Annotated in this window: 42 protein-coding genes, 5 tRNA genes and 1 pseudogene (2 of these 48 cut by a window edge); 31 read left to right on the top strand and 17 right to left on the bottom strand. The window is 39.3% G+C overall.

Annotation, left to right across the window (positions count from 1 at the left end; all coding sequences use genetic code 11):
• On the top strand, positions 1-302 hold the end of the coding sequence (locus QUE35_RS07725; RefSeq protein WP_022603058.1) for a UDP-2,3-diacylglucosamine diphosphatase. 442 nt of this gene lie to the left of the window's left edge; the window shows 302 of its 744 coding nt (coding positions 443-744); its start codon lies beyond the left edge, outside the window; the stop codon is at positions 300-302.
• Between the two features lie 165 nt (positions 303-467).
• Here QUE35_RS07725 and QUE35_RS07720 read toward each other — a convergent pair whose 3' ends face one another.
• On the bottom strand, positions 468-3,344 hold the full coding sequence (locus QUE35_RS07720; RefSeq protein WP_022390054.1) for a two-component regulator propeller domain-containing protein: 2,877 nt from the start codon (positions 3,342-3,344) through the stop codon (positions 468-470).
• A 429-nt stretch (positions 3,345-3,773) separates the two neighbouring features.
• Between QUE35_RS07720 and QUE35_RS07715 the strand changes: the two genes are divergently transcribed.
• Positions 3,774-4,250, top strand: a complete 477-nt coding sequence (locus tag QUE35_RS07715) for a GNAT family N-acetyltransferase (protein ID WP_022603060.1) — start codon at positions 3,774-3,776, stop codon at positions 4,248-4,250.
• A gap of 292 nt (positions 4,251-4,542) precedes the next feature.
• On the opposite strand, the gene QUE35_RS07710 is transcribed toward QUE35_RS07715, so the two are convergent.
• The 3 genes from QUE35_RS07710 to QUE35_RS07700 all read right to left on the bottom strand — a co-directional run bounded on the left by QUE35_RS07710 (position 4,543) and on the right by QUE35_RS07700 (position 10,579).
• Complete coding sequence (locus QUE35_RS07710; protein WP_022603061.1) at positions 4,543-6,093, bottom strand: sulfatase family protein; 1,551 nt, start codon at positions 6,091-6,093, stop codon at positions 4,543-4,545.
• A 5-nt stretch (positions 6,094-6,098) separates the two neighbouring features.
• Positions 6,099-9,146 carry a chondroitinase family polysaccharide lyase gene (locus QUE35_RS07705; RefSeq protein ID WP_022390056.1) on the bottom strand — a complete coding sequence of 1,016 codons (3,048 nt, stop codon included), beginning with the start codon at positions 9,144-9,146 and terminating at the stop codon, positions 6,099-6,101.
• A 224-nt stretch (positions 9,147-9,370) separates the two neighbouring features.
• On the bottom strand, positions 9,371-10,579 hold the full coding sequence (locus QUE35_RS07700) for a glycoside hydrolase family 88 protein (RefSeq protein ID WP_031258955.1): 1,209 nt from the start codon (positions 10,577-10,579) through the stop codon (positions 9,371-9,373).
• 431 nt (positions 10,580-11,010) lie between these two features.
• On the opposite strand from QUE35_RS07700, the gene QUE35_RS07695 reads away from it, so the two are divergent.
• From QUE35_RS07695 to QUE35_RS07665, 7 genes are all read left to right on the top strand, one after another.
• On the top strand, positions 11,011-14,118 hold the full coding sequence (locus tag QUE35_RS07695) for a SusC/RagA family TonB-linked outer membrane protein (RefSeq protein WP_022603063.1): 3,108 nt from the start codon (positions 11,011-11,013) through the stop codon (positions 14,116-14,118).
• Between the two features lie 22 nt (positions 14,119-14,140).
• Positions 14,141-15,889, top strand: a complete 1,749-nt coding sequence (locus QUE35_RS07690; RefSeq protein ID WP_022603065.1) for a RagB/SusD family nutrient uptake outer membrane protein — start codon at positions 14,141-14,143, stop codon at positions 15,887-15,889.
• 19 nt (positions 15,890-15,908) lie between these two features.
• Positions 15,909-16,931, top strand: coding sequence for a DUF5017 domain-containing protein (locus tag QUE35_RS07685; protein WP_022603067.1), 1,023 nt, complete (start codon positions 15,909-15,911; stop codon positions 16,929-16,931).
• A 187-nt stretch (positions 16,932-17,118) separates the two neighbouring features.
• Positions 17,119-20,031 carry a chondroitinase family polysaccharide lyase gene (locus QUE35_RS07680; protein WP_022603068.1) on the top strand — a complete coding sequence of 971 codons (2,913 nt, stop codon included), beginning with the start codon at positions 17,119-17,121 and terminating at the stop codon, positions 20,029-20,031.
• Between the two features lie 32 nt (positions 20,032-20,063).
• A complete protein-coding gene (locus tag QUE35_RS07675) occupies positions 20,064-20,630 on the top strand; it encodes a carbohydrate binding domain-containing protein (protein WP_022390062.1) in 567 nt (188 codons plus the stop codon).
• Between the two features lie 25 nt (positions 20,631-20,655).
• Entirely contained in the window at positions 20,656-21,954 is a 1,299-nt protein-coding gene (locus QUE35_RS07670) for a T9SS type A sorting domain-containing protein (protein ID WP_022603071.1), read from the top strand.
• 88 nt (positions 21,955-22,042) lie between these two features.
• A complete protein-coding gene (locus QUE35_RS07665; RefSeq protein ID WP_022603073.1) occupies positions 22,043-25,234 on the top strand; it encodes a chondroitinase family polysaccharide lyase in 3,192 nt (1,063 codons plus the stop codon).
• 112 nt (positions 25,235-25,346) lie between these two features.
• On the opposite strand, the gene QUE35_RS07660 is transcribed toward QUE35_RS07665, so the two are convergent.
• The 10 genes from QUE35_RS07660 to rpmH all read right to left on the bottom strand — a co-directional run bounded on the left by QUE35_RS07660 (position 25,347) and on the right by rpmH (position 36,167).
• The gene (locus tag QUE35_RS07660; protein ID WP_286260534.1) at positions 25,347-26,429 is read right to left on the bottom strand and encodes a phosphotransferase enzyme family protein; all 1,083 of its coding nucleotides are present in this window, start codon (positions 26,427-26,429) and stop codon (positions 25,347-25,349) included.
• 201 nt (positions 26,430-26,630) lie between these two features.
• The gene (locus tag QUE35_RS07655; protein WP_022603078.1) at positions 26,631-27,833 is read right to left on the bottom strand and encodes an acetate kinase; all 1,203 of its coding nucleotides are present in this window, start codon (positions 27,831-27,833) and stop codon (positions 26,631-26,633) included.
• A 17-nt stretch (positions 27,834-27,850) separates the two neighbouring features.
• On the bottom strand, positions 27,851-28,858 hold the full coding sequence (pta, locus tag QUE35_RS07650; RefSeq protein WP_022603079.1) for a phosphate acetyltransferase: 1,008 nt from the start codon (positions 28,856-28,858) through the stop codon (positions 27,851-27,853).
• 238 nt (positions 28,859-29,096) lie between these two features.
• Positions 29,097-30,323 (bottom strand): 3-deoxy-D-manno-octulosonic acid transferase, encoded by a 1,227-nt coding sequence (locus QUE35_RS07645; RefSeq protein ID WP_031258960.1) that lies wholly within the window; start codon positions 30,321-30,323, stop codon positions 29,097-29,099.
• A 50-nt stretch (positions 30,324-30,373) separates the two neighbouring features.
• Positions 30,374-31,456, bottom strand: coding sequence for a lipid A deacylase (locus QUE35_RS07640; protein ID WP_031258961.1), 1,083 nt, complete (start codon positions 31,454-31,456; stop codon positions 30,374-30,376).
• The gene (gene gltX / locus QUE35_RS07635; protein WP_022603082.1) at positions 31,453-32,970 is read right to left on the bottom strand and encodes a glutamate--tRNA ligase; all 1,518 of its coding nucleotides are present in this window, start codon (positions 32,968-32,970) and stop codon (positions 31,453-31,455) included. Before gltX ends, QUE35_RS07640 begins: the two co-directional genes overlap by 4 nt.
• 97 nt (positions 32,971-33,067) lie before the next feature.
• Positions 33,068-33,271, bottom strand: a complete 204-nt coding sequence (gene xseB / locus QUE35_RS07630) for an exodeoxyribonuclease VII small subunit (RefSeq protein WP_009318023.1) — start codon at positions 33,269-33,271, stop codon at positions 33,068-33,070.
• Between the two features lie 10 nt (positions 33,272-33,281).
• On the bottom strand, positions 33,282-34,649 hold the full coding sequence (xseA, locus tag QUE35_RS07625) for an exodeoxyribonuclease VII large subunit (protein ID WP_009318021.1): 1,368 nt from the start codon (positions 34,647-34,649) through the stop codon (positions 33,282-33,284).
• A 21-nt stretch (positions 34,650-34,670) separates the two neighbouring features.
• Complete coding sequence (gene mnmA / locus QUE35_RS07620; RefSeq protein ID WP_022603083.1) at positions 34,671-35,804, bottom strand: tRNA 2-thiouridine(34) synthase MnmA; 1,134 nt, start codon at positions 35,802-35,804, stop codon at positions 34,671-34,673.
• A 210-nt stretch (positions 35,805-36,014) separates the two neighbouring features.
• Positions 36,015-36,167 carry a 50S ribosomal protein L34 gene (rpmH, locus tag QUE35_RS07615; protein ID WP_009318019.1) on the bottom strand — a complete coding sequence of 51 codons (153 nt, stop codon included), beginning with the start codon at positions 36,165-36,167 and terminating at the stop codon, positions 36,015-36,017.
• A 183-nt stretch (positions 36,168-36,350) separates the two neighbouring features.
• Here rpmH and efp point away from each other — a divergent pair, with 183 nt between their 5' ends.
• From efp to QUE35_RS07595, 4 genes are all read left to right on the top strand, one after another.
• Complete coding sequence (efp, locus tag QUE35_RS07610) at positions 36,351-36,914, top strand: elongation factor P (RefSeq protein WP_009318018.1); 564 nt, start codon at positions 36,351-36,353, stop codon at positions 36,912-36,914.
• Between the two features lie 313 nt (positions 36,915-37,227).
• Positions 37,228-37,890, top strand: coding sequence for a 7-cyano-7-deazaguanine synthase QueC (gene queC / locus QUE35_RS07605; protein ID WP_009318017.1), 663 nt, complete (start codon positions 37,228-37,230; stop codon positions 37,888-37,890).
• 38 nt (positions 37,891-37,928) lie between these two features.
• Complete coding sequence (locus QUE35_RS07600; RefSeq protein ID WP_489696397.1) at positions 37,929-38,966, top strand: glycosyltransferase family 2 protein; 1,038 nt, start codon at positions 37,929-37,931, stop codon at positions 38,964-38,966.
• Positions 38,967-39,164: 198 nt separating this feature from the next.
• Positions 39,165-41,753 (top strand): DUF5686 and carboxypeptidase-like regulatory domain-containing protein, encoded by a 2,589-nt coding sequence (locus tag QUE35_RS07595; protein ID WP_022603084.1) that lies wholly within the window; start codon positions 39,165-39,167, stop codon positions 41,751-41,753.
• A gap of 113 nt (positions 41,754-41,866) precedes the next feature.
• Here the strand turns inward: QUE35_RS07595 and QUE35_RS07590 are convergent, their stop codons facing one another.
• Positions 41,867-42,799 (bottom strand): UDP-glucuronic acid decarboxylase family protein, encoded by a 933-nt coding sequence (locus tag QUE35_RS07590; RefSeq protein ID WP_022603085.1) that lies wholly within the window; start codon positions 42,797-42,799, stop codon positions 41,867-41,869.
• A gap of 128 nt (positions 42,800-42,927) precedes the next feature.
• Between QUE35_RS07590 and radC the strand changes: the two genes are divergently transcribed.
• Complete coding sequence (radC, locus tag QUE35_RS07585; protein ID WP_022603086.1) at positions 42,928-43,629, top strand: RadC family protein; 702 nt, start codon at positions 42,928-42,930, stop codon at positions 43,627-43,629.
• Positions 43,630-43,740: 111 nt separating this feature from the next.
• Here radC and QUE35_RS07580 read toward each other — a convergent pair whose 3' ends face one another.
• Both QUE35_RS07580 and QUE35_RS07575 read right to left on the bottom strand, forming a co-directional pair.
• A complete protein-coding gene (locus QUE35_RS07580; RefSeq protein ID WP_022603087.1) occupies positions 43,741-44,274 on the bottom strand; it encodes a gamma carbonic anhydrase family protein in 534 nt (177 codons plus the stop codon).
• Positions 44,275-44,284: 10 nt separating this feature from the next.
• Positions 44,285-46,072 carry an aminopeptidase P family protein gene (locus QUE35_RS07575; protein WP_022603089.1) on the bottom strand — a complete coding sequence of 596 codons (1,788 nt, stop codon included), beginning with the start codon at positions 46,070-46,072 and terminating at the stop codon, positions 44,285-44,287.
• 307 nt (positions 46,073-46,379) lie between these two features.
• Here QUE35_RS07575 and rpsU point away from each other — a divergent pair, with 307 nt between their 5' ends.
• The 17 genes and pseudogenes from rpsU to rpoC all read left to right on the top strand — a co-directional run.
• The gene (gene rpsU / locus QUE35_RS07570) at positions 46,380-46,571 is read left to right on the top strand and encodes a 30S ribosomal protein S21 (RefSeq protein ID WP_009318008.1); all 192 of its coding nucleotides are present in this window, start codon (positions 46,380-46,382) and stop codon (positions 46,569-46,571) included.
• Positions 46,572-46,644: 73 nt separating this feature from the next.
• Positions 46,645-47,526: pseudogene (locus QUE35_RS07565) on the top strand (tyrosine recombinase XerC); the annotation flags it as partial.
• An 18-nt stretch (positions 47,527-47,544) separates the two neighbouring features.
• Complete coding sequence (gene hpf / locus QUE35_RS13700) at positions 47,545-47,847, top strand: ribosome hibernation-promoting factor, HPF/YfiA family (RefSeq protein ID WP_009318004.1); 303 nt, start codon at positions 47,545-47,547, stop codon at positions 47,845-47,847.
• Between the two features lie 93 nt (positions 47,848-47,940).
• Positions 47,941-48,014, top strand: a tRNA-Thr gene (locus QUE35_RS07560).
• An 11-nt stretch (positions 48,015-48,025) separates the two neighbouring features.
• Positions 48,026-48,108, top strand: a tRNA-Tyr gene (locus QUE35_RS07555).
• Positions 48,109-48,117: 9 nt separating this feature from the next.
• Positions 48,118-48,190, top strand: a tRNA-Gly gene (locus QUE35_RS07550).
• Between the two features lie 6 nt (positions 48,191-48,196).
• Positions 48,197-48,268, top strand: a tRNA-Thr gene (locus tag QUE35_RS07545).
• 49 nt (positions 48,269-48,317) lie between these two features.
• The gene (gene tuf / locus QUE35_RS07540; RefSeq protein ID WP_009318002.1) at positions 48,318-49,505 is read left to right on the top strand and encodes an elongation factor Tu; all 1,188 of its coding nucleotides are present in this window, start codon (positions 48,318-48,320) and stop codon (positions 49,503-49,505) included.
• A 40-nt stretch (positions 49,506-49,545) separates the two neighbouring features.
• Positions 49,546-49,618 (top strand) — tRNA-Trp (locus tag QUE35_RS07535).
• Between the two features lie 15 nt (positions 49,619-49,633).
• A complete protein-coding gene (gene secE, locus QUE35_RS07530; protein WP_031258964.1) occupies positions 49,634-49,828 on the top strand; it encodes a preprotein translocase subunit SecE in 195 nt (64 codons plus the stop codon).
• Between the two features lie 15 nt (positions 49,829-49,843).
• Complete coding sequence (gene nusG, locus QUE35_RS07525; protein WP_022390109.1) at positions 49,844-50,386, top strand: transcription termination/antitermination protein NusG; 543 nt, start codon at positions 49,844-49,846, stop codon at positions 50,384-50,386.
• 59 nt (positions 50,387-50,445) lie between these two features.
• Entirely contained in the window at positions 50,446-50,889 is a 444-nt protein-coding gene (gene rplK, locus QUE35_RS07520) for a 50S ribosomal protein L11 (RefSeq protein WP_009318000.1), read from the top strand.
• Between the two features lie 15 nt (positions 50,890-50,904).
• Entirely contained in the window at positions 50,905-51,603 is a 699-nt protein-coding gene (gene rplA / locus QUE35_RS07515) for a 50S ribosomal protein L1 (RefSeq protein WP_009317999.1), read from the top strand.
• An 11-nt stretch (positions 51,604-51,614) separates the two neighbouring features.
• Positions 51,615-52,127, top strand: a complete 513-nt coding sequence (gene rplJ, locus QUE35_RS07510) for a 50S ribosomal protein L10 (protein ID WP_009317998.1) — start codon at positions 51,615-51,617, stop codon at positions 52,125-52,127.
• A gap of 48 nt (positions 52,128-52,175) precedes the next feature.
• On the top strand, positions 52,176-52,547 hold the full coding sequence (rplL, locus tag QUE35_RS07505) for a 50S ribosomal protein L7/L12 (RefSeq protein ID WP_009317997.1): 372 nt from the start codon (positions 52,176-52,178) through the stop codon (positions 52,545-52,547).
• 105 nt (positions 52,548-52,652) lie between these two features.
• A complete protein-coding gene (gene rpoB / locus QUE35_RS07500) occupies positions 52,653-56,465 on the top strand; it encodes a DNA-directed RNA polymerase subunit beta (protein ID WP_022603094.1) in 3,813 nt (1,270 codons plus the stop codon).
• Between the two features lie 77 nt (positions 56,466-56,542).
• On the top strand, positions 56,543-57,671 hold the start of the coding sequence (rpoC, locus tag QUE35_RS07495; RefSeq protein WP_009317995.1) for a DNA-directed RNA polymerase subunit beta'. The gene runs 3,137 nt beyond the window's last position; the window shows 1,129 of its 4,266 coding nt (coding positions 1-1,129); it begins with the start codon at positions 56,543-56,545; its stop codon lies beyond the right edge, outside the window.

The following is a 57,671-nucleotide window of genomic DNA, read 5'->3' as shown; positions in this document are numbered from 1 at the left end:
CGGCAATTCATCCCCGTTGGACGGTTGCATTTGCACATAAGTGGTCTTCTCATAGCCGACAGACCGGTAATTGTAAAGATTATTGCGGAGAAGAGAATGAATATTTGGTTCGATATGCGAAAGAATATCTTGAAAAGTCGCCTGTTCATATCGATTTTTTTGTTTTCGGGCATCGTCATATCATGTTAGATTTGATGATACGTAGAGATAGTAGGGTGATTATCTTGGGGGATTGGATCAATTATTTTTCTTATGCTGTTTTAGAGGGTGATCAAATACGGTTGGAACAATTCGAAGAATGACACTATTGTTTTAAGGGACTGTCTGGTTTTTCCGATGCAGAAATTCTGTCAGCATATCTTTGCGCTCTTCTTTTTGGTTTGTTCCTTTATTTTTTATCAAAATCAAAAGGACATCCATAACTCTCAAACCAAACTTGAGTAAAATTTATACAGGTTCTAAGACTTTTACCGTTTGTTCTTTAATTGCTCTAGATAGTCAGCTGGGGTAATACCTGTGACTTCTTTAAATACTCTGTAGAATGAAGTTTTGGAATTAAAACCGCATTCGTCGGCAACCCCCATTAATGTTATATCTTTATATTTAGGGTCTTTTAGTTTTTCTTTCACAGCTTCCACCCGATAGTAATTGACAAAATCGGCAAATCCTTTTCCTATGTACTCTTTTAGTATTTGTGCTAATTGCAGTTCCGTAAGCTTCAATACTGCAGCCAATTGAGCTTTATTGAGACGTTTATTGGTATAAAGATGGTCTGTCTCCATAGTTGCGATAAGAGCATTTACTATCTTTTGATTTTTCTCATCCGGCTCTTTTAGTTTTACAGGATTTTTAAGAACCTTGTTTTTCTTTTTTGATAAGATTTTCTGGTAATTTTTCAGAATATGAGGATATCTCTTGTTTAAGAGGTAAAGTAGAAATCCGAATAAAGCGATAGCACCTAATATACTCCAGATTACGATTGCCCAAAAACTTTTTACCCGAATGATTAAAACTTCGTGGGCATCTCCCCATTTCCCGTCCGAATTTGCTCCGCGTAGCATCAATGTATATTTTCCGCTTTTTAAAGACGGGAGCATAATACTGTTTTTTCCGAAAGTTACCCATTTCCAAACGGAGTCTTTGGGCAATATTTTGTATTGGTAACGATTTCTCCATTCATTCTGATAAGAATAGGCGGAAAATGCAATTTCGCAGAGATGATTTCTCGATGAAAGAGAAAGTGCCGGAATATTATTTTCTGTTTGTAATTGATTTACATCGATGCTTCCGTTATCGTTTTGGATTTTTAATACCGACGGCCATGGAATAAAACTGTTGTCGAATTGTATCCGAGTATCGATTTTATTGAATCCGTTATTCCCTCCGAAATAGAGATAGGGAGGAAGTGCTGCGGCAACTTGATAATTGAAAAGAGGTCCTTGAAGTCCGTCTCGTTCGCTAAAGCGAATAATATTATTTCCTGTCATGGAAATGCGGACAATACCTTGTTCTGTCCCTAACCATAGATAATCAGGCCATACCGGAAGTATGGAAGTTACAGATCCATTGATTGCGGCATTAAAATTCTTTCTTTTTTCGAAAGTTTTGGTTTTCAAATTGAAAAAACTTATTCCTGATCCGGTTGCAAATACAAGCATTTTATCCGGTAATTCCACGATATCCCATACGATGTTGTCATTTAGTCCGTTGTGAGTCGAAGTTTGGGTATATAAATCTAACGTTTTGTTTGCAGGAGAGTAACGGCCTATTCCTCCTTGATAAAAAACAATCCAGATATTATTTTCCGAATCTTCGAATAATACTTTGATATTCGTATAAACATCTTTTTTCCCGGAGTATTCGACAGGTAAAGATACCTCTTCTACTTTGTTTGATTTATTATCGTATCGGTATAAGCCTTTGTCTAAGACTCCCATCCAAATATCTCCGTTGCGAGATTCAAGCAATGCATATATTTCTTTCAGTTCTGTTTGAGGATTAAATATCTTGGGATATATAGTATTCTGTAAAGTATTGTATTCTAATAATCCCCCTCCTGTTCCTAATAACAGGTTACCGTTTTGCAGTAAAATCCCTGTTCGTATTTGATTATATCCGGGTTGTAGTTTTAAGGCAGAAAGCGAATAATGAGTAAATAGTCCGGTTGCTACATCGTAACGGTCTATTCCGGCATTTGCTGTTCCTATCCATAGTTGATTCTTGGCTTTATCTGCTTGCAAGAAGATCAAGGAATTATTACTAAGGGAATTCTCCGATTCGGGGAGATTCTGAAGCAAAGGAAATCGGGGTTGCCTTTCGATGCGGCATACTCCTTTGGACGTTCCGCACCAGATAGCTCCGGAACGATCTTTGTAGATGCTCATTACATCATTGCTCAAAAGAGTGTTCTCACTCCCCGGATTGTTTTTTAACCATTCGACGGATTGTTCCTTTTTATTAAAAATTGCAACGCCGTTATCTGTAGCAAGAAATAATGTTCCTGTTTTATCTTCTGTCATGTCGGTTACCAATCCGTTGATTCCGATTTGATTATATCTTTCAAAATTATTATCATCTCTTCGTAATCGGCACAGTCCGTCGGCAGTTGCGATCCATAATGAGCCGAAACTATCCTCATATATATTTTCGATAAAATCACTTGAAATGGTCGTACTATCTGTAAGAGAGTAATGAAAACTTCGATGTGTCCGGTCTTTTGTGTTGATTACGACCAAACCGTTACCTTCAGTTCCCACCCATAAAAGTCCCATCTTGTCGAAATAGATGCATTTGGCTATCCGTTCGCTTTTCAGAGCCTCGTTGAATGTTTTATGGTGGGCAAACAGTGGAGACAGTAACAGTTTATTCGAAGGTTCATCATACTGGTATATACCGTTTCGCGTACCTAACCAAATTTGGTTATCCGGAGATAATGCAATACTGTAAATAACGTTGCTTTTACTATTTATGTCATTTTCGTTCGGTAGAAAATGAACTATTTCTCTGTTCCGTTTATCGTACCTGAAAGCTCCGTACGGAGTACCTATCCACATTCGGTCTCGTGTATCGTTTTGGAGTGAATAAATTCTTTTATAAAAACCGTGATTTACATTCTGAGGTAAGGGAAGAGTTTGTAAAGAGTATCCGTCGTAATAAGCAACCCAATCGTTTGTTCCGATCCATATAAGCCCTTGTTTATCTTGCGTTATACATTGTACTGATCTTGAAGGGAGTTCGAAGTTAAGACGAAATTGATCTACATTACCGTTAAATGCCGATAAGTAACCGACATTGGCGATACATAGGAGTAGTACGATAGTGATCTGTCTGGCGAATCCGAACATAAATACGGCATTAAAAACGAATCGCAGAAATTTTTTTTATAATGCGTTTCATTTAAGTTATAAAATATTTATTTCTAAACAGTTGTAAGAAATAGTATAAATCCGTTTAGCAAATATACTCTTTTTTTTGAAAAAAAGGTCGTAGATGATCATTTTTTCAGTTTTTATAATATAAACACAAAAGAGCAGGAAAAGATTTAGATATGTTCAGAAAGTTTTTCTGATCGAGGCAGGTGATTTATGTAGAACTGTGGTGAAATTTTTTCAAACCGAAATGTTTTCTTGAACATGAAATGTAATTTTGTCAGATAAGAAAGATATATATTTTATCTTTGGAGTTTCAGATTCTGATATTGAAAGGGAATAATCTGTTGTATATTTAACAATTGAGTTGGGTATATTGGGAAAGTATTTTTATTAAGTAGAAAAATGGAAAATTCAATTACAATTAGGGAATATGGTCCGGCGGATAAAGTTGCTGTGATGAATTTAATCAGATTAAATACGCCTGAATATTTTGCATTAGAGGAAGAAGCTGATTTAAATGAATATTTGGAAAATAAAAGAGAACTTTATTATGTTTTGATTTTTGATGGCGATATTGTCGGTTGTGGTGGTATAAATTTTGTGAAGAATGGGAAGGTTGCGAAAATTAGTTGGGACATTCTTCATCCGGAATATCAGCGGAGATCATTCGGGTCACAGCTTCTTAGATATAGGATCGATAAGCTTAAGACTATCGAAGGTGTTCGGGAAATAATGGTAAGGACATCTCAATTGGCATATGGGTTTTATGAGAAGCATGGCTTTGTACTGAGTGAAATCAAGAAAGATTATTGGGCTAAAGGGTTTGATATGTACTGCATGAAATATAAAATGAAAGATTTATTGGAGAAAGGACGATAATCATACAATTTGAATGACCGTTGATTTGCAGCTTACAAGTCCGTTTAAAAATTTCCGATAAAGAGTTTTATATAACCAAACTTTTTGCATCTCTTTTTAATCTGTTTCTCTACGTTTGTATGTTGTATAACCTAACCCGCTATGCTCTTTATCGAAACAGAAGAACATCCTTGAAAAAATCTTTTGAACCTGATCAGAGTAAAATTTAAACAGGCATTAAAATAATTACCGGAGTTATTTTGCTCAATGCAGAATGACTCCGGTATCATAAACTATAAATTTAAACGAATCTTTAATACGGTATTTTAGAACTTAAGATGCGATCTTTATACCACGGATCATTTACCTGTTTCAGTAATTGACCCATTTGTCTGCATAAATCCTCGAATATTTTCTGGTTTTCCGTTATAGACAGGTTATTCATCTGATAAGGATCTTTAATGTCGTCATAAAAGAAAATATGCTTGATATTGTGTTGCTTATCGATAGATATGGCTAACGTGTAACGTTCTGTTTTGATTCCTCGTGCCTCAGGAAAGTATGAGATAATTTTGCCATCGGCATTCTTTTCTCCGTTCAAGTTTCTTAAATACAGTACTCCTGAGGGCAATTTAGGCGCATTTTTTTCTTTTGATATTACCGGTGCAAAATTCGTACCTTGTACGGTTTCCGGGATCTGTCGAGACAGTCCGGCTAGGCCGAGTACCGTAGGCATGATATCCGGAGATGAAAGTAATAGTCGGTCTTCTACATGAGGTTTTAATTTTTCTGGATAACGAACTAGAAACGGAACATTCATAGATTCTGCATAAGGTGAATTTTTAGGATCATTTGTGTTTTGGCTGCACATGGTTTCTCCGTGATCAGAAGAAAAGACGACAATCGTGTTTTCTTCTAACCTCAAATCTTTTAATGCTTTCAAAATACGACCGAATTCCCGATCTACTCCGGTAACCGAAGCAAAGTAAAAGGGGGCACATTGGGCTTTTTCCATTTGAGGATTAGCATTGGGACGTACTAATAGCTTGTCTAAGGGGATATCTTTGTAAAGATTGTAATCTTCTTCCATGACATCCTCAATTGTACGGTAAGGACTGTGAGGCGGATTCATACTGACAACCATAAAGAACGGTTTAGATGTATCTCGTACGTTTCCGGTATTTTTCAGATATTCTATCGCTTTATCCGCTTCATGTTTCGGAGACCATTCCCTTATTTCATGGCGTTTGCCGTCGGTATCCCAATAATGCGGTTGTTTGTGAATGTCGAAAGTTCCGTAAGAATACCAGTAGTCAAATCCGTGCCGTCTTTCTTTGGGAGTGTAGGCATCCCATACTGGGGTATCGTTGTTTACATAAGTTCCCGGAGCTTCAGGGTTATTCGGAGTTGGGAAATCAACATGTAATTTCCCGATATAAGCACAGTCATATCCGTTTTTCTTAAAGACGTCTCCTATACACTCTATATCCTCTCGGAGACTGCTTATCGGGCGATCTGAGTTACAATTTAACGGAACTCCGCTTCCATCCGGATACATGCCGGAAAGTAACATTCCTCGATGCGGGCTGCTCAAGGGACAGTTGCTCATGGCAGAGGTCAATACTACCGATTCTCTTGCAAAATTATTCAGGTTGGGAGTAATTACAGGATCAGGTTTAAACCGGACATGTTCTTTGAACCCTTTTTCGCCCCAGAATCCCATGGCATGATTTCTGAATTGATCGGGGAAAACATAGATTACATTCGGTTTTCGGTCTTGAATGTTATTTTGAGCCGTAACAGGAATTCCGTTTGTCAAAGATAATCCCGCAGCTGCGAATAGAAATTTTTTAGATGTTTTCATTGCGTTTAATCTTTAATCAGGTTTACTTCTCTGGTCATGCCGTGTCGGCAAGAAACTTCGAGGAATGTACTTTTTGTGTCTTTCCCGGATATTTTTATGTAATCAGATGGTGTTTCTAAGTTCCATATTCCGTTTATTTTTATTTTTATTGTCGATTTTGCAGAAGGATTGTCTATCCATTTTCGAGAATAAACACTTCGTTCTATTCGTTTCCCGTTTTTGTCATACTGTTCGTCTGCCGGTCCTTCATAGAAGTGAAGATCCGGATCACAAACACTGATTGTCATTTTATCTTTATTTTCTTTAGCTGTCATTATTAAACAAGGATGATTGACAGACAGTATTTCGTTTCCTACAGTTACTTCGCCCTCTTCAAAAAGTACGTATCCGGTTGTAGAAGTTGCTTTGTCTCTTACGATATGAGCTTGTTTGTTTTGTTGCAAGACAATATAGCCTCCCGATTTTTGATATTGCTTTTTTTCTTTTTCCGAAGGTTGTATAAGGACCATATATTCATAAGATGCATTATGGGGAGTTTTCCCGTGGTCAATGGCCGCCAATGCAAAGTTATTTTCTGTCGGGGCACATGTCTCCTCGTCAAGAGAGTGTTGCAGGGTCTTGTGTACGATGATATTCCCGTTGCGTATCAGGTAATAATTCTTTTTACCGTCGCCCAGCATGGCTGTTTTCTCTGATAAACGTTTTTCATACGGAAAATCGGAGATTTTCTTTCCGTTTATGAAAATAGGACTCTCTTCTTCCGGAAGATATACTTGGAATAGTGTCGTATGTACCGGGGCATCCGGGAGAGCACTTTCTATATCAGAGCCTAATGCGATGATTCGGTTATCGAAGAAGAAATAAGATTTACGGGCTCGTAATGATCCGTTATATTTGTCATGCTCGTGCAATTTCATTCCGAAAGCTCCGTTTCGGTTTTTGCTGGATATTGCTCCTGCAAAAGATTCGTCGGAAAGGAGCATCTCTTCATATCCAGAGACTTCATCTACTTGACGTATATCGGCTTTAAGATCTTTCATCGGTATTACTGCTGCTGTTGTTCCGGGTATGTGATTCCAGTCCCAGCCTTGTTGATTAAAACCGGATGCGAACATGTCTATGGGATTACCAGAACCTAATATTTGTAAGTTCCCGTGATTCAGATAGCGTCCGAAATAGTTTGCTCCGATATAAGATTCGGTAGCCCATAAGTATCGGCTGTGTCCCATAGCTGTTGCCAGCCAGTTTTCTCGGCGATGTACGGCTAGACATGAATAATTGATCCCCCAGTTTCCTTCAGGAGCTTTTTCCGGTATTATTCCGGCTTTTGTAAATTTTTTACTGTAACTGTCTTTTTTCCCGTTATTAAGTCGCAAATAGGCAGATGCGAGTTCTGTATCTATCTTTTCCGTTTTATCAGGACTACCTACTTCGGCTAATCGGGCGTAATGCCATGGGATGAGTTTTCCTTTTCCATCGGGATGTCTTCCTGATAAAGATAGAGGCCATGTTACGAGATTACAATATTTGCGCATGGTGAGAAGTGCAAATTTTAGATTCTCATGACTTTGGCGGCTGATTTCAAATTCCGAATCTCGCAACAACCAGACCGAGTTTACCGCTCCGTCCAATCCTCCTACGGCATAAGCCGGATAGTTGTGACGGTGGTGGAATATCGAGCCGTCTATTTTGAAACAACCCATCGTCCCGTCCGAAAAGTGCAACCCGTTGTCTATCCAACGCGAAATAGAGCGTAGATAGGTTACTTTTTGGGGAGAATCTTTCATCATCATGATGCTCGAAAGACGCCCTATTAAACTCGTGTTGAATGCATCTATATCCATGCCGTCTATTTCGGGTTTTAGTTTTACTTCTCCCGTACCGGCAAACCATTCCATTGCTCGCTGAATGTCTTGGTCTAATTCTGCTTTTATAAGGACATCCTTCATCAAAAACATTGCCGGATAATAATTTCTCATGCTGTACCCTAAGTGGTGAAGTGTTCCCATAGCACTTCCTGCACGAAATCCCTGATCGAGCATGTGGCGTGTCATCAGGATAAACATGTTTGCTAATTCTGTTTTTTCATTATTATTTGTACTATTGTTCCAGGCTATTGCAAGGTTATACATGAAATTTACACAATTTCTTAATCCCATAGGGTTAGCGTAGATTTTTGCATAGTTCTCTCCTCCGAGATTTGCATAAGCTTCTCCAAAACGTTCAAAGAATATCGGTAATCCAGAGATTGAACCGTCCGAATTTTCTGTAATATTATATGCAATGAATTGTTTTTTCAGTTTTGTGACATCCGGCTGCTTTTTAGGAAGAAGCAATTGCTTGAGCCGGGTTTCTACATCGTTTATACTTTTTTGTTCGGAGGGACTTACTCGGGCCGGAATCGGGAGATCGAAATCGTTTTCCCATGATTTAAGTAATACTAACCAATGACTGGTTGTTTCCGGATTGATATAAGGTGCTTGAAAATCTGCTGTTTGATGACGTACGTCTTGGAATGAAGATAAAATGATATGATCGAGGAATATTTCGCCATAGTTTGTATTGGGGGCGGTGATACGAAGCTCGTCCATTCCTTCTTCCGGAGTTCCTTGCATATCCCGGTTGAAAATAAGCCATGCTCCACTCCATCCGGTGAAGTTCATTCCGTATTCAAACCATGAACAGACCTTTCCTTGCTTTAAAAATTCGAATTTCAGTTTTCCCGAAGAGATAGCTTTCGGGTTGTAAATCCAAAATATGAAAGTAGAAAGCGAAGTTTCTTTAGGATTTGGATTTTGAGACAAGTAGCCTATCGGTTGATTGATAAAAATCTGAGCATTCGGTTTGTCCCAATTCCATTGAAGGCTGTGTCCTAAATGTTTATAGTGTTTGTTCGATAAAGAGACTTTAGAGTTCTTCCCTGCGGTTACCGGATCTGTCGAATCTTCGAATGATATGATTTCCGGGTGGGTAAATTCTCTGATTTGGGCTCTTGTTATGGAAAAGGGTATTGTCAGAAATAACAGGAAGAATATGTGTTTGAAATAGTACATAAGATTTATATTGTTTGTCGGTATTTGGTTGAGTGATTAATAAAATCACGGATCAATTAATATCTTGAGGTTAGTCTCATACCTAAAAAACGGAATAAATTTTCCTTGTATTTTTATAGGTCTGCCGAATAACTTCATTAAGAATACGTTTTTAATCGTACGGAATAGAAACACTCATTCTTGATTCCTGAAGATAATAAAGGTCAAGAATGAGTGTTTATTTCTTATTTCTTTTCAAGATTTATTTTGCGAGTCAGTGCTTCCAGATAATAATAATCGGCGTAATTTAGAGGCACATCGATTTCACTGTGATGAGGGATACTTCCCACGGAATGCATCAGTACAAAATTTCCGTTTGTCCCTACAATCGCTAAATAAGCCGGACTGGATAACGATTCTATAATTTGATCTGCCGTCTTTTTATATTCTTTGGAATTGTCGTATGTGCTTAATTCGTATAAAGCCGAGGCTATTACAGCAGCCGCGGATGCGTCACGAGGTTCGTTCGGGATATGTGGTGCATCGAAATCCCAATAGGGCACTAAATCTTCAGGCATGTTTTTATTATTGAATATAAAATCATAGACCTTTTGAGCCTGTTCCAAATATTTTTTGTCTTTTGTTTCACGGTAACATACGGTATAACCATACAAAGCCCATGCTTGTCCGCGAGCCCAAGAAGATTCATCTGCATATCCCTGTGCTGTTTGCCTGCTGCGTACTCCTCCTTTTATTTTATCATAATCTACGACATGATAACAACTGTTATCCGGCCGGAAGTGATGTGCCAATGTCGTGTCGGCATGACTAATCGCAATTTTGCGGTATGTCGAGTCTCCGCTTAATTTCGTCGCTTCGAACAAAAGTTCGAGATTCATCATGTTATCGATAATAACAGGACACATCCAACCTCTTGTCCCTTGCCAACCCCGGTCTTCATCCCATGATTGTATGACACCTGCAACAGGTCTGAATCGAGAGGATAGAGATTTTGCCGTTTCTATAATCACATCTTTGTATGCCGGATTTCCGGTTAATCGATATGCGTTTCCATAACTGCAATAAATCATAAAGCCTACATCATGATGCCACTTGAGATATTTTATCGAATCTAATGTTTCGGTGTATTTGATTCCTAAATCTTTCCATTTGTTATCATTGGTAAGCTCGTACATATACCACATTGTTCCGGGAAAAAATCCGCTGGTCCAGTCATCTGCCGGAATATATTCGATTACACCGTTATAAACAGTTCTCGGGTTCAGAAATTTCCCGGAATCTTCAATGATTTCGACTTGCCTGCCTATTTGTTGAGTTGCCGTTTCTATACCTTTCTGCACCGGATCGATTTGTCCTGCTTGGTGTTTGGTGTTTTTCATGCAACTAAAAAGAGACAATAGTGATAAACCTGCAAAAAAGAGTGTCTTTTTCATAGATGGGCTTTGTGTTTTTTTTGATTAGTTAATGTCTTGAATTATTTTCTGGTGCTAAGATAATTTGTAATGATATTCATCGATTCTTTTTATACAAGAAGCATGTCCTATATTCTTATATAATTTGTATCAAAAAAACGGGACTCCTTTTGAAGATTATTCGGAAAATATTAAAGAGTTCCATTTTTTATTTTATGGGCTATGCTTGGCGGTATAAACGGATGTATCTCATTTAAATGTATCTATATTAGCCGAAAATTTGAAGTGTATAATAATCCCGAATTAATTGTATGAATATTTCCATGGAACACAAAATTCCTCTTTGTCTTTTAATAATCGACGGATATTTCTTTTTCGGTTTTAGAAGAAGAACAACGCAAAATGCAATTTAGTTTTGAAACAATAACCCTAATCAAATATCACCAAGACTCATGAAAGAAAATAAACTAAGGATTATCCTAGTGATGTTGTGTGCTTTCGGTGCTTTGGCATTGCAAGCTCAAAAAAATGTGACCGGAACCGTAGTCGATCAGTCGGGTGCCGGGCTTCCGGGTGTCAGTATTCTTGTAAAAGGTACAACAAAAGGTACAACAACTGATGTAGACGGAAAGTTCGGTATTTCGGTACCAAATGGAAATGCAATTCTCCGTTTTACTTTTTTGGGATTCGGAGCAGTTGAACAGAAAGTAGATTTAAAGAAACCGATGACGGTTGTTATGAAAGAGACCTCTAAAGACTTGGATGAGGTTGTCGTTGTCGGTTATCAGGAAGTTCGCCGGAAAGATTTGACCGGAGCTGTTGGCGAAGCTAATTTGGGAGATATATTGCAAACTCCGGTAGTTAGTTTTGACCAAGCACTGGCAGGTCGTATTGCCGGAGTTCAAGTTTCTTCTAATGAAGGTATGCCGGGTTCGGCATTTAACATCGTGATCCGTGGGGGAAATTCCATTACTCAGGATAATTCTCCGCTGTTCGTAATTGACGGGTTTCCTGTAGAAGATGCCGATGCCGCATCTTTGAACCCGAACGATATTGAGTCGATGAACTTTTTAAAGGATGCTTCGGCTACAGCTATTTATGGAGCCCGGGGAGCAAACGGAGTCGTTATTATTACAACGAAAAAGGGGCAGATCGGCAAACCGAAAATCTCTTATAATGGTAGTTTCAGCGTTTCTACAGTGACAAAAAAACTTGAGTTGATGGATGCTTATGAGTTTGTAAAACTCCAGGAAGAGATACAAGGTGATTTAAGTTCTTCTTATTATAGTAATGGGCGGACACTTGAGTCTTATCGTAATTATCCCGATCAGTTTAAATGGCAGGATGATATTTTCCGGACAGCCTTTACTAATAATCATTACATCTCTTTGACCGGAGGAACAGCCGAAACTCGTTATACTGCTTCATTATCGTATTTGAATCAGGAAGGTATTTTATTAAATTCCGGATATCAACGTTTTCAGGGACGTTTTAGCCTTGATCAGCGGATAAGTCCGAAATTGAAAGTAAATGTTAATGGAAATTACGCCCGGGGAATAACGAATGGAGCTTCTCCGTCCGTTGCTTCGAGTAGTGCAACAAACAGTCTGTTTTATAGTGTCTGGGGATATCGGCCTGTAAGTTATGATGGAACTGATTTGCGTACATTATTATGGGATCCGACCGTACCGACGAACAATGACTATCGTTTTAACCCGATTTTGTCTTTAGAGAATGAATATCGTCGTTTGATACAGGATGATTTTCAAGCTAATGCATACGCTGAATACACATTTATTCCGGGATTGAAATTGAAAGTTTCCGGAAGTTATCGATTGAAAAAACGTCAGAACGAACAGTTCAATAATTCGAAAACACGTTATGGTAATGCCACCCGCTCTGAAGGTGTCAATGCGTCGGTACGCCATTATGATGATCATAGCTGGGTAAATGAGAATGTATTGAATTACTCTAAAGTATTTAAGCGTAAACATAATTTCTCGGCTATGGCGGCTACGTTTCAAGGAAATTATTCTAATTACTTCAGAAACGATGTGCAGAATATCTCTCATGAAGATTTGGGCATGGCTGGTATGGACAACGGTATTCCTATATTATCCGAGTCCACTATCGGAGAAAATATGCTGATGTCTTATCTTGCCCGTGTAAATTATAATTACAATTCGAAATATTATATTACGGCTTCGTTCCGTGCCGATGGTTCTTCTAAATTTTCTAAAGAAAACCGTTGGGGGTATTTCCCTTCGGCATCTGTGGCATGGAGTTTTAACCGGGAAGATTTTATGGCTTCGTTCGAAGATTGGTTATCTAACGGTAAATTGCGTTTAGGTTGGGGTGCTACGGGGAATAACCGTGTGTCGGATTTTGCCTCATTGGGACAAATGACTTCGAAAATTGCATTTGAATATCCTTTTGGGAACAGTTACCAGACTGCTTATAAATTGACCGGTTTGGAAAACAAGAATTTGAAATGGGAAACGACCGAACAGACTAATCTCGGACTTGATCTCGGATTCTTTAACGATAGAGTAGCACTGACGGTAGATTTGTATCATAAACTTACACGAGATTTGTTGCTTCAGGCTGATCTTCCTTATACAACCGGATATGCATCTACCTATTTGAATGTCGGTAAAATGCAGAATCGAGGTTTGGAAATAACACTGGAGACTACCAATATCCAGAATAAGAATTTTACGTGGACGACGAATTTCAATATTGCATTTAATCAAAGTAAGGTAAAAGAACTCTCTCGTAACCAGGAAACATTGTTGAGTACGGTTACCTTTGATAATGCTTATAGCGCCGAGCCGTCTTATATTGCTCAGGTCGGTAAACCGTTGGGGCTAATGTACGGATATATTTATGACGGGACTTATAAATATGAGGATTTTGATGTGTCGGGTGGAAATTACACTTTGAAGTCGAATGTTCCCAATAATGGGAATGATCGTTCCACGATTCAGCCGGGAGATGCCAAATATGTCGATATAAACGGTGACGGAGTTGTTGATGATAATGACCGTACGATTATAGGACGAGGACAACCTATCCATACCGGAGGTTTCACGAATAATTTCAAATATAAAAATTTTGATCTGAATATTTTCTTTACTTGGTCATACGGGAATGACATTTTAAATGCGAACAGGTTATTATTCGATAACGGATTATGGAAAAGAGAAACCAATATGTTTGCTTCGTATGCCGATCGATGGACTCCGGAAAATCCGAATAGCGATATTCCCCGTGCGGCAAGTCAACCGAACGTATTTTCTTCACGTGTAATCGAAGACGGTTCTTATTTGCGTTTGAAATCTGTGACTTTAGGATATAATTTCCCTCAAAGAGTTTTGAAAAAACTGATGTTGTCCAGTGCCCGGATATTTGTTTCCGGAGAAAATTTATGGACATGGACTTCTTATACAGGATATGATCCGGAAGTTTCTGTACGTAATTCTGCCTTGACTCCGGGTTTTGACTACTCGGCTTATCCTCGGGCTTATAACTTCTCAGTAGGCCTAAATGTTAGTTTTTAACCGATAAAATCCGAATTTGAAAATGAAAACAATTAAAAATATATTTTGGGGCAGCACGATGTTATTGTTCACTGCTTGTAATTTCTTAGAAACTACTCCGAGTGATTTCATTAATCCGGATGATTTTTATAAAGATGACACGGAGGCATTTATGGGACTTACAGGAATTTACAATACTCTGAACAGTTCGAGCGGCTATGGTGAAAAATATTATCAGGCAATAGGTACGGACGATCTTACTTATTATTATACTTCCAGTACGGCAGAGGTAGGATTGCCTAATAATAATTATACAGCGAATGATGCCGATTTGGCTTCTATTTGGCAGGGCTTGTATGAAGGAATTAATAATGCCAATTATTTCCTTGAACGAATAACCGATTCTCCGGTAAGCGAGGCGAATAAAAAAATGTATCGGGGAGAAGCTACTTTTCTAAGGGCTTATTTCTATTTCCTTTTGGCTCAAAGTTGGGGAGACGTGCCTTTGATTACGACAGCTCAGACCAATACCGATAATTATGTGCCGAATATAAAGGCTACTTCTCAAGCTGAAGTATTGAAGTTTGTAACAGATGAGATGGAAAAAGTTCTTACCGATGAAGAAAACTATTCAATAGGAACGATACAGGTCGTGGGAGCCGGGCGTGTAAGCCGTTCGGCAGTAAAGGGTATTCTTGCCCGCGTATATTTGAAGAGAGCCGGTTGGCCGACAAATGAAACCGAACTGTATTCGAAAGCTAAATATTGGGCGGGAGAGGTTATTCATCCGCAGGACGGTTCGATGACTCATGCGTTGAATATGGAAGGTTATGCCCAAGTATTTAAGAATTTAGCGACAGACGTTTATGATCCGGAAGAATCGATATGGGAAGTTGAATTTAAAGGAAACCGTCAGGATTCACATACGAATGCCGGACGTATCGGTAGCTTGATCTGCGGTATTCAGAATGCGGATGTACTTCAGACTTCTTTGGGATATAGCTATGGCCGGTATTGTGTAACTCCGGGTTTGTGGGATTTATATAATGACCTTGACGGTGACGGTACGCCGGAACTTATTTCTACAAAAGATGAAGATGATCCTTTGAATGAGAAGTATAATAAAGATGAGCGTAGAGATTGGAATATAGCTCCTTATCGATTCCAAAAAAGAGACGATGCGACGGTTTATTGGAAAAAGAATTGGGAATATATAGGAGATGTGAAACTGAATAATAATGGAGAACCGGATTTAAAAGATGGACAAAAGCAATATGCTACACGTACGCAATATATCGAAAGAAATGCCGGTAAGTTCCGTCGGGAATATGAGTTGGTAACTCCTCGCGATAAAAATTATACACCGATTAATTTCCCGTTGCTGCGTTATTCCGATGTGTTGTTAATGTATGCCGAAGCGCAAAATCAGGCAGACGGATCGCCTTCTGTCGAATCGATCGGCTATGTGAATGATGTTCGTCGTCGTGCTAAAGCTGATGAAGTCAATATTACAGATCCTCAGGATTTTCAGCGTTTGATTGAAGATGAACGGGGTCGGGAACTTTGTTTTGAAGGTTTACGCAAAATGGACTTGATCCGTTGGGGTAAATATAAAAGTGCGATGGAGAAAGTCAGTCTGTATGCAACCGATTCCCGTTGGTCGAGCGGTCGGCAATATTTGCTGATATATGCGACGAACGGTGCAACATCGGATAGGTATCAATGGTTACCTATTCCTACCCGGGAACTCGGATTGAATAATTTGTTACAGCAGAATCAAGCGTGGAGATAAACTTTAAATACGGAAAATTATGAAAATCAGAAATTCAATCTATATATTGGCTGTCGGTGCATTTTTAGTTTCTTGTAATGATTTGGATGTGGATGACAGTGTTGACTTCAACGTCTCTTTAGCTTCCGATAATACATACGAGGCAGGAGATCCGGTCGTGTTTAATTTTGACGGAAATCCGGATTATATAACCTGGTGGTCCGGAGAAGAAGGGCATAAATATGCGAATAGGGAACGTACCGAATTACCTCTGGAAGAGATAGAATCTGTGACTCTGAATTTTGAGGCTCAGGCACGCTACGGGAAAGTCACCAATACACTGTCTTTATTTGTCGGTGATTTCCCGGGATTAAGTAAAGATGTTGCTACAGACGATTCTCGTGTTGCCGATTTTGAGTCTGATGCTACCTTATTGAGCGGTAATGGAGAACTATTGGAAAGTAAATTTTCGAACAGAACGGCAACATCTTTCGACCTTACGCCTTACAGTACTTCTGAGATGACTCTCGCTTTTCATTATAAAGCAGATTTTGATGGAACAAGTGCTTTAAAAAGATGGGATTTTTATAGCGTGGCGATAACGACAATTTATAAAAACGGAAATACTACAACGTTGAACTTGTCAGATTTAGGATTACAAACGTTTGACCGTAATCCGAATACAAATCCTAAACATGCACAACAGGGAGATCCCTATTTTGATAACAGTTCCGGAAGTTCTTCTTGTACGGGAGTGTGGGATTTGCGTTCATCATTGACACGGGTAAATAGCTTTATGTATCTTGGTGGAGGTACTAATGAAACAGACTATACCAATAATGCAGATGATTGGTTGTTTACCAAGTCCTTAAAATTCAATACTTGCGATCCGGATGAAAATAGCGGAGTCCTGAAAAATATCAATGTGCGACTTCCTTCATATTCCTATGTTTATACTCAGCCGGGCACATATACTGTCACTTTTATTGCCGGAAATCAAAATGTTTATGGATCGGCACGTACGATAAAGGAAGTGACCTTCACTATTAAAGAAAAAGAATAACCTTAACTATGCTTATTATAATTAAGGACTGCATCTTCTGTGTGCAGTCCTTTTCTTTTCTTCGGAAAATTGAATCTGGGTTATTGAAATTGTTCCATTTTTTGTTTTATGGGATATGCAGAGCTTTTTATTACTTCTGGTTTTCATGTTTATTAAGGATATTTGCATCAAACGAAAAACACTCTCTATGAAAATAAAATGGTTGGCCTTGCTTCTGATTGTTCTGTTTTCTTATAACGGATACTCTCAAAAAATCGACTGGAATGTTTCTATTCCGGAATATATTTCTGCAACTTCGGCTAAATTATCTTTGAATAAGGATTTTGTAAAAAAGGGAACTGCTTCTCTTCAATGGCAGTGGTTTTCTCCTTCTGTACTGACTGTTGATAACCCTTCATTGTTGCAAAAGGCTGTCGGAACTCGTAAAGGCGGATTGACGATGTGGGTGTATAATGATGAACCTGTGAATGCTGCGTTGCGAATATCTTTTGTTGCAGCCGATGGATCGATTCCTTATTGGTTCGATTATCATCTCGGATTTTCCGGATGGCGAGCTTGTTGGATCAGCTTTGAGAATATGCAGGGAGATCATAAAAGTAAAGAGTTGGTACGTTGGACGATGACTACACCTGAAAATTTAAAAACGGGAACTCTTTTAATCGACCGGGTCGAATTTCCTGCAAAAGGAGTTCATCATCAAGCGACTCCGGATTATCAGACTCCTTTGAATAATACAAAACTATCTCGGACTCTTTGGCATTGGGCTCGATTGTATGAATGGGAACATTATGAATATGATCTGCCCTTAGCGTCTGTTGGTTCATCACAGAGACAAGATATAGAGTTGCTCTCCCGTCGATTGACGGATCAGGTCGCTCCGGAAACCGGAAAAGGTAATGCTACCCGGGCTTTATCCATTGCGGAGAAAGCTAGTATCCATAGGGTTGACGGAAAAATAACAGGTGCTCCGCTAGTGTCTAATGATGAGTTGAATAAGAACGCAGGAGAGATCGGTTTGTCTGATCTGGAAACCATGTTATTCGGTTTTGCCGGAGATTGGTATTACAACAAAAATAAAGAATCGAAACAAGCTTTCTTTGACGTATTCGAATATGCAATGCAGCAAGGTTTTGCTTTTGGGAGCGGTTTGGGAACTAATCACCATTACGGATACCAGATTCGGGATATTTATAAAGCCGCATGGATGATGCGTGATTTATTAAAGGAAGAAACTCCTTTAAACAAGAATATTCGTCGTACTTTGGCATATTGGAGCGGATTAGCGGAGACACGGATTCCTTATCAGTATGGTAGAGACGAATTACTTGATTCGTGGAATACATTATTGACAGCGAAAGTAATAAGCGCTCTTATTCAGCCGGATATGAGGGACCAGGTTCGTAGTATGAAAGCTTTGAGCCGTTGGGTAAGCGGATCTTTGGGCTTCACTCCCGGAACGATAGGAGGAATTAAAGTTGATGGTACTACTTTTCATCATGGAGGTTTATATCCAGCATATTCGATTGGAGCTTTTGCTACTATCGGAAAATATCTTGAGCTGACGAACCATACAGAATTTACTATTTCTGATGATGCAGCTCGTAATGTAAAGCTTGCATTGCAAACAATGCGGAATTACTGTAATTTAAAAGATTGGGGACTGGGTATAGCCGGACGACATCCTTTTGACGGATCGATTTCGAATGATGCAGTACAAACTTTTGCTTTGTTGGCAGATAGAGGAGACCTTACCGGATCGGGGAATAAGATCGATGAAGAGCTGGCTGCCGATTATTTGAGACTGAACAGGACTTCGTCTCCATATAAAAGAAAATTTGAACAAGCTGGTATTAAAGCAGCTTCATCGCCACAGGGCTTTTTTGTCTATAATTATGGAGCTTTGGGAATACATCGTTTTGGAAATTGGATGGTGACGTTGAAGGGATATAATACTGATGTTTGGTGTTCCGAAATATATACAAAAGACAACCGTTACGGTCGTTATCAGAGTTATGGATCGGTACAGATTTTAGCATCCGGTCGTCCGGTCAATAGCTTTGCAAGCGGATTTGTCGAAGATGGCTGGGATTGGAATCGTGTTCCGGGAACAACAACAATACATCTTCCGTTAGAAAAGCTTGAAAATCCTCTTCCGGGAACATTGATGGAGCGTTCTGAAGAAAATTTTTCTGGAGCGTCATCTTTGGAAGGAAAACAAGGAGTATTCGTTTTTAAGCTGAAAGAGAAAGATCGGGAAAATTTTACACCCGGATTCGTAGCCCGAAAGTCAGTCTTTTGCTTTGAAAACCGTTTGGTATGCTTAGGATCGAATATCTCTAATAATAATAAAGAATATCCGACGGAAACCACGTTGTTTCAACTGGCATTGAAAAGAAATTCTGAACCTATATTGCTCGGTTCGGATACAATTGTCGGTCTTCCGATAGAAAAAACGATTTCAGAAAAATCATCTGTACTTTTATCTGATACAAAAGGTAATTATTACCGGATTGCTGCCGGACAAGACTTGCGTATTTTAAGGCAAAAACAAAAATCCAGGGATAACAAGCAGAAGTCGGAAACCGAAGGTAAGTTCGTAACAGCTTACCTGAATCACGGTGTATCTCCTGATAATGCCGAATACGAGTATATGGTATTGGTACAGCCGACTCCTGATCAAGCAAAAGAAATAGCATCGGAAGAAGGATTGCCTTATCAGATACTTCGAAAAGATCATTATGCACATATTGTAAAAGATATTCCGAGTGGTACGGTGGGGTATGTTATGTTTGAAACTTTGGACAATATAAAGGATGATTATTTGCTTGCCTCTGATGCCGAAACATTGATTCTTTTGCGTCCGACAGATAAAAAGACTTTGGTGATGAGTATTTGCGATCCGAATCTGAATTTGGAAGAGAAAACTTATACGACGGCCAAACCTTCACGGCCGCTTATAAAAAGTATTCTTCTAAAAGGGAAATGGAAGAATGTATCGGATAATGATGAGGTCGTTATAAAACAAGAAAATGGAAATACTCGCCTGACTGCTACTTGTATCGATGGTCGTCCGGTGGAATTCAAGTTGATAGCCCAATAAACAACGAAATACTAATCTTAAAAAGAATGACAATGAAAAAAATGCTATTTTGCCTGTTGAGTCTGTGTTTCGGACTTACGGCTTTCGCTCAAGAAAATCTGTTGGAAAACGGCGGATTTGAAGATGGTATTCCGGCAGTAGTTACCGGACAAAAAAATACACAAGGTAAATGGTTGGCTTATTATCAAGCTCAACGAGGAGGAATAGAAACTTCGGAATGTGAAGGGTTCAAGGGAAAGGGACTGAAAGTTACCGTAAATAAGTGCGAGAAACCGGTTTGGGACAATTATATCTATCAAAATTTGTCTTTAGAACCGGGTCAGTATGAAATAACTTTTTATGCGAAGGCTTCTAAAAATGCAGCAGAGCGTACAAGTTTGCGAGTGATGATAAAACCTTCTACAGCACCTTATTTGGGAGATTTTAAATCGCCATGGTCTCCTAAGAAAAAAGTGACTACCGAATGGCAACAATTTACTCAGAAATTTACCATTACCGATGATCAGGAAGGTGTTGATAATGCCCGTTTTCTGATTACTTTGGAAGAGCCGGATATCGATTTCTTTATCGATGAAGTGACTTTGACCAAGATTAAATAATTACTTATTTTAATACCTCATAATTATGAAAAGAATTTTACTGGTTACGGCAGCTGTCTTGTTCGGGATGAACATGTCTGCTCAAAATTTAGTTTCGAACAGTATGTTTGATACCGATATGACAGGTTGGACACAATATTCTCGGAATGGTGGATCCGTGGCGACTTGCGAGGTATCGGACGGTATTCTTCATGTGAAAAGTAATGGCGCTGGGGATAATACCACTGATACTAATTTGAAAAATCGTTTTAATGGCGGAGTCTATACCTCTTTACCATCTTTGACCGCTCAAAAATATACGTTGACGCTTGATATCTGTGCCGTGAATACTGCTGAAACAAGAACTTTCAGTGTCGGTATATTGAAAGGCGTCGATCTGTCTGCAGATGGGGCTACCACAACAGCAAATAACGTGTATCTTCCTGCTGCACAGAAGATCAATACAAGCGCGGGGGTAACTCTTATGACTTTGAGATTTGACATTACTTTGTCTGAGGCTGTGGATGATGCGATACTTGCGTTCGGATTTTCAGCAAATTCGGCAGAATGGTATATCGATAATGTTTTTCTGACCCCGGCTTATTTAGGAAATCCGGGATTTGAAACGACTTATAATTGGAGTAAAAACGGAGGAATGGATTGGGCCCAAGATGATGCTGAAGGAAATGTTCATGGCGGTATTAAATCTGGGAAATATACACCTGCTCCAGACCTTGAAAAAGAATTTTATCAGTGCCGCTCTCAAGCGCCTGTAACTTATCTGAAAGCTACGGATAATAAAGTAACCGTTCGTTTTTGGGCGAAAGGTGCGGAAGGCGGAGAGACCGTTTACGGTTTATTCTATGACGGGGAAAAAGAATCTACGGCTTTAGGTTTAGGTTCTTATCTTGCTGAAGATAAAAAATCTCCTAAAGAAGGAACGCCTATGGCGACACTGACTACCGAATGGACTCCGTATACGTTTGTTTTTGAAGGTACAGACAATATGGTAACTCCTTACTTCGCATTCAGTTGTAATACTACCGGAAAGACATTTTGGATCGACGATATTGTAATGTTTGCCGAAAATGATCCGACTTCAGGAATATCAGTGCCTGCTGTAACCGATAAATCCGGCATTAAGGTAATTGCTACCGGTACGCAAGTTTCTGTTTTGTCGGCTACTGAGGCAATCGTAAATATTTATGATATGGTTAGCGGTTCATTGCTCGGGAATAAACAAATTTCAGAAGGTAATACAAATATCGATTTGAGAAAAGGTTCTTATATTATTCAGGTAATTGCAAACGGTAAATCCGTTTCAGAAAAAGTGATTATCCGTTAATTTACTATTTTGTATTTGCTTAATGGCACGGGTAATCCGACCGGATTACCCGTACTTTTCTTTCTAACCGTAAAAACACCCCTTACTCATGAAAAAAATATTTATTTCGTTTTTTGTTTTTATATTCTCCGTATCTGTCTATGGGATACAATATGATTTTGAGGACGGAGTGATTCCGACAACTATCAACGATATACAAAAAGGAACGTTATCTGTTTCGTCCGACCATGCCAAAATGGGAACAAAATCTCTTCGTTGGGATTGGACGGCTACCGGAGCGCTTTTCCGAGTAAATGATGAGGTAAATATTCCGTATGCGATTAAGGCATTCAGTAATCGGGGCGGTTTGCGAATGTGGATCTATTCTCCGAAGGCAATGCCCGGAAAATCGTTGCAATTTATATTTAGGAATAAGACGGTGCGGGTATATACATTTGACTTTAATTTAAATTTTACAGGCTGGCGTGCTTGCTGGATAGCCTTTTCGGATATGTGGGTGCCCGGAGAGTCGGATGATGTGCAGCCGACGCAACAAGATATTGACGAATTAACGATAAAAGCTCCGGAAGGGGTAGAAAGCGGTACGCTTTATTTTGACCGTTGGGACTTTTCGAGTAATATAAACAAACAAGCTACTCCGGATGCTCAAATTCCGAAAAATAATCGTTTCCTTACCCGTGATTTTTGGCACTGGGGACGGTTGTGGGAGTGGGAACAATTTTCGTATTCGGATGAATTGAAAGATCTTGTTCCTACAACGTCGGAGTTGGCCGAATTGCGTGAGATGACTACTACGGTACAAACTGCTTTATTCGGTAAGGTGAACAATACTACTATTGCGAATGCATCTTCGAAACTTTCTGCTGCGGGAATTAAGCGGGATGTTTCTACCGGTTTTATTTCGGGAAAACCTTTGTACACAGATCAGGAAAAAGAGTCTGGAGATATCGGGTGTCAGGATGTGAATGATATGATGCTCGGTTTTGCTATGGATTATTACTTTAATGGAAATTCATCGGCAGCCGAGAATTTTATGTTGGTGTTCGATTATGCTTTGGATCAAGGGTATGCTTATGGAAGCGGTATGGGGACAAATCACCATTTCGGTTATTTTAACCGGGATATGCCTAAAGCCGTGTGGATGATGAAAGATTATCTTAAGTCTGAAAGTCGTTGGGATGAGGCGTTGCAATTAATTCAATATTGGAGTGGATTGGCAGAGACCCGTCAGCCTTATGATATAAATCGGGATGAGTTGGTCGATACTTGGTACACTTTGCATTTGCCGAGACTTTATGCGGCATTGATGATCGAGGATGAGACCGAGCGATTCCGAGCTGTTAAGGGTTTGTCTGAATGGACTAACGGATCGATGTGCTATACACCCGGAACTATCGGAGGTATTAAACCGGACGGAACAGCATTTCACCACGGAGCTCATTATCCCGATTACGCCTCTTCTGCTTTTGGTATATTGGGTGATTATGCCAATTATGTGAACGGGACATCTTTTACATTGGATGCTTCGGCTCGAGCTATTTTGAAACAGGCATTTATGGCAATGGCTTCTTATTGTAATGTAAAAGAATGGGGTATAGGCGTTTGCGGACGACACCCGTTTAACCCGAACGAGTGTTCTATAAAATCGAAAAATATCAATGCATTTGCCTATTTGGCAGTAGATGGAGAAACTGTTGACAAAGATCTCGCTTCTAATTTCTTACGCATTTATGAGACGGCTACAGCTACTACCGCTATGAATAATATGAAAAAGAAATTTACGGCACTGGGAATAGAAAAGGCCGATCCTATGCAGGGCTTCTTTACTTATAATCATGCAGCTCAAGGAGTATTTAGGGGAGGAGAATGGATGGTTTCCTTAAAAGGCTTTAACCGGTATGTCTGGGGTGCGGAAATATATTATTCTAATAATCGTTATGGCCGTTATCAAAGTTATGGATCGATACAAATTTTAGATAGTGGAGACCCTGTAACCGAGGCGGACAGCCGTTTTCTGGAAGACGGATGGGATTGGAATCGGTTACCGGGAACGACAACGATTCATAAAAGTTGGTCGGCATTGAATTCTCCATATACTGATGCGACGTTGAAGCAGGATGAAACATTTGCGGGTAGCAATAATTTGAACGGGACTTGCGGGATGTTTGTCATTAAGTTGAAAGAACCGTCACATAAAAACTTTACACCCGATTTCACTGCTCGTAAATCAGCTTTTTGTTTCGATAATCGTATCGTGTGCATCGGGACAGGAATAACGAACTCCGAAAGTGCTTCTAATACGGAGACTACGCTTTTTCAACATGCTATTTTGAGCGATGACGAAGCGGTAGAATGGAATAATACCGTTTCGACAGATGCAACGATCAACACTACGGTACAAAATGCAGACGGTATGATTTTCAAGGATCAGACAGGTAATTATTATCAGGTAAAAGAACCTTTAAAAGTTATTGTTACTAAGGGCCTGCAGACGTCTGTAAATAACAAGACCAAGGCCGCAACCGAAGGCAAATTCGCTTCTGCATATATCGATCACGGTGCGGCACCTTCAGATGCTTCTTATGAATACTTGATTACCATACAACCGGATGATTCGGAAATAGTTGCATTAAAAGCTGAAGGTTATCAACCTTATGATCTTCTTCGTAAAGACGATAAGGCTCATATTGTATATGACCGTGAAACAGGTGTGACAGGCTATGCGTTTTTTGAAGAAACGACTCTCGATAATGATGATTATATTGTAAATGCAACCGGTGAAGTTATGGCCATGATCGGAGCTCCGGATGTGGATGGTCAAGTCGATATGAGTGTATGCGATCCTAATCTTAATATAGAGACTATCGATTATACGACTTCTGATCCGAGTCGTCCGGTGACTCATGCATTTGAACTGAAAGGAGAATGGTCTTTGGTTGGAGATAATGATAAGGTATCTGTAATGTCGGCTTCTACAGAAGGTAATACCCGATTGGAAATTACTTGCCAGTATGGTATTCCGGTTACTTTCAGATTAGAAAACGAAGCTCTTTTAGCCAATGATAAGACTGAATTCCGGAGTATCCGAGTATTCGGTTCGAATGGAAAATTGTGTGTGAATAGTGACGCCGCCCGAGTTCGGATATATACCCTGCAAGGTCGGATGATAGAAGAAACTGAAAAAAATGCCGGAGTTCGTTATTTTGAATTGCCGGAAGGTTGTTATATCGTTTCGGTCGAAACTTCTGGAGGGAATGTGCGTCACAAAGTGATGTTATAAAGAATAGTACGGGAAATGGTTGAGATTGGGGTATTGTTTCAACCCGTACTTAACAGAGAGCCGCTTTAAGAAAAAGCGGCTCTCTCTTGTGTTATGTGTTTGGTTCTAAAATTTAAATCAGACTTTGAATGTAATTTTGCATCTCTTTCTCGTGTTCTTCGATACTTTGCAAAAGTTTGAATTGGGCCTGAGACCGTTGCCAGTTGTGCTCGGGATATTGGATTTTATAATAGCAGTCTCCGTCAATATAATCGGTCAGGAAGCGTACAGTCTGCATATAGGTAAGTAATTTAGCTCCGTATGGAAGATTTTCTATTTCTATCGGAAGTAGAAATGACCGGGCACTTTCGATATAGCCTTTTGCGAAAGATCTGAAAATGTCCATATTGAGATTTACATTATCCAGATTTTTGTCATCTTCTTTACCGGTGTTACCGGCAGTACGGATAAAATCCCCGAAGTCGGAGAGTACGAACCCCGGCATTGTAGTGTCAAGGTCGATAACACAAAGTACTTTCCCGTTTTCATCGAATAACATATTGTTGACTTTCGTGTCGCAATGAGTAATTCTTTTGGGAAGTTTCCCTTCTCTGTAAAGACGTTCGGCTTTGCACATTTCATCACTTCGTTTTAGCAGCTCATCTACCATCCATTGAACTTTTTCCAAACGACCCGATTTATTTGAAGCGATGGCTTCCTTGAAACTTTCAAGTCGGAATTCCAGATCATGGAATTTGGGGATTGTCTCGCCTAAAGGTTCTGGAAGATCGACGAGCATTGCTTGAAATTCTCCGAATGCTTTGCCTGTATAATAGGAGAACTCTGGATTTACGGTTTCATAAGTTTTTGATTGAGGAATTAATACTGTAATTCTCCAATAGTTGTTTCCATCGAAATAATACAGTTTTCCATCCTTAGTCGGAATAACTTGTAGTGCTTTGCGTTTGATGTCCGTTTCTCCTTTCTCGATCAGTTTTTTGCGGATATGATCAGTTATGGCAACAATGTTTTTTTGTAAAAGATCTACATCTTTAAAAATAGCATGGTTGATCCGTTGAAGAACGTAGTCGTCCGTGTCAGACGATTGTGTCGTTATTTTATAAGTATCGTTAATTAATCCGCTTCCTAGGGGATCAATACTTTTTACAATACCGTCAATACGGAATTTGTCCACAATTTCGGTCAGGTTAGTCATGATATATTATTTGTATTTGGATTATAAATATGACTTGCAAATTAAGGATAAAATGCTGAAAATCCAAAGTTTTCGGTCAATATATTGTTGTAGAACATCGAAAAAAATATTGACCTCGATCTTGCTATTGATGAAAGTAAAGAGAATAAAAAAACTGTGACTCTATAAAAAGCCACAGTTTTTTTACAGTAGTTTTTATAATTAACGGTTTGAGAGAATTGCTTGTGTATCGGATGCGATCATGTATTCTTCGTCTGTAGGAATTACAACGACTTTTACTTTCGAATCAGGGGCTGATAAATCCGCTTCTTTTCCGTGAATAGTACTATTCAGTTCTTCATCGATTTTCACACCCATAAATTCGAGTTGACGGCACACTGTCGCACGAGTTACGGTTTGGTTTTCTCCGACACCTCCTGTGAATACGATGATGTCTACTCCACCTAACACTGCTGTATAAGCTCCTATATATTTTGCAATTCGGTAATCATACATCTGTAGAGCAAGTTTTGCCCGTTCATTGCCTTGAGCTATTGCAGCCTCTATTTCACGCATATCGGATGAAACACCGGATATTCCCATTACACCGCTTTTTTTGTTGACCAATGTAGAAAGTCCGTGTGCATCGAGATTTTCCTTTTCCATAATAAAAGATAGAGCTCCGGCGTCTACATCTCCACATCGTGTTCCCATCATCAAGCCTTCTACCGGAGTAAGTCCCATAGACGTATCTATTGATTTACCGTCTTTTATTGCTGTGATAGAACCTCCATTACCGATATGGCAAGTAATGATGCGTTGATTTTCGTAAGGAACTCCTAAAAATTCACATGCTCGACGAGATACATAGCGGTGACTGGTTCCGTGGAATCCGTAGCGTCGGATACCGTATTTTTCATACATTTCGTACGGAAGGGCATACATATATGCATGCTTAGGCATGGTTTGATGGAATGCTGTGTCGAATACCGCTACTTGAGGTACTTTGGGTAGTATCTTTTCTACCGCATCGATACCTTTGAGATTTGCCGGATTGTGCAATGGAGCGATGTCTATACACTCGATGATTTTTGCTTTGACTTCTTTATCGATCAATACCGATTGGTTGAATTTTTCTCCGCCGTGTACTACTCGGTGACCGACAGCTTCTATTTCATCGAGCGATTTTATACAGCCGTATTTTGCACCGGAAAGGGTTTCCAATATAAATTCAATACCTACAGTATGTTCGGGAATATCCTTTTCAAGAATAACTTTTTCTCCGGAAGGAAGTGTGAATTTTAAAAAAGAACCTTTTAATCCTATTTTTTCGATTCCTCCTTGAGCGAGAATATCCTTGGTCTGGGTATCGAATAGCTTGTATTTGATAGATGATGAACCGCAGTTCAGAACTAAAACTTTCATTTCCTTTGATTTATAGGTTATTTTTTCATTCCAATAGCTTGGTTGGCTGTGATAGCTACCATTTTATAGATGTCTTCGACAGAACATCCGCGTGACAGGTCATTAATCGGTGCGGCAATACCTTGAAGAATCGGTCCGACAGCTTCTGCTCCGGCAAGACGCTGTACGAGTTTATAGGTAATATTTCCTGTCTCTAAAGAAGGAAATACGAGGACATTGGCATTTCCTGCTATCTCACTATCCGGAGCTTTAGACATTCCTACTGCGGGAACGATTGCTGCATCGGCTTGTAATTCTCCGTCTATTTTTAACGAAGAGTCCATTTCTTTTGCGATACGGGTGGCTTCTACTACTTTATCTACCATTTCATGTTTTGCACTGCCTTTGGTAGAGAAGCTCAACATGGCTATGCGAGGTTCAAATCCGGCAAGAGTTCGGGTCGTGTGTCCTGTCGAAACTGCTATTTGGGCGAGCTCTTCGGCATTGGGATTAGGTAATACGGCACAATCGGCGAATACCATAATACCATTTTCTCCGTAGTTTTTGTTCGGCAGGAACATTAGGAAAGCTCCCGATACAACACTGACTCCGGGAGCTGTTTTTACGATTTGGAATGCTGCGCGTAAAACATTGCCTGTGGTATTTTGTGCTCCGGCGACTTCTCCGTCTGCATGACCGCTTTTGATCATCAATGCAGCAAGGAAAAGCGGATCTTCAACTTGTTTTGCAGCTTGTTCTTCTGTCATTCCTTTCTTTTTGCGGAGCTCGAATAACAAGTTGGCATATTCTTCTTTTCTTTCATGATTTTTCGGATCTACAATAATTGCGTTTCCGATGTTTTGCAATCCGTGCTTTTCGGCTAAAGCCATGATCTCTGCAGGATTACCGATTAAAGTAATGTGAGCTACTTTGTCAGCGATAAGTTTATCTGCTGCCTTCAAAGTCCGTTCTTCAGTTCCTTCCGGAAGAACGATGCGTTGCATATCAGCTTTAGCACGCGCAATAATTTGATTCATTAATTCCATTGTTGTCAGGAAGTATAAAGTTGGTTTATTTGAATTTGCATCTTGAATACGGTGCAAAAATACGAAAAAATGCTATATAGAGATAGCAATTTTGAATAAAAAAACATATCTCTATATGACAAATATGTTTAAAAATAGGGTTTTAAGTTTTTTTATAAAATTATTGATATAAGGTCGTGTGAAAATAAGAAATGTAATGTTTCAGATTTTGGGTGTTGAGATGAAATGGATGCGAATTCTATATTTCAGGATAGAGTTCTTTCAATATTTTTTTTGAAGCTCCGGAGTTATTTTGAATATATTGTCCCGCAGTAATCCCTGCTTTAGATAAAAATTCTTTATTTTTAAGAAGTCTGTCCATCACAAGTTTGAAGTCTTCTGATTTGGATATACTGAATCCTCCTCCGGCAATAATGAGTTCTTTAGCTTCCTTAAATTTTTTATGGTTAGGCCCGAAAATGACGGGAATACTATATACGGCAGCTTCCGGAACATTATGTATTCCTGCACCGAATCCTCCTCCGACATAAGCTACTTGACCGTAACGATAGATCGAGGAAAGCAGGCCGAAGCAGTCTATGATAATGCAGTCGGCTTTTTGTATATTTTTTTCATCAGCCTGTGTATACCGAATAGTAGTCCGGTTTAAACGAGATAGAATGAATTGTATATGTTCTTCATGTATTTCGTGAGGTGCGATGATAAGTTTCATCTCGGGATGCCGGTTGAAATAGTCTATGAATATTTCCTCGTCTTTCGGCCATGAACTCCCGGCGATCAGGGTAAATTTCTCTTTTGAAAATTGTTCGATAAGGGGTAGTTCTTTGGCTTGGCTGCGGATCTCTAAAACGCGGTCGAATCGGGTATCGCCTGTTACCGAAACTTTGGTTATTCCTATGTCTTTAAGAAGTTTTTTTGAGTTTTCATCTTGAACGTATAAGTGTTCAAAATTTTGCAATATTTTTCTGAAATAGCCTCCGTAAGGTCTAAAAAATATTTGTGAAGGCCTGAATATCGCTGAAATAATGTATGTAGGAATATTTCTTTTTGCAAGAGCATTCAGATAATTTCCCCAGAATTCATATTTGATAAATATAGCTTGCTTGGGTTTCAATATATTTAGAAAGCGGTTGACGTTATTAGGCAGATCAAAAGGGAGATAGCAGATCAGGTCTGCTTTAGAATAATTTTTCCTGACTTCATAACCGGATGGAGAGAAAAAGGTTATGGCTATTTTTTGTTCCGGATAATGAGCTTTTATTGCCTCGATTATAGGGCGTCCTTGTTCGAACTCACCGAGTGAAGATGCGTGTATCCATATATATCCTCCTTCTGGATCGGCATTTTGTGCAAGATAATGAAATATTTCTTTATGTCCCTGTTTCATCTTGCGAGCTTTGAGATTGCGAAAAGATGCAATATTGACAAGTTGTTTGTATGTATAAATGCCGAAATTATAAAGTATGTTCATGATTACGAAATAGACTTCTTTGAAAGGAGTTTGTGTTTATGGAATTATAAAATATTTTTCAATCGATTTTTTCCTGACGGTTCATTCCTTTTTTTCCAACTTTCATTGTTTAGATTGAATCTTACGATCAATTGTTGTTGAAGGTCTACATGAGAGCGTGTCGTATGGAAATTGACCGATGCCATGCAATTTACGAATCTGTTCCGGAAAAAATAGAAATAGATGTCGGTACGGTTATATAATTTAGCCTGATAGAAGGGGTCTCCTTGATTTAGCTGACTACCTAACTGGGGATAAAACGGCTGTTGATTGCCTCCGGCATAGAATGTGTTTTTTAATCCGATAAAGCGCCATTCTGCCAGCATCTCCGCTGTAATACCTTGAGGATGATGCCAAGTGCCTATACCCCGATTGCGTTCTAAGCTCAGTAAGTATCCGCATTGAATGGTCAGAGAATCTAAAGGGGAGACAAACCGAGTCAAGTTTAGTCCTACATAAGGATGTACGACCATATCATCGGTAACCGATTGTCCTTCCGTTGCATTTTTCGAGCGGGCAAGATGGTTCATGACGATGTTTCCTCCGGCATAGAATATACCGGGTTGCCAACGTCCGCTTCCGACTATAATAAAGGCTTCTCTACGTTTTTCGGTTTGCATTTGCCGCCAGTCTATATAGATTTCTCCGTATCCTTTATGTCCGATATATTGAAATAGAGCTCCTGTGATATTCGGACGAAAAATCGTTAAAGAATCATATTGGAGAAATGCCGGAAGGGTTTCTATCAGTTGAGTACGGGCAAATGATCCGAAAGACATCTTGAATTTGGGGCTTTCATAATGATAATATGCGGTCAGGTCAAGAGAGCCTTCGTCTTTTTTTGCTCCCATCGGCTGTATCCAGCTGCCGCCTACCATAATCCGGTGTTTGTTGTTGAGAACGCCTATCCCGATTTCCGGTGAGAGTCTGGTTCCGAAAAATGTCTGTGACGTTTGTCCCGGATATTTATACTCTCGGTTATCGAAAAATCCGGTCAGATCGACATCCCATAGTATATCTTGAGCCATTATCCCTGAAGATAAGACTGATAATATGGTTAATATCAAACTCCGTTTAATGTGTTTCATTGGAGAACTTCTATGGCTTTTTTTATCCGTTTGATGGTTTCTTCTTTTCCCAATATGGTCGTGATGTCAAACATGTGAGGGCCTTTACATTCACCCACTACGGCCAGTCTGAATGCATTCATGACATTTCCCATGTGATAATTGTTTTCGGTGATCCAACCTAACACGATTTTTTCGGTGTCTTCCGAAGCAAAGTCTGTTATGTTTTCGAGAATCTCGATCAACTCTTTCATTTGCTCGGGGGTATCTTCTTTCCATCGTTTTTTTACCGACTTCTCTTCATAACTTTCCGGGGCAATGAAGAAATAAGAAGTTTGAGCCCAAAGTTCTTTGACAAAAGAGATACGATCTTTTACCAATCCTATGATTTTGGCTGTTTTGGCAGGATCAGCAGATATCCCTTTTTCCTGTAAAATCGGCAGGAATAATTCAGTAAGTTCTTCGTTACTTTTATTTTGTATATATTTGTGATTAAACCATTTCCCTTTTTCGAAATCGAATTTTGCCCCGTTTTTACTGCATTTTTCAAGAGAAAACAATTTGATCAAGTCGTCCATAGAAAGAATTTCTTGGTCATTTCCAGGATTCCATCCCAATAGAGCAAGGAAATTTATTACGGCTTCGGGCAGATATCCTGCTTCACGATAACCAGATGATACCTCTCCGGTTTTGGGATCATGCCATTCGAGCGGGAAAACAGGAAATCCCAGACGATCTCCGTCACGTTTGCTCAGTTTTCCATTTCCGTCGGGTTTCAGCAGTAAAGACAAATGTGCGAATTCAGGCATGGAGTCTTTCCACCCGAAGGCTCTGTATAATAAAACATGCAGAGGCGCTGACGGTAGCCATTCTTCTCCGCGTATGACATGGGAAATTTCCATTAAATGGTCATCGACGATATTGGCGAGGTGATAAGTCGGCAAGTTATCGGCCGATTTATATAGAACCTTGTCATCTAAAATAGATGAGTTGATGATAACTTCTCCTCGTATAAGGTCATTGACGTGAACATCTTCTCCGGGTTCTACTTTGAACCGTACAACATATTGTTTCCCCTCAGCGATCAGTCTGTCGATTTCCTCTTTCGGAAGCGTCAGGGAGTTCCGCATCTGCATCCGAGTCGAGGCATCATATTGGAAGTTCGGGATTTCTTTTCTTTTGGCTTCCAGTTCTTCAGGCGTATCAAAAGCTATATATGCTTTCCCGTCAGAGAGAAGTTGCTCTACATACTTCCGGTAGATGTCTTTACGTTCCGATTGGCGGTAAGGGGCATGATTTCCTCCATAGCCGACCCCCTCATCGAATTTTATTCCTAACCATTCGAGAGCTTCTATGATGTAAGCTTCAGCCCCGGGAACAAATCGTTGAGAGTCGGTATCTTCGATTCGAAGAATCATATCTCCATTGTGCTGTTTGGCAAACAGATAATTATAAAGGGCGGTTCTTACTCCACCGATATGTAGTGCTCCTGTAGGACTGGGAGCAAATCGTACTCTTACTTTTCTTTCGGGCATAGTATCGTTTTTTTGAAATCAGGGGACAAAATTAACTCTTTTTTTTGATTTCCTATACTTTATTATAGCAAAGACTGTTGAGTTTGCATTTCCTATATTATGAATCGAGCTCTTCCAACATTTTTTTTATTTCTTCATCTGTTTCGAATAGTTTATCTTTACAGAATTTTAATAAAGAAAGTGACCGGTTTGTATAAGTTTTCAGTTCGTCGATTTCACATTCATTATTCTGCAGCTTGGCGACAATTTCTTCGAGCTCGGCGATTGCTTGAGCATAAGTTTGTTTTTTCTTTTCAGCCATATTTTGTAGTTTAAATAATTATAGATTCTTTTTCTCCATCTTTGAAAAGGGTTGTGATTTTATCTCCCGGATGCAATTCTAAAATACTGCGAATTACTTTCCCTGACTTTAAAGTGAGGCTATACCCCTGTTTTAATATATGTTCCGGTGATGTTAAATCTATTGTTTTACCGAGAATATCGAGATGCTGTTTTTCTGTTTTTATCTTATAAGAAATCGCTTGGCGAAGAAAAAGTTCGAGCCGAGATAATTTCGACCGTTCCTGCGGTAAAGATTTTTCGATGATTCTTGGTAATAATACAGAGAGGTTATTAATATGGATTCTTTCCTTAAATAATTGTTCGCTTGATTTCTGGATAACAGCCTGTTGTATTTTTTGAATTCTGTTTTTTTCTGCCTGTACTTGCTGATCGAGCAGACGAGGGATTCCTTGAGTGACAGTAGAGAGAAGTTTTTCTTCTTTAAGTATGCGTTGTTGCAATAGAAAAGCGATGGTATCACGAAGATATATTCGTTGTTCATCGGCCTTTTGTGTCTGGGAAATTAACCATTCAGCAGCAGCGGTGGGTGTTTTTACTCGTGTGTTAGCGACTTTGTCGATAACGGTTTCGTCCCGATCGTGTCCTATACCCGTCAATATCGGTAACGGGAATTGAGCAATATGCTGAGCTAACAAATAACTATCGAAACAGCTTAATTCTGAAGTTGCTCCTCCACCTCTGATAATGACTACACCGTCGAAATTATCCGCTTGTTCATAAATTTTTTCTAATGCAGCGATAATGGAAGATTCTGCTTGATTGCCTTGCATGACGGCTTGAAAGAGAACGGTGTAAAAAACATACCCTTCGGTATTGTTCTTTAATTGGTTTGTAAAGTCTCCATATCCTGCTGCCGTTCGAGAGGATATTACGGCAATACGTTGTGGAGGAAAAGCCCATGTCAGTTCTTTATTCATGTCGATTACTCCTTCATCGGACAATTGACGTAGAATCTCTGCTCTGTGACGAGCTATATCTCCTAACGTATATGAAGGGTCTATATCATGTACGGTCAAAGTGAGTCCGTATAATTCATGAAAGTCTATACTGACCTGAACCAGAACTTTTATACCGGCTCTGAATATTTCTCCGGTTTGTTCTTCAAAATAAGGCTTCAACATCAGGAATGTAGAAGCCCAGATTATTCCTTTTGCCTTTGCAATAATTTGGCCTGAACGACTGTCTTTTTCGGCAAATTCAAGATAACAATGTCCCGAATAATTTTCTCTTGCTTCGCTTATTTCGGCAGAGACCCAGTATCGTTCAGGAAATCCGTCATTCAGTGTTTCCCGAATCATAGAATTCAGTTCGTGTAAAGATATATCTTGAATGGCCATATTATATAAGCTTTGTAAATGTCAGACTTGTGTTTTATTCTGAGTATGTTTTTTTAAGTTATGTTGGTCCGAAATTATTCCACCGCCGATCACCTGATTGCCGGAATAGAATACAGCAGATTGTCCTGGAGTTACGGCAGATACAGGCTCTTTGAATTTAACGACTATATAGTTGTCATCTGTAAAAAATAGAGTTCCCCGAATTGCCGGACTCCGGTAACGGATTCGTATTTGAATCTCTCTGTCGGATATTTGATCGATAGGGATGTTTATAACGGGAGATTCTACAAGCATCTCGGTAGTCAGCAGATCTTCTTTATCACCTAATCTGATCGTATTTTTATACGGATTTATTTTTATTACATAGGCCGGATGTCCGAGAGCTATTTCCAAACCTTTTCTCTGGCCTATTGTATAAAACGGAAAGCCTTTATGCAGTCCCAACTTTTTTCCTTTCTTATCGACGAAAAAACCTTTGCCGATAACTTCATTCAGGTTAGGGATTTGTTGCAAGAGAAAATCTCGATAGTCATTCTCTATAAAGCATACTTCCATGCTCTCTTTTTTTTCGACTTTTTCTTTGAACCCTTTTTGAAGAACGTATGTTTTTATTTCTTCTTTTGTGATATTTCCTAAAGGAAATAATGTTCGGGAGAGTTCTTTCTGTCCGAGTCTCCATAGAAAATATGACTGATCTTTTTTCGGGTCTAAGCCTTTTTCGAGAATATACCTATTCATATTTTGGGTTATGCGTGCATAATGTCCGGTAGCAATGTAATCACATTCTAACCGATCGGCCTCATCAAGCAGATATTTCCATTTGAAATAAAGATTACACATGACACAAGGATTAGGAGTGCGTGCTCGTAGATATTCATCGATAAAAGATTGTACGACCGTTTTTCTGAATTCGTCTCTTACATCGAGTGTATAATGCGGGATGGCGAGTCTTTCTGCTAAAGATCGTGCTTCTAATACGTGGTCGGGTTCTTTTTGTCCGGGAGTGGAAAAATGAGAAGGAATATCCCACATTCGCAGTGTTATTCCCAAAACCTCGTATCCTTGGTCTTGTAACAGCATACATACGGCGGAACTGTCTATTCCTCCGCTCATCCCGACTAATACTTTTTTCTTTTCAGAAAGTTTTGTTGCCATATTTAATCTTTATGGAATTGTAATATGCAAAAATAGAAAACTTTAAACAACTCTTGGAATCTTCTTTACTATAAAGATAAAAAGAAGAGAAGGATAAAATGATTTTTTACTCTACAAAAAAACGCAACAGATTAAAAACAATCTGTTGCGTTTTTAGGAGAAGTCTAAAAATAGAATTTCCTTTTAAGAGAAGTTCCCTTAAAATATTGTTTATCCGTTATATTCGTCAGATACTGTCAATTTTTTTCTGCCTTTAGCACGACGGGCAGCTAATACGCGACGTCCGTTTGCGGTAGCCATTCTCGAACGGAAACCGTGTTTATTTTTTCTTTTTCTGTTTGAAGGTTGAAATGTTCTTTTCATTGCCGTATATTTTTTATCGTTATTATTTCAAAATTCGGACTGCAAAAATAGATACTTTTTTTTAATAAACCAAAGGATAAATGGTTTTTAGACAAAACTTTTGCGTTTTTTTCTGATTTAGATTATTTTTGTACCCGGAAATCAGTGTCCATAATCGAACAATAATTTCAAATAGATAAAAATATGATTAATGCACAAGACATCAAGAACGGAACATGCATCCGTTTAGACGGTAAATTGTACTACTGTATCGAATTTCTTCATGTGAAACCCGGAAAGGGAAATACATTCATGCGTACCAAACTGAAAGAGGTAGTAAGCGGACGCGTTCTTGACCGTCGTTTTAATATCGGTGAAAAACTGGAAGATGTTCGTGTAGAACGCCGTCCGTTCCAGTTTTCTTACAATGAAGGAGATCATTATCATTTTCTGAATCAGGAAACGTGGGATGATGTTACTATCGATAAGGATCTTATTACCGGCGTTGACTTCTTGAAAGAAGGAATGGTGATAGAAGTTGTTTCGGATGCATCTACCGAAACGGTATTGTTTGCAGAGCTTCCGGTAAAAGTGGAACTTCAAGTTACCTATACCGAACCGGGAATTAAGGGAGATACTGCAACGAATACTTTAAAGCCGGCTACCGTAGAAACCGGTGCTGAAGTCCGTGTTCCTTTGTTCATTAATACAGGTGAAACGATTCGTATCGATACGAGAACAGGGGAATATATGGAACGTGTCCGTTAAGTCTGAGAAAGATTTAATATATTATTGCAACGATCCGGTAGTGAAAAGTCCCGGATCGTTTTTTTGTTGAGACAAATGGAAAATATAAAAACTTGGACGAAAAGACTTTTTCGAAGAATCTCAAAAGTTTCTTAGATTGTGTGTCAAAAACAGGGACTTGTATAAAAATGTATAGAAAATTTTATACTTTTGTGCCCTGAATATAAATCTTCCGTGTGCTTGCTACCACGTTAAAAACAAGAACTCCTTTCTCGTGTCCGTATAATCCCGGAAGAATATAATCTGTTTTTATTTTAAAATTCAATAAGAAGTTATGAAGCAAAAAGAAACTGCGTTGGTTTGTTTTTCCGGAGGGCAGGATTCTACTACTTGTCTGTTTTGGGCGTTGTCGCATTTTGAATCGGTCGAGGCTGTCTGTTTTATTTATGGTCAGAAACATGTGAAAGAGGTAGATGTAGCCCGTAAAATTGCGGCAGAAGCAGGTGTTCCGTTTGAAGTCCTTGATGTTTCTTTGATAGGTCAGTTGACCCATAATTCGTTGACAGACTCCAGTATGGTAATGGACAAAGAAAAGCCTGAAGATTCTTATCCGAATACGTTTGTGCCTGGGCGCAACATGGTTTTTTTGACATTTGCAGCTATTAAGGCATTTCAAAAAGGAATACGGCATTTAGTGACGGGTGTGTCACAAGCTGATTTTAGCGGTTATCCTGATTGTCGGGATACATTTGTCCGATCTTTGAACGTCTCTCTTAATTTAGCGATGGATGCGCATTTTGAAATACATACTCCGTTGATGTGGAGAGATAAAGAGTCCGTATGGAGATTGTCTGATGAATTAGGAGTTTTCGATCTGGTTCGGAATGAGACATTGACCTGTTATAACGGTATCCCTGCTGATGGCTGCGGAGAATGCCCTGCTTGTAAATTACGGAAACACGGTTTGGATTTGTATTTGAAACATCGTAACGGATAGAAATAATTTCAGGAGTTTTTTTAACATAAAACTAAAAAATACATACCTTTGTCCTTTCTCATAATACAGATAATGCTATGCCGTATTTTTCAGTTATCATACCGGTTTATAACCGTCCGGATGAAGTTCGGGAATTATTAGAAAGTCTGAGCAAACAGACATTAAAAGATTTTGAGGTTCTTTTAATTGAGGATGGTTCTGTCAATCGGTGTGATACGGTAGCTCAGGAGTTTGACAAAGATCTGAATATCTGTTATTTCTATAAAGAAAATTCGGGGCGTAGTCTTACTCGGAATTATGGAATGGAAAGAGCCTCGGGAGAATATTTGATTTTTTTTGATTCTGATTGTATCATTCCCGAGCGTTATTTCGAGATTGTCAAAGCTCGCTTGGAGGAAGATTATGTCGATTGTTTCGGCGGGCCTGATGCGGCACATACTTCTTTTAGTAATTTGCAAAAGGCGATCAGCTATTCTATGACTTCATTTTTTACTACAGGAGGTATTCGAGGTGGGAAAAAGGGTATGGAAAAGTTTACCCCGAGGACATTTAATATGGGCTTCTCTAAAGAGGTGTATAAGCGAGTGGGAGGTTTTAAAGATATGTTCGGCGAGGATATCGATTTGAGTTTACGAATTCAAAAAGCTGGTTTTCATACGGTTCTGATTCGGGATGCATTTGTATATCATAAACGTCGTGTGAGTTTCCGATCGTTTTATCGACAGGTTTCGGTATTCGGGAGAGCTCGTGTTGACTTATATTTGCTTCATCCGGAGTCGTTAAAGATCGTTCATCTTTTACCTGCGGCATTTGTACTTGGATCGTTGATATTGATCTTATTGTCATTTTTCTGTATATGGGCGTTACTCCCGTTGATTGTATATTTTTTGGCTCTGTTTTTTGAATCATTGGTTTGTAATCATAGTTTACGGATTGCGGGTTTGTCGGTTTTGACAAGTATCATACAGTTAGGCGGATATGGTATTGGTTTTTTAAGTGCATTTATTAAAAAAGTAGTTTTTCGTCAGACAGGAGACCTGAATGCAGACCTTGAGAGATTATATAAGAAGAAATAAGAAGATTACATATTCGTTTTTTTATCTGCTAATGTTTAAAATGATATTTATTTCGCCTATTCTTTCCAAATATTCCCTTTATCTCTATTGAAAATGTCGCTTTTGGACTATTAAATGCGATAAAGAGAACTTTTTTTATATCTATCTGTTGTTCTATCTTTGCCCGAGTTGGTGAAAAAGATAAAAAGATGGTTTTAAATGGAAAGGTTAAATAGGTTTCGAGGTTTTTGTTTTTCATCTTTTTGTGATAATATTCGCACGTATCTGGTTACGTTGTTTCTTCTGCTGTTCGGTGTATCGGTACAAGCGCAGAAGACCGTGACGGGATATGTGACCGATTCTATTTCCGGAGAACCGGTTTCCTATGCTTCTGTGTATGTAAAAAGTACGGGAACAGGTACAAGGAGTGATGATGACGGTCGATTTGTGTTGAAACGTCCTTCAGTATCTACTGAAATTGTTATTTCTGCTATCGGTTATGTTGAGAAAACCGTAAAACTTACGTCGGGGAGTAGTACGACTTTGCAGATACAAATGAGACCAGCCGACTATCAGTTGAAGGAAGTTGTTGTTCGTCCCAAAAAAGAGCGGTATAAACGGAAAGGGAATCCTGCGGTAGATTTTGTGAAAAATGTTATGGCAGCTAATGAGAAGAATGATCCAAGACAACATAATTATTATTCTTATGAGAGATATGAAAAGGTTACCTTTGCTTTAAATGACTTTAAGAATAATAAAATTGCCGGGAAAAAGTATGATTTCTTGTCGGCTTATATAGACTCGTCCGATATTTCCCGGAAACCGGTATTGAATATTTCGGAACGGGAAAAGCTCGAGACAATCTATTTCCGTAAATCTCCTCATACCGAGAAAACAATAATTCTGGGGAAAAAACATTCTGGAATGGATGAGGTTATATCTCCCCAAGGTATGGAAGCGATGATGAACGAGACATTTAAGGACGTCGACTTATTTAAAAATAATATTTCCTTGTTTACGAATAAATTTGTAAGTCCTTTATCGTCAATAGGACCATCTTTCTATAAATATTATTTGGCAGATACAGTGGTTTTGGAGGGAGATTCCTGCGCGATATTGTCTTTTGCTCCTGCAAATTCCGAATCTTTCGGATTTGTCGGGCAGATGTGGGTAACTTTAGATTCCACGTGGTTTGTAAAAAGAGCCCGTTTGCTTTTATCGACAAATATCAATCTGAATTTTGTAGAGGATATGGAAATTGACCAGAGTTATACGCGAGCTCCTGATGGGACGCGTCTGGTTCAAAGGGATTTCTTGACTACGGATTTTAAATTAAAATCGAACAGTAAAAGCGGAATACATGCTCGAAGGCTAGTTACATTTAAAGACCAGAGCTTTGATCCTCCTGAAGATATGTCGATATTTAGTATTCCCGAAAAGGAAAAGTTGGCAGACGGAGCAGAGTCGAGGAAAGAGGATTTTTGGAAAGAACGTCGGCATGAACCTTTACAGGGAAAGGAGAATCTCGTTGCTCGAATGATGACGCAGTTGAGGTCTTATCCGGCTTTTTATTATACGGAGAAAGTTATCGGTGCTTTAGTTGCAGGATATATACCGACCCGAAAAGAGAAAAATCTTATTGATTTAGGACCGATGAATACGACAATCAGTGGAAACTCGTTAGAGGGTGCTCGATTTAGGGTCGGCGGGATGACTACAGCGAATTTGAATCCGCATTGGTTTGGTAAAGCTTATTTGGCATACGGAACTAAAGATAAGAAATTGAAATATTTAGCTGAAGTCGAATATTCATTTTTGCGGAAGAAGGAACATCAGAATGAGTTCCCTATACATTCTCTGAAAGCCTCGTATAATTATGATATAGATCAGTTGGGACAACATTATTTATATACGAATAAAGATAATGTGTTTCTTTCGGTAAAACGTAAGAGAGATAGTCGGGTGACCTATTTGCGAGATGCCCGTTTGGAATATACACGTGAATTTTACTCGGGGTTTTCTTATAAGGCAATTTTGCGTTATCGTACTCAGTATGCGACGCCGAATTTTGTCCCGTTTTTGAAAATGAGTGAGATAGAGGGAGAATATACTCCGGTGAAAGACTATTCTATGGGAGAGTTGGAGGTGCGGTTGCGATATGCACCGAATGAAAAATATTATCAAAGTAAATCATATCGTTATCCGGTTTCGTTGGATATGCCGGTTTTTACTTTATCTCATATCGTTGCGCATAAAGGAGTGATGGGTAGTGATTACTCGTATAATTGTACGGAATTCGGGTTTCAGAAACGATTTTGGTTTTCCGCATTCGGTTATACCGATGTGATATTACGGGCAGGAAAAGTTTGGGATAAAGTTCCGTTCCCGTTATTGCTTATTCCGAATGCGAATCTTTCATATACGATTCAGCCGGAATCGTTTACCCAGATGAATGCCATGGAATTTTTGAATGACCAATATGTATCGTGGGATGTTACCTATTATGCCAATGGTTGGATATTCAATCGGATACCGTTCTTAAAAAAACTGCAATGGAGAGAAGTCGGAACATTTCGAGGATGGTATGGAGATTTGAGTAAGAAAAATATCCCGACAGCTGAAAACGGATTGTTCGTATTCCCTGAAGGCAGTTATGTAATGGGGAAAATGCCTTATATGGAAGCCGGAGTGGGGATAGAAAATATTTTTAAGTTTCTTCGACTTGATTATGTCTGGCGTCTGACCTATCGGGATCATCCTCATATCAATAAACACGGAGTCCGTTTCTCCATGAGATTTACATTTTAGGGGCGTTGGTCTGAGCCGGTATGAATCCGATTATAAAAAATCCCGAATTAATGAATTCATTCCGTTTGAGAGGATTTCATGTTTTCGGGATTTTACTATGTAGATTCTTTGGGTTATAGAATTCGTTTGAAATATTCGATAGTTTCTTTTAGACCATCTTCTAAAGCAATTGTTGGTTTCCACTTCAGCTTTTCTTTGGCCAAAGAGATATCGGGTTTTCTTTGAGTAGGGTCATCTGCCGGAAGAGGCATGAATACCAGTTTTGATTTCGACCCGGTGAGGCGAATGACCTTTTCTGCTAATTCGAGCATAGTAAATTCTCCCGGATTTCCAAGATTGACAGGTCCGATAAAGTTTTCATTTTCCATCATTCGAATCATGCCTTCTACCAAATCGCTTACGTATTGAAAACTGCGGGTTTGCAATCCGTTTCCGTAAATTGTCAAATCTTTTCCTTGTAAAGCTTGGACGATAAAATTAGAAACTACTCGACCGTCTTGCGGGTGCATATTCGGTCCGTAGGTGTTGAATATACGGATTATACGAATATCCACATTGTTACATCTGTGATAATCCATAAATAAGGTTTCGGCACAGCGTTTACCTTCATCATAACAAGAACGAATACCAATAGGATTGACATTTCCCCAATAACTTTCTACTTGCGGATGTATTTGGGGATCTCCGTAAACTTCGCTTGTAGAGGCTTGTAAGACCCGTGCTCCGGTCTTTTTTGCAATTCCCAATACATTTATAGAGCCTAATATAGAAGCTTTTATTGTTTGAATAGGGTCATATTGGTAATGTATGGGAGATGCCGGACAAGCCAGATTGTATATTTGGTCGGTTTCGAGATAATAAGGCGTTGTGATGTCGTGGCGAATGACTTCGAAATAGGGATTTTTCAATAAATGAACGATATTTTCTTTACTCCCTGTAAAAAAGTTATCCAGACATATTACTTCATTGCCTTCGTCTAAAAGTCGTTCACATAAGTGAGAACCGATGAATCCGGCTCCTCCGGTAACTAATATTCTCTTTTTCATAAAAGGTGTTATTGAATAAGTCTTAAGAGCAAATGTCGTAAAAAAATATGTATGACCGAAATTTATTTCCGGATTCTTTTGAACGAATATAAAAAGGGCTATATTCGTTTCTGATTTATTATTGCTATATGATGAAAATGAGAGATAAAATGGTGATAACCGATTGGGCTTTGGAAGATAGACCTCGGGAAAAAATGCTTTTAAAGGGCATTCGCTCATTATCGAATGCCGAACTGATCGCAATTTTGATAGGTTCGGGAAATAGGAGGGAAACTGCGGTGGAATTATCGCAACGTATTTTGAATAATATGGGGAATAGTCTGAACCGTTTGGGAAAAGTTTCTGTACAAGACCTTACCGGACAATTTGAGGGTATAGGAGAAGCTAAAGCTATCAGCATTATTGCTGCATTAGAGTTAGGGCGTAGGAGGAAAAGTGAGGATGTCTTGACAAGGCGCAAGATAACTTGTAGCAGGGATGTTTATGATTTGATGTATGCGTCTATGGTAGACTTGCCTCAGGAAGAATTTTGGATTGTGCTGTTAAATGCAGCTAATACGGTTTTGGATATTATCCGTATCAGTCAAGGAGGAACGGCTGCAACCTTGGTCGATGTCAAATTGGTTCTTAAACCTGCGATTTTGCAGCAAGCATCCTCGATAATGTTATGCCACAATCACCCTTCTAACAATGCTACTCCGAGTCAGGCGGATTATGAGTTGACTGCTAAGATTGTTTCTGCAGCGTCTTTTTTAGATATTCGGGTTCTCGACCATCTGATTATTTGTGAAAGCGGGTATTATAGTTTTGCTGATGAAGGACGTTTATAAAGTATTCTGTATTCTAGAAAGAGAAGCAGGAGATCTTCTAAAAAACGAAAAGTAGCCTGTTTTTAAGGTTTTAGTTCAGACAGAGTCTTAAAAACAGGCTATTGATAATGATTACTTGTTTGATTGCCCGTCGGTTTTATACCAATCAGAATACATCAAGTAATTTTTTGCAATTTTTTGATTGATTTCTTTTGATTGTTCAGGATCTACCATTTTTATAAATTTAGCGGGTGCACCTCCCCATAATTCACCCGGTTTTATTTCTGTTTTGCTTAAGACAACAGACCCTGCGGCGACAATAGCTCCTTCGCCCACTATGGCATGATCGAGTATCACCGATCCCATACCTATAAGAGCACCGTCTTTTATCGTAGCTCCGTGTATGGTGACGTTGTGTCCGATTGAGACGTCATTCCCGATTTCTATTGTCGATTTTTGGTAAAGAGTGTGAAGTACCGATCCGTCTTGAATATTTACCCGGTTACCGATATGAATGGAATTTACGTCTCCCCGTAAAACCGCGTTGAACCATATACTGCAATCGTTGCCTAAAACAACATCGCCTATAAGGGTCGCATTATCTGCTAAGAAACAATTGTTTCCGATTTTGGGGGTGTACCCCCGAACGCTTTTTATAAGAGCCATAGTCTGATTTTTAAAGTTTATCTGTTGCTTTTTTCAACCATTCTTTTGCTTCACTGTCCAATGCCGGACTCAGTTTTTCGAATACAGTTTGATGGTAGTTATCCAGCCATTCTATTTCTTCCTTTGTTAATAAAGCTTTGTCTATGGCATTCTTATCTATCGGGAAAAGCGTAAGTGTCTCGAATTTGTAGAACTTACCGAAATCTGTTTCACGATCTTCAACGACCAAAGTTAAGTTTTCGGTGCGAATACCGTATTCTCCGGCAATGTAAACACCCGGTTCATTAGATGTAACCATACCCGGAGTCAAAGGTGTGGGATTCTCTTCTAAGCGGATGTTTTGAGGACCTTCGTGCACATTAAGAAAATGTCCGATGCCATGACCCGTCCCGTGAAGATAATTCTGCCCTTCGTTCCAAAGAAATCGTCTTGCCAGAATATCTATTTGTGTACCTCTTGTTCCTTGAGGAAACCGACATGTCGCAATGCCGATATGGCCTTTTAACACTAATGTGAAATCTCTTTTTTGTTTTGCACTCAGTTTCCCCAAAGCAATAGTGCGGGTAATATCGGTTGTTCCGTCGAGATACTGAGCTCCGGAGTCTATTAATAGGAAGCCTTCCGGTTTCAGAGTTGCATTTGTTTCGGGAGTAGCGCTATAATGCACAATGGCTCCGTGGGCATTGAACCCTGCTATTGTGGAAAAACTTTCTCCAACGTAAAGGGCTTGCTGGGAACGATATTCTCTTAGTTTCTCGCTGATTGTGATTTCTGTAACATTCCCGTCTTTCACATGAGATTCTAACCACCGGAAAAAATGAACTAATGCGACTCCGTCTCGTATCATCGCATCTTTAAATCCCGCTATTTCGGTTTTATTTTTCAAGCTTTTTTCCCAAGTAATAGGGGAATTGCCGAAAATGATTTTTTGTCCGCTTGAGATAGCATTGACCAGACTATAATTGATCTTTCGAGGGTCTATAAATATAGTTTCCGATCCGGAAAGGTTTTTTAAAAAATCATAAATTTTTTCGTATTGGGCGATTTTAATGTCGTTTTCTTGTAGGTATTCAGCCGTGTCTTTATTGATCTTTTGGGCATTGACAAATAATATCCGTTCTTTTTCCGAGATATAAGAGAAACAAATTCCTACAGGATTGCATGGAACATCCGTTCCTCTAATATTTAAAAACCAAGCAATTTCATCTAATGCTGCTAACAGGATGGCATTAGCGCCTTCTGCTTTTATCTTATTTAATATTCTGGATATTTTGCTTTCGGTAGATTCCCCGCTATATTTCTCAGGATACACGAATATAGGATCGTTCGGAATTGAAGGTCGGTCATCCCAGATTTTCTCAAATGGAGTGAAATCTGAGATTAGAGAAAATCCTTTATCTTCGAAATAGTGTTTTAATTGTTGAGCTTCGCTGTACGAAAACATCGATCCGTCTATTCCGATTACAGACCCTGAAGGTAATGTATCGACCAGCCATTTTTGAATTGATGGAGTTTCGGGCAGCCCATCTTTAAAAAGGATGAAATCGCTTCCTTCAAGTTGAATTCCTGCTTGGAGGAAATAACGGGAATCTGTCCATAGCCCGGCCTGCTTTTCTGTTACGACAGCAGTCCCGGCCGATCCGTTGAATCCTGATATCCATCCGCGAGCTTTCCAATGGTCTGCACTGTATTCGCTTAAGTGGGGATCGGTTCCCGGAATGATAAAAGCCGATATTTGCTGTTCGTTCATTATTTGCCGAAGAGCTTTTACTCGTTCTAAAGTTGGATTTTTAGTCATATTCGGTAAGTTTTATTCCTTGAAATTAATATGGGTCATTTTTTTAATTGATATATAGATATATAAATGATTAACCACTTGCATACAAAGGTATGATTTAATATTTAGAAATGAAAAAACAGAATGTGTATATTTTTTAGAGAATCAATTGTCGTAGATGTCTTTATAAATAGTTTTTTAATGGTGCAAAAAATGTAAAAAAGGACTCTAAACGGTGAAAATAATATCGAAAGGTTTGTTTATCAAGAAACAATGTTTAATTTTGCACCGCGTTTTTAGATGATAAAATCTTTTAATTATAAAAAATATGATAGTAGTTCCAGTAAAAGAAGGCGAAAACATTGAAAAGGCATTGAAGAAATTCAAAAGAAAATTTGAGAAAACCGGTGTGATTAAAGAACTTAGAAACAGACAGGCATTTGAAAAACCTTCGGTTGCTAATCGTAAAAAAATAATGCGCGCCATTTATATTCAGAAATTGCAACAAGTAGAGGAATAAAAACATTCTCTTTAGTTGGAAGATTGAATTCTTTTTTTTACATTCGTAGCGTAAGTCAAAAGCTACGCTCTTTATGTGTATTGAATCATTTCTAAGATATATTCGGTATGAGAAGAACTTTTCTTCCCATACCGTTCTGTCTTATAGAAATGATTTATTGCAGTTTGTAGACTATTATTTTACTTGTAAGTCCGAAAGGTTTTCTCCCAAATCTGTAGATCGGGATCTGGTTCGAAATTGGATTGTGTATTTGGTTGAAAAGGGGAGGACGCCTCGGTCTATTAGTCGTAAAGTCTCTACATTGCGTTCGTTCTTTAAATTTTTGGTCAAAGAGGGAATTATTCCTTTTACGCCTATACAGAATATTCAGTTGCCTAAGATTAGTAAACCATTACCTGCTTTTTTAAAAGAAGAAGAGATGGATTTGCTGTTGGACGGTATTGATTTCGGAGATAACTTTCGAGGTGTTAGGGATAAGTTGATTATAAATATGTTTTATTCTACCGGTATTCGTCGCGGAGAGTTGATTGGGCTACAGGATGTGGATGTGGATATTTATATGTCTGCGATGAAGGTTACAGGGAAGCGTAATAAACAACGGATTATTCCTTTTGGGAAGGAACTCCGTATTCAGATAGAGGGGTACCGAAGTGTTAGGGACAGAGATGTGAAGGGGGAACATAAGTCTTTTTTTGTAAAAGAAGATGGGCAGCCTCTTTATCCTGAGCTTGTATACAGGATCGTGACTCGTTATTTGAATATGGTAAGTACGTTGACCAAAAAAAGTCCCCATGTGTTGCGTCACACATTTGCTTCGGCAATGTTGAACAACGGGGCGGAATTGAACAGTATAAAAGAGTTGCTTGGGCATAGTTCTTTAGCTTCGACGGAAGTGTATACGCATATTACGTTCGAAGAATTAAAACAAAGTTATAAACAGGCTCATCCTCGAGCCGAAAAAAAGGAGGGCGTTATGAAAATTAGTATTCAATCGATTCATTTTGATGCTTCGGCACAGCTCGAAAGTTTTATTCAGAAAAAAGTTGCGAAATTGGGTCAGTACTGTGACGATATTATGTCTGCAGAAGTTGTTTTGAAAGTTGTTAAGCCCGAGACCGCTCAAAATAAAGAGGCTTCTATCAAATTGTTGGTTCCGAAGTCTGACGACATTTTCTCAAGTAAAGTTGCAGATACGTTTGAGGAAGCTGTAGATGTGGCTGTAGACGCTTTGGTAAAGCAGTTGCAGAAAATGAAAGAAAAAATGAGAGCTAAATAAAAAAAGAGTCTAATATTTTTGTAGTTTAAAATTTATCGCTAAATTTGCACCCGTTTCGCATTGGATTGACGGTGACGTTGATGGGTGCAATTTGCCGATGTAGCTCAGTTGGCCAGAGCACGTGATTTGTAATCTCGGGGTCGTGGGTTCGAATCCCTCCATCGGCTCAATAATTTTAGGGCGAATACCAGAGTGGCCAAATGGGGCAGACTGTAAATCTGCTGTCTTACGACTTCGGTGGTTCGAATCCATCTTCGCCCACGATTTATTGCGGGAATAGCTCAGTTGATAGAGCATTAGCCTTCCAAGCTGAGGGTCGCGGGTTTGAGTCCCGTTTCCCGCTCTAAATGCCAATGTAGCTCAGCGGTAGAGCACTTCCTTGGTAAGGAAGAGGTCACGGGTTCAAGTCCCGTCATCGGCTCTTGTTTTGAATGCTAATCATTAATCAAAAATAAATAACAAGTTAAGTTATGGCTAAAGAACAGTTTCAACGGACAAAGCCTCATGTTAACATTGGTACTATCGGTCATGTTGACCACGGTAAAACCACTTTAACTGCTGCTATCACTACAGTGTTGGCAAAAAAAGGTCTTTCAGAATTGAAGTCTTTCGATCAGATCGACAATGCTCCTGAAGAAAAAGAAAGAGGTATTACTATTAATACTTCACATGTAGAATACGAAACAGAAAAACGTCACTATGCGCACGTTGACTGTCCGGGTCACGCAGACTATGTAAAAAACATGGTTACTGGTGCTGCTCAGATGGATGGTGCTATCATTGTTGTTGCTGCAACTGATGGTCCTATGCCTCAGACTCGTGAACACATCTTGTTGGCTCGTCAGGTAAACGTTCCTCGTTTGGTTGTATTTTTGAATAAATGCGATATGGTTGACGACGAAGAGATGCTTGAACTTGTAGAAATGGAGATGAGAGAGTTGTTGTCTGCTTATGAATATGATGGAGACAATACTCCTATTATCCGCGGTTCTGCACTTGGAGCATTGAACGGAGAACCACAATGGGAAGAAAAAGTAATGGAATTGATGAACGCCGTAGATGAATGGATTCCTCTGCCTCCGCGTGATATCGATAAACCATTCTTGATGCCGGTTGAAGATGTATTCTCTATTACAGGTCGTGGTACTGTAGCTACTGGTCGTATTGAAACTGGTGTTATCAAAGTTGGTGACGAAGTTCAAATTATCGGTTTAGGTGCAGATGGTAAAAAATCTGTAGTTACCGGTGTTGAAATGTTCCGTAAACTTCTTGATCAGGGAGAAGCTGGTGACAACGTAGGTTTGTTACTTCGCGGTATCGATAAGAATGAAATCAAACGTGGTATGGTAATTTGCCATCCGGGACAGATTACGCCTCATTCTAAATTTAAAGCTCAAGTTTATATCTTGAAAAAAGAAGAAGGTGGTCGTCATACACCGTTCCATAACAAATACCGTCCTCAGTTCTATATTCGTACATTAGACGTAACCGGTGAAATTACTTTGCCGGAAGGAACTGAAATGGTTATGCCTGGTGACCACGTTACAATTACGGTAGAATTGATCTATCCGGTTGCTATCAATGTAGGTTTGCGTTTCGCTATTCGTGAAGGTGGACGTACAGTTGGTTCTGGTCAGATTACTGAAATCCTTGACTAAAAATAAATTTTTCAATCAGCCTGAAAGGGCTGATTGATATACGGGTCTAGCTCAGTTGGTAGAGCACTGGTCTCCAAAACCAGGTGTCGGGAGTTCGAGTCTCTCGACCCGTGCAAACTCAAAAGAGAATGAAAAAGATACTTGCAAATATAAAAGAGTCTTATAACGAATTGGTTTATAAGGTATCTTGGCCGACCAAATCCGAGTTGAGCAATAGCGCTGTAGTTGTCATGTTTGCTTCCCTAATTATAGCTATAGTGGTATTTGCGATGGACCAGTGTTTTGACCATATCATGCAGTTCATTTATAATAAAATGTTCTAATCGGGGGAGATAAAAATGTCTGAACAAAAAAGAGGATGGTACGTTTTGCGTGCCATTAGTGGTAAAGAGAACAAGGTCAAAGAATATCTTGATGCAGAAATCAAGAATACTGATCTTGGTGATTACGTGTCTCAGGTTTTGATCCCAACCGAAAAGGTTTATTCTGTTCGTAATGGAAAAAAGATCACAAAAGAAAAAAATCTTTATCCGGGATATGTTTTTGTTGAGGCACTTCTTGTAGGAGAGGTGTCACATCGTTTGCGTAATACTACCAACGTTATCGGTTTTTTGGGAGGGACTACGAATCCCGATCCTTTGAGACCTGCGGAGGTTAGCCGGATGTTGGGTGCTGTAGATGAACTTCAGGAAAGTGGGGAAGAGTTGAATATTCCTTATTTTGTGGGAGAGACCGTAAAAGTAAATTATGGTCCGTTCAATGGTTTCAGCGGCGTGATCGAAGAAGTAAATAACGAAAAGAAGAAGCTGAAAGTTATGGTGAAAATATTCGGGCGTAAAACACCGCTCGAATTGGGTTTTATGCAAGTAGAGAAGGAGTAGCAGAGTGGTTACGCACTATTGTTATGCCTGTTTTATAACAAATCAAATTATTAGACAAAATGGCTAAAGAAATTGCTGGACAGATCAAATTACAGATTAAAGGAGGTGCAGCAAACCCATCTCCCCCTGTAGGCCCTGCATTGGGTTCTAAAGGGATTAATATTATGGAGTTTTGCAAGCAATTCAATGCCCGCACTCAAGACAAAGCCGGAAAGGTATTGCCTGTTGTAATTACTTATTACAGTGACAAATCTTTCGATTTTATCGTTAAGACTCCTCCTGTTGCCATTCAATTGCTCGAAGCAGCAAAAGTAAAGAGTGGATCGGCAGAGCCTAATCGTAAAAAAGTGGCTTCGATTACTTGGGATCAGGTCAAAGCAATTGCTGAAGACAAAATGGTCGATTTGAACTGTTTTACTTTAGAATCAGCGATGACGATGGTTGCTGGTACAGCTAGAAGTATGGGTATAACCGTAAATGGGGAATTCCCGGTAAATAATTAATAAACTTCAATTGAAATGGGTAAACTGACAAAAAATCAAAAGTTAGCTTTAGACAAAATTGAAGCAGGGAAGGCCTATTCACTCAGCGAAGCTTCAGCTTTGGTAAAGGAAATTACTTTTACGAAGTTCGATTCTTCTGTTGATGTTGATGTTCGTTTAGGCGTTGACCCACGTAAAGCTAACCAGATGGTGAGAGGCGTTGTTTCTCTTCCTCATGGAACCGGAAAGCAAACTCGGGTATTAGTACTTTGTACTCCCGATCAGGAAGCTGATGCTAAAGCCGCCGGTGCCGACTATGTTGGGTTAGATGAATATATTGAAAAGATCAAAGGTGGTTGGACTGATATTGACGTGATCATCACTATGCCTGCTATTATGGGTAAAATCGGTGCTTTAGGTCGTGTGTTAGGTCCGAGAGGCTTGATGCCTAACCCTAAAAGCGGAACTGTTACCAATGAGATCGGAAAAGCGGTTAAAGAGGTAAAACAAGGTAAGATTGATTTCAAAGTAGATAAGAACGGTATTGTACATGCTTCTGTAGGAAAAGTTTCTTTCTCTGCCGAGCAAATTCGTGACAATGCGAGAGAGTTTATTTCAGCTTTGATAAAATTGAAACCGACAGCTGCTAAAGGCACATATGTTAAGAGTGTTTATCTTTCAAGTACAATGAGTCCGGGTATTAAGATCGATCCGAAATCAATTGATGAGATTTAAAAAATTGAATTATGAAAAAGGAAGATAAAAGCACAGTAATAGAACAGATCGCAGCCACACTCAAGGAATACAGTCATTTTTATCTGACGGAAACATCCGCTCTGAATGCAGAAAAGACTAGTGCATTGAGACGTGAATGTTTTAAGAATGATATCAAAATGCTGGTCGTAAAAAATGCGTTGTTGCATAAGGCGATGGAAAGTCTTGAAACAGATTATAGCCCGCTTTACGACTGTTTGAAAGGCTCTACGACCATAATGTTCTCTAATACAGGTAATGCTCCTGCAAAATTGATCAAGGAGTTTAAGAAAAACTCTGATCTTCTTGGTTTCAAAGCTGCTTATGTTGAAGAAAGCTTCTATGGGGCTGATCAACTTGATGCATTAGTTGCTATTAAGAGTAAAAATGAACTTATCGCTGATGTTATCGCTCTGTTACAATCGCCTGCGAAGAACGTTGTATCGGCACTTCAATCAAGCGGTTCTACAATACATGGAGTATTGCAAACTCTATCAGAAAGATAATTTTTTAGAAAATAAATTAGTAAAAATAACAAATTAAATCATACAAAAATGGCAGATTTGAAAGCTTTTGCAGAACAATTAGTAAACCTGACCGTAAAAGAAGTAAACGAACTTGCTCAAATTTTGAAAGACGAGTACGGTATTGAACCTGCTGCTGCAGCTGTTGCTGTTGCTGCTCCTGCCGCTGCTGGTGCAGCTGCTGAAGAAAAGACATCTTTTGATGTTGTTTTGAAAGCCGCTGGTGCTAACAAGTTGGCTATTGTTAAATTAGTAAAAGAATTGACCGGTCTTGGTTTGAAAGAAGCTAAAGATCTGGTTGACGGTGCTCCTAGCAACTTGAAAGAAGGTTTGGCTAAAGCCGAAGCTGAAGCATTGAAAAAACAATTAGAAGAAGCTGGAGCTGAAGTTGAACTTAAATAGTATTTCCTGATACTCAGGTACTTTGGTAAAGAGTCCTCAGTGAGAGGCCTCTTTACCTTTTTGTGTATATATTTTAAATTAAGTTCAATTAATTCCATTTAATAAATGTCTTCAAATATTGGTAAACAACGGGTAAATTTTGCTTCAATTAAGAGTCCGCTACAATATCCGGATTTTCTTGAAGTTCAATTGAAGTCATTTCAAGACTTTCTTCAACTTGATACACCCCCCGAAAAACGAAAAAATGAGGGATTGTATAAAGTATTTGCAGAAAACTTTCCTATTGCAGATACTCGTAACAATTTTGTCCTCGAATTTTTGGATTATTATATTGATCCACCTAGATATACAATAGATGAGTGTATAGAGAGAGGGTTGACTTACAGTGTACCTTTAAAGGCAAAACTGAAGTTATATTGTACAGATCCCGATCACGAAGATTTCGATACCGTGATACAGGATGTGTATTTGGGCCCTATTCCGTACATGACTGCTAAAGGTACATTTGTTATTAATGGAGCCGAACGTGTTGTCGTATCTCAGTTGCATCGGTCTCCCGGTGTATTTTTCGGACAAAGTACGCATGCGAACGGAACCAAATTGTATTCGGCCAGAATCATTCCTTTTAAAGGTTCTTGGATCGAATTTGCAACCGATATCAATAATGTGATGTATGCTTATATCGACCGGAAGAAAAAATTGCCCGTAACTACTTTATTGCGTGCAATCGGTTTCGAGAGCGATAAAGATATCCTTGAGATTTTCGGTTTGGCAGAAGAAATAAAGGTTAATAAGACCAATCTGAAGAAAGCTTTGGGGCGTCGTTTGGCTGCCCGCGTGTTGAAGACATGGGTCGAAGACTTTGTGGATGAAGATACCGGTGAGGTGGTGTCTATTGAACGTAATGAAGTTGTTATAGATCGTGAGACCGTTCTCGAAGAGAGTCACATAGAAGAGATTCTCGAATCTGGTGTTCAAAATATATTGTTGCACAAGGAAGAACGGAATCTGTCTGATTATTCGATTATTTACAACACTCTTCAGAAAGACTCCAGTAATTCTGAAAAAGAGGCTGTATTATATATATATCGTCAGCTTCGTAATGCAGAGCCTGCAGATGATGCGAGTGCACGCGAAGTGATTACAAATCTGTTTTTCTCTGAGAAGAGATATGATTTGGGTGAGGTGGGACGTTATCGGATCAATAAAAAATTGAATCTTTCTACTCCGCCTGACGTAAAAGTATTGACAAAAGAAGATATTATCGAAATTATCAAATATCTGATAGAGTTGATAAATTCTAAAACCGATGTAGATGACATTGACCATTTAAGCAATCGTCGTGTACGTACTGTCGGAGAACAGCTTTATAACCAATTCGGTGTCGGTTTGGCTCGTATGTCACGTACGATCCGTGAACGGATGAATGTACGGGATAATGAGGTATTTACTCCGATCGACTTGATTAATGCCAAGACAATCTCTTCGGTAATTAATACATTCTTCGGGACGAATGCATTATCACAATTTATGGACCAAACCAACCCGCTGGCCGAAATGACTCATAAGCGTCGTATGTCGGCTTTAGGTCCTGGTGGTTTGTCTCGTGAGCGTGCCGGGTTCGAGGTTCGAGATGTTCATTATACTCATTATGGACGCCTTTGTCCTATTGAAACTCCAGAAGGTCCGAATATCGGTCTTATCTCTTCTCTTTGCGTATATGCAAAGATCAATGATCTCGGATTTATCGAGACTCCTTATCGTAAGGTAGAAAATGGGAAAGTGGATTTGTCCGATAACGGTATTGTCTATTTGACGGCTGAAGTGGAAGAAGGACATATTATTGCACAGGGTAATGCGCCTTTGGATGATGACGGAAAGTTTGTCCGTTCACGTGTAAAAGCTCGTTTGAATGCAGATTTCCCTGTGGTAGCTCCGGAAGAAGTTTCGTTGATGGACGTTTCTCCTACACAGATTGCTTCTATTGCTGCATCTTTAATACCGTTCCTTGAACATGATGATGCTAACCGTGCATTGATGGGATCTAACATGATGCGTCAGGCCGTACCTTTGCTTCGTACAGAAGCTCCTATCGTAGGTACAGGTCTTGAAGGTCAATTGATACGTGACTCTCGTACGCAGATTACAGCTGAAGGAGCAGGGGTGATCGAATTTGTTGATGCTACTACGATACGTATTCGTTATGATCGTACTGAAGACGAGGAATTCGTTAGTTTCGAAGATGCGGTTAAAGAATATACAATACCGAAGTTCCGTAAGACAAATCAGAGTACAACTGTCGATTTGCGTCCGATTTGTCATAAGGGAGATCGTGTGGTTGCCGGTCAGATTCTTACAGAAGGATATTCTACCGAAAACGGGGAATTGGCTTTGGGTAAGAATTTGAAAGTGGCTTTCATGCCGTGGAAAGGATATAATTATGAGGATGCTATCGTGTTGAACGAACGTGTTGTTCGTGAAGATATATTGACATCGGTACACGTCGATGAATATTCTCTTGAAGTCCGTGAAACGAAACGAGGTATGGAAGAGCTTACTTCGGACATTCCGAACGTAAGTGAAGATGCCACTAAGGATTTGGATGAGCGCGGTATTATCCGTATCGGAGCTCATGTCGGTCCTGGAGATATAATGATTGGTAAGATTACACCTAAAGGTGAATCTGATCCTTCACCAGAAGAAAAACTTTTACGTGCGATATTCGGAGATAAAGCCGGAGATGTGAAAGATGCATCATTGAAAGCTACACCTTCTTTAAAGGGTGTGGTAATCGGAACTAATCTTTTCTCTCGTGCCATCAAGAAACGTAAATCTAAATTGAGTGATAAAGCTATCTTGCCTAAACTTGATGAAGAGTATGAAGTAAAGCAGGCGGCTCTTAAAGATTTATTGATCGAAAAATTGATGGTTCTGACTAACGGTAAGACTTCACAAGGTGTGAAAGATTATTTAGGAACTGAGGTTATCGCAAAAGGTGCTAAATTTTCTCAGAAAGCATTGTCTGAGATAGATTATACATCGATCCAAGTTAGTAAATGGACTACAGATCCGGCTAAAAATGATCTGATCCGTGCAACTATTATGAATTACCTGAAGAAATATAAAGAAATCGATGCTGAATTACGCCGTCGTAAATTTGATATTTCTATCGGAGATGAACTTCCTTCAGGTATTGTTCAGTTGGCAAAAGTTTATATTGCAAAGAAACGTAAGATTAGCGTAGGGGATAAGATGGCCGGGCGTCACGGTAACAAAGGTATCGTGTCACGTGTTGTACGTCAGGAAGATATGCCGTTCCTCGAAGACGGTACTCCAGTGGATATCGTATTGAACCCTCTGGGTGTGCCTTCTCGTATGAACTTAGGTCAGATTTTTGAGACTGTTTTAGGATGGGCCGGTGTAAAATTGGGCGAGAAATTCGCAACTCCGATTTTTGATGGTGCGAGTCTTGATGACTTGAATGAGTGGACGGATAAAGCCGGATTGCCTCGTTATGGAAAATCTTATTTGTATGACGGTCATACCGGAGAACGTTTTGACCAACCGGCTACAGTGGGTGTTATATATATGCTGAAGCTCGGTCATATGGTAGAGGATAAGATGCATGCCCGTTCCATCGGACCGTACTCTCTGATTACTCAGCAACCGTTGGGAGGTAAAGCTCAGTTTGGTGGTCAGCGTTTCGGAGAAATGGAGGTTTGGGCGTTGGAAGCATTTGGGGCAGCTCATATACTTCAAGAGATTTTGACTATTAAATCTGATGATGTTGTAGGTCGGTCTAAAGCCTATGAAGCTATTGTCAAGGGCGAACCGATGCCGACTCCGGGAATTCCTGAGTCTCTCAATGTATTGCTACATGAGTTGAGAGGTCTTGGTCTTAGTATCACTTTAGAATAATAAAATAGAAGCAGCGATCCTCCGTCTGTAAAGAACGGAGGCGCTTCAATTCTGATAACGCTTTATAAATTAAATATATGGCTTTTAGAAAAGAGAACAAGATAAAGAGTAACTTTTCGAAGATTTCCATAGGTTTGGCTTCTCCGGAAGAAATTCTTGAAGGGTCGAGCGGTGAAGTCCTGAAACCAGAAACCATCAATTACCGTACATATAAACCTGAGCGGGACGGTTTGTTCTGTGAACGTATATTCGGACCGGTAAAAGATTATGAATGTCATTGTGGAAAATATAAACGTATACGTTACAAGGGCATTGTTTGTGATCGTTGTGGTGTAGAAGTTACGGAAAAGAAAGTACGCCGTGAGCGTATGGGGCATATTCAATTGGTCGTTCCTGTCGCTCATATTTGGTATTTCCGCTCTTTACCCAATAAGATCGGGTATTTGCTCGGGTTGCCGACTAAAAAGTTAGATGCAATTATATATTATGAACGGTATGTTGTGATACAACCGGGAGTAAAAGACGATTTAGCTGTGTATGATTTGCTCTCGGAAGAAGAATATTTGGATATTCTGGATTCTCTTCCTAAAGAAAATCAGATGTTGGATGATACAGATCCCAATAAGTTCATTGCGAAAATGGGAGCTGAGGCTATCTATGATCTTTTGGCACGTTTGGATTTGGACGAGCTTTCGTATGAATTGCGTCATCGTGCCAGCACAGATGGTTCTCAACAGCGTAAAAACGAAGCACTGAAACGTCTTCAAGTTGTAGAGTCTTTCCGGGCTTCAAAACAGCGTAATCGTCCTGAATGGATGATTCTGAAAGTCGTTCCGGTTATTCCGCCAGAATTGCGTCCTCTTGTTCCTTTGGATGGAGGTCGTTTTGCGACTTCAGATTTGAATGATCTTTATCGTCGTGTAATCATCCGCAACAATCGTTTGAAACGTTTGATGGAGATTAAAGCTCCCGAAGTGATTTTACGAAACGAAAAACGTATGCTTCAGGAGGCGGTGGACTCTTTATTGGATAATTCCCGTAAGTCGAGTGCTGTAAAAACCGATGCCAATCGTCCGTTGAAATCTCTTTCTGACAGTTTAAAAGGGAAGCAAGGGCGTTTCCGTCAGAATTTGTTGGGAAAACGTGTCGATTATTCTGCGCGTTCGGTAATTGTTGTCGGACCTGAATTGAAAATGCACGAGTGCG

It is taken from the genome of Coprobacter fastidiosus (genome assembly GCF_030296935.1).
Lineage (GTDB): Bacteria > Bacteroidota > Bacteroidia > Bacteroidales > Coprobacteraceae > Coprobacter > Coprobacter fastidiosus.
This window is presented reverse-complemented; position numbering and strand designations above follow the sequence as displayed.

Bases quoted from the DNA above. Each gene is read 5' to 3' on its own strand.
- QUE35_RS07720 (WP_022390054.1), bottom strand. From the start codon at position 3,344: ATGTTCGGATTCGCCAGACAGATCACTATCGTACTACTCCTATGTATC.
- QUE35_RS07715 (WP_022603060.1), top strand. From the start codon at position 3,774: ATGGAAAATTCAATTACAATTAGGGAATATGGTCCGGCGGATAAAGTT.
- QUE35_RS07710 (WP_022603061.1), bottom strand. From the start codon at position 6,093: ATGAAAACATCTAAAAAATTTCTATTCGCAGCTGCGGGATTATCTTTG.
- QUE35_RS07705 (WP_022390056.1), bottom strand. From the start codon at position 9,146: ATGTACTATTTCAAACACATATTCTTCCTGTTATTTCTGACAATACCC.
- QUE35_RS07700 (WP_031258955.1), bottom strand. From the start codon at position 10,579: ATGAAAAAGACACTCTTTTTTGCAGGTTTATCACTATTGTCTCTTTTT.
- QUE35_RS07695 (WP_022603063.1), top strand. From the start codon at position 11,011: ATGAAAGAAAATAAACTAAGGATTATCCTAGTGATGTTGTGTGCTTTC.
- QUE35_RS07690 (WP_022603065.1), top strand. From the start codon at position 14,141: ATGAAAACAATTAAAAATATATTTTGGGGCAGCACGATGTTATTGTTC.
- QUE35_RS07685 (WP_022603067.1), top strand. From the start codon at position 15,909: ATGAAAATCAGAAATTCAATCTATATATTGGCTGTCGGTGCATTTTTA.
- QUE35_RS07680 (WP_022603068.1), top strand. From the start codon at position 17,119: ATGAAAATAAAATGGTTGGCCTTGCTTCTGATTGTTCTGTTTTCTTAT.
- QUE35_RS07675 (WP_022390062.1), top strand. From the start codon at position 20,064: ATGAAAAAAATGCTATTTTGCCTGTTGAGTCTGTGTTTCGGACTTACG.
- QUE35_RS07670 (WP_022603071.1), top strand. From the start codon at position 20,656: ATGAAAAGAATTTTACTGGTTACGGCAGCTGTCTTGTTCGGGATGAAC.
- QUE35_RS07665 (WP_022603073.1), top strand. From the start codon at position 22,043: ATGAAAAAAATATTTATTTCGTTTTTTGTTTTTATATTCTCCGTATCT.
- QUE35_RS07660 (WP_286260534.1), bottom strand. From the start codon at position 26,429: ATGACTAACCTGACCGAAATTGTGGACAAATTCCGTATTGACGGTATT.
- QUE35_RS07655 (WP_022603078.1), bottom strand. From the start codon at position 27,833: ATGAAAGTTTTAGTTCTGAACTGCGGTTCATCATCTATCAAATACAAG.
- pta (WP_022603079.1), bottom strand. From the start codon at position 28,858: ATGGAATTAATGAATCAAATTATTGCGCGTGCTAAAGCTGATATGCAA.
- QUE35_RS07640 (WP_031258961.1), bottom strand. From the start codon at position 31,456: ATGAAACACATTAAACGGAGTTTGATATTAACCATATTATCAGTCTTA.
- gltX (WP_022603082.1), bottom strand. From the start codon at position 32,970: ATGCCCGAAAGAAAAGTAAGAGTACGATTTGCTCCCAGTCCTACAGGA.
- xseB (WP_009318023.1), bottom strand. From the start codon at position 33,271: ATGGCTGAAAAGAAAAAACAAACTTATGCTCAAGCAATCGCCGAGCTC.
- xseA (WP_009318021.1), bottom strand. From the start codon at position 34,649: ATGGCCATTCAAGATATATCTTTACACGAACTGAATTCTATGATTCGG.
- mnmA (WP_022603083.1), bottom strand. From the start codon at position 35,804: ATGGCAACAAAACTTTCTGAAAAGAAAAAAGTATTAGTCGGGATGAGC.
- rpmH (WP_009318019.1), bottom strand. From the start codon at position 36,167: ATGAAAAGAACATTTCAACCTTCAAACAGAAAAAGAAAAAATAAACAC.
- efp (WP_009318018.1), top strand. From the start codon at position 36,351: ATGATTAATGCACAAGACATCAAGAACGGAACATGCATCCGTTTAGAC.
- queC (WP_009318017.1), top strand. From the start codon at position 37,228: ATGAAGCAAAAAGAAACTGCGTTGGTTTGTTTTTCCGGAGGGCAGGAT.
- QUE35_RS07595 (WP_022603084.1), top strand. From the start codon at position 39,165: ATGGAAAGGTTAAATAGGTTTCGAGGTTTTTGTTTTTCATCTTTTTGT.
- QUE35_RS07590 (WP_022603085.1), bottom strand. From the start codon at position 42,799: ATGAAAAAGAGAATATTAGTTACCGGAGGAGCCGGATTCATCGGTTCT.
- radC (WP_022603086.1), top strand. From the start codon at position 42,928: ATGATGAAAATGAGAGATAAAATGGTGATAACCGATTGGGCTTTGGAA.
- QUE35_RS07580 (WP_022603087.1), bottom strand. From the start codon at position 44,274: ATGGCTCTTATAAAAAGCGTTCGGGGGTACACCCCCAAAATCGGAAAC.
- QUE35_RS07575 (WP_022603089.1), bottom strand. From the start codon at position 46,072: ATGACTAAAAATCCAACTTTAGAACGAGTAAAAGCTCTTCGGCAAATA.
- rpsU (WP_009318008.1), top strand. From the start codon at position 46,380: ATGATAGTAGTTCCAGTAAAAGAAGGCGAAAACATTGAAAAGGCATTG.
- hpf (WP_009318004.1), top strand. From the start codon at position 47,545: ATGAAAATTAGTATTCAATCGATTCATTTTGATGCTTCGGCACAGCTC.
- tuf (WP_009318002.1), top strand. From the start codon at position 48,318: ATGGCTAAAGAACAGTTTCAACGGACAAAGCCTCATGTTAACATTGGT.
- secE (WP_031258964.1), top strand. From the start codon at position 49,634: ATGAAAAAGATACTTGCAAATATAAAAGAGTCTTATAACGAATTGGTT.
- nusG (WP_022390109.1), top strand. From the start codon at position 49,844: ATGTCTGAACAAAAAAGAGGATGGTACGTTTTGCGTGCCATTAGTGGT.
- rplK (WP_009318000.1), top strand. From the start codon at position 50,446: ATGGCTAAAGAAATTGCTGGACAGATCAAATTACAGATTAAAGGAGGT.
- rplA (WP_009317999.1), top strand. From the start codon at position 50,905: ATGGGTAAACTGACAAAAAATCAAAAGTTAGCTTTAGACAAAATTGAA.
- rplJ (WP_009317998.1), top strand. From the start codon at position 51,615: ATGAAAAAGGAAGATAAAAGCACAGTAATAGAACAGATCGCAGCCACA.
- rplL (WP_009317997.1), top strand. From the start codon at position 52,176: ATGGCAGATTTGAAAGCTTTTGCAGAACAATTAGTAAACCTGACCGTA.
- rpoB (WP_022603094.1), top strand. From the start codon at position 52,653: ATGTCTTCAAATATTGGTAAACAACGGGTAAATTTTGCTTCAATTAAG.